Annotated in this window: 52 protein-coding genes, 1 tRNA gene and 2 pseudogenes (2 of these 55 only partly in view); 34 read left to right on the top strand and 21 right to left on the bottom strand. The window is 68.3% G+C overall.

Annotation, left to right across the window (positions count from 1 at the left end; translation table 11 throughout):
• From ACM6LU_RS27740 to ACM6LU_RS27725, 4 genes are all read right to left on the bottom strand, one after another.
• Positions 1–385: the 5' end (the start) of a copper resistance protein CopC gene (locus ACM6LU_RS27740; protein ID WP_414940689.1), read on the bottom strand. The gene continues 950 nt to the left of window position 1, outside the view; the window shows 385 of its 1,335 coding nt (coding positions 1–385); its start codon is at positions 383–385; its stop codon lies off the left edge, out of view.
• The gene (locus ACM6LU_RS27735) at positions 382–960 is read right to left on the bottom strand and encodes a hypothetical protein (RefSeq protein WP_414940688.1); all 579 of its coding nucleotides are present in this window, start codon (positions 958–960) and stop codon (positions 382–384) included. Before ACM6LU_RS27735 ends, ACM6LU_RS27740 begins: the two co-directional genes overlap by 4 nt.
• 116 nt (positions 961–1,076) lie before the next feature.
• Positions 1,077–1,763, bottom strand: a complete 687-nt coding sequence (locus ACM6LU_RS27730; protein ID WP_414940687.1) for a winged helix-turn-helix transcriptional regulator — start codon at positions 1,761–1,763, stop codon at positions 1,077–1,079.
• 42 nt (positions 1,764–1,805) lie between these two features.
• Complete coding sequence (locus ACM6LU_RS27725) at positions 1,806–2,645, bottom strand: AfsR/SARP family transcriptional regulator (RefSeq protein ID WP_414940686.1); 840 nt, start codon at positions 2,643–2,645, stop codon at positions 1,806–1,808.
• 224 nt (positions 2,646–2,869) lie between these two features.
• On the opposite strand from ACM6LU_RS27725, the gene ACM6LU_RS27720 reads away from it, so the two are divergent.
• The 24 genes from ACM6LU_RS27720 to ACM6LU_RS27605 all read left to right on the top strand — a co-directional run bounded on the left by ACM6LU_RS27720 (position 2,870) and on the right by ACM6LU_RS27605 (position 31,071).
• Entirely contained in the window at positions 2,870–5,146 is a 2,277-nt protein-coding gene (locus ACM6LU_RS27720) for a TOMM precursor leader peptide-binding protein (protein WP_414940685.1), read from the top strand.
• 42 nt (positions 5,147–5,188) lie between these two features.
• Complete coding sequence (locus ACM6LU_RS27715; protein ID WP_414940713.1) at positions 5,189–6,664, top strand: SagB/ThcOx family dehydrogenase; 1,476 nt, start codon at positions 5,189–5,191, stop codon at positions 6,662–6,664.
• Positions 6,665–6,947: 283 nt separating this feature from the next.
• Positions 6,948–7,850 (top strand): helix-turn-helix transcriptional regulator, encoded by a 903-nt coding sequence (locus ACM6LU_RS27710; protein ID WP_414940684.1) that lies wholly within the window; start codon positions 6,948–6,950, stop codon positions 7,848–7,850.
• 142 nt (positions 7,851–7,992) lie between these two features.
• A complete protein-coding gene (locus tag ACM6LU_RS27705; protein WP_414940683.1) occupies positions 7,993–8,967 on the top strand; it encodes a DUF1702 family protein in 975 nt (324 codons plus the stop codon).
• Positions 8,964–10,928 (top strand): CRTAC1 family protein, encoded by a 1,965-nt coding sequence (locus tag ACM6LU_RS27700; protein ID WP_414940682.1) that lies wholly within the window; start codon positions 8,964–8,966, stop codon positions 10,926–10,928. The genes ACM6LU_RS27705 and ACM6LU_RS27700 overlap by 4 nt, the downstream gene beginning before the upstream one ends.
• Before the next feature lie 5 nt (positions 10,929–10,933).
• Positions 10,934–11,923, top strand: coding sequence for an enediyne biosynthesis protein (locus ACM6LU_RS27695; RefSeq protein WP_414940681.1), 990 nt, complete (start codon positions 10,934–10,936; stop codon positions 11,921–11,923).
• On the top strand, positions 11,920–13,272 hold the full coding sequence (locus tag ACM6LU_RS27690) for a cytochrome P450 (RefSeq protein ID WP_414940680.1): 1,353 nt from the start codon (positions 11,920–11,922) through the stop codon (positions 13,270–13,272). The genes ACM6LU_RS27695 and ACM6LU_RS27690 overlap by 4 nt, the downstream gene beginning before the upstream one ends.
• Positions 13,273–13,277: 5 nt before the next feature.
• Positions 13,278–13,835, top strand: a complete 558-nt coding sequence (locus tag ACM6LU_RS27685; protein ID WP_414940679.1) for a DUF5987 family protein — start codon at positions 13,278–13,280, stop codon at positions 13,833–13,835.
• 73 nt (positions 13,836–13,908) lie between these two features.
• On the top strand, positions 13,909–15,558 hold the full coding sequence (locus ACM6LU_RS27680; protein WP_414940678.1) for a GMC family oxidoreductase N-terminal domain-containing protein: 1,650 nt from the start codon (positions 13,909–13,911) through the stop codon (positions 15,556–15,558).
• 2 nt (positions 15,559–15,560) lie between these two features.
• Positions 15,561–16,517 carry a carboxymuconolactone decarboxylase family protein gene (locus ACM6LU_RS27675; protein WP_414940677.1) on the top strand — a complete coding sequence of 319 codons (957 nt, stop codon included), beginning with the start codon at positions 15,561–15,563 and terminating at the stop codon, positions 16,515–16,517.
• 225 nt (positions 16,518–16,742) lie between these two features.
• Positions 16,743–22,562, top strand: a complete 5,820-nt coding sequence (locus ACM6LU_RS27670; protein ID WP_414940676.1) for an SDR family NAD(P)-dependent oxidoreductase — start codon at positions 16,743–16,745, stop codon at positions 22,560–22,562.
• 1 nt (position 22,563) lies between these two features.
• A complete protein-coding gene (locus ACM6LU_RS27665) occupies positions 22,564–23,004 on the top strand; it encodes an acyl-CoA thioesterase (RefSeq protein WP_414940675.1) in 441 nt (146 codons plus the stop codon).
• 22 nt (positions 23,005–23,026) lie between these two features.
• On the top strand, positions 23,027–23,596 hold the full coding sequence (locus ACM6LU_RS27660; protein ID WP_414940712.1) for a flavin reductase family protein: 570 nt from the start codon (positions 23,027–23,029) through the stop codon (positions 23,594–23,596).
• Positions 23,597–23,611: 15 nt separating this feature from the next.
• Positions 23,612–23,779, top strand: coding sequence for a DUF6222 family protein (locus ACM6LU_RS27655; protein WP_414940674.1), 168 nt, complete (start codon positions 23,612–23,614; stop codon positions 23,777–23,779).
• On the top strand, positions 23,776–25,482 hold the full coding sequence (locus ACM6LU_RS27650; RefSeq protein ID WP_414940673.1) for an acyl-CoA carboxylase subunit beta: 1,707 nt from the start codon (positions 23,776–23,778) through the stop codon (positions 25,480–25,482). Before ACM6LU_RS27655 ends, ACM6LU_RS27650 begins: the two co-directional genes overlap by 4 nt.
• Positions 25,483–25,492: 10 nt before the next feature.
• Complete coding sequence (locus tag ACM6LU_RS27645) at positions 25,493–25,684, top strand: acyl-CoA carboxylase epsilon subunit (RefSeq protein ID WP_414940672.1); 192 nt, start codon at positions 25,493–25,495, stop codon at positions 25,682–25,684.
• A 436-nt stretch (positions 25,685–26,120) separates the two neighbouring features.
• Positions 26,121–26,270 (top strand): hypothetical protein, encoded by a 150-nt coding sequence (locus tag ACM6LU_RS27640; RefSeq protein ID WP_414940671.1) that lies wholly within the window; start codon positions 26,121–26,123, stop codon positions 26,268–26,270.
• Between the two features lie 112 nt (positions 26,271–26,382).
• Entirely contained in the window at positions 26,383–26,691 is a 309-nt protein-coding gene (locus ACM6LU_RS27635; RefSeq protein WP_414940670.1) for a DUF6235 family protein, read from the top strand.
• Positions 26,692–26,967: 276 nt separating this feature from the next.
• Positions 26,968–27,453, top strand: coding sequence for a DUF6423 family protein (locus tag ACM6LU_RS27630; RefSeq protein ID WP_414940711.1), 486 nt, complete (start codon positions 26,968–26,970; stop codon positions 27,451–27,453).
• A gap of 8 nt (positions 27,454–27,461) precedes the next feature.
• Positions 27,462–28,778, top strand: a complete 1,317-nt coding sequence (locus ACM6LU_RS27625) for an FAD-dependent oxidoreductase (RefSeq protein ID WP_414940669.1) — start codon at positions 27,462–27,464, stop codon at positions 28,776–28,778.
• Positions 28,771–29,247: a DUF6187 family protein gene (locus ACM6LU_RS27620; RefSeq protein ID WP_414940668.1), complete on the top strand. Its 477-nt coding sequence runs from the start codon at positions 28,771–28,773 to the stop codon at positions 29,245–29,247. The genes ACM6LU_RS27625 and ACM6LU_RS27620 overlap by 8 nt, the downstream gene beginning before the upstream one ends.
• On the top strand, positions 29,219–29,773 hold the full coding sequence (locus ACM6LU_RS27615; RefSeq protein WP_414940667.1) for a carboxymuconolactone decarboxylase family protein: 555 nt from the start codon (positions 29,219–29,221) through the stop codon (positions 29,771–29,773). The genes ACM6LU_RS27620 and ACM6LU_RS27615 overlap by 29 nt, the downstream gene beginning before the upstream one ends.
• 266 nt (positions 29,774–30,039) lie before the next feature.
• Positions 30,040–30,231: a hypothetical protein gene (locus ACM6LU_RS27610; protein ID WP_414940666.1), complete on the top strand. Its 192-nt coding sequence runs from the start codon at positions 30,040–30,042 to the stop codon at positions 30,229–30,231.
• Between the two features lie 231 nt (positions 30,232–30,462).
• A complete protein-coding gene (locus tag ACM6LU_RS27605; protein ID WP_191259245.1) occupies positions 30,463–31,071 on the top strand; it encodes a DNA-binding response regulator in 609 nt (202 codons plus the stop codon).
• Between the two features lie 100 nt (positions 31,072–31,171).
• Here the strand turns inward: ACM6LU_RS27605 and ACM6LU_RS27600 are convergent, their stop codons facing one another.
• Positions 31,172–33,517 carry a sensor histidine kinase gene (locus tag ACM6LU_RS27600; RefSeq protein WP_414940710.1) on the bottom strand — a complete coding sequence of 782 codons (2,346 nt, stop codon included), beginning with the start codon at positions 33,515–33,517 and terminating at the stop codon, positions 31,172–31,174.
• Between the two features lie 394 nt (positions 33,518–33,911).
• On the opposite strand from ACM6LU_RS27600, the gene ACM6LU_RS27595 reads away from it, so the two are divergent.
• On the top strand, positions 33,912–34,532 hold the full coding sequence (locus ACM6LU_RS27595; RefSeq protein ID WP_414940665.1) for an L-threonylcarbamoyladenylate synthase: 621 nt from the start codon (positions 33,912–33,914) through the stop codon (positions 34,530–34,532).
• A gap of 43 nt (positions 34,533–34,575) precedes the next feature.
• Here the strand turns inward: ACM6LU_RS27595 and ACM6LU_RS27590 are convergent, their stop codons facing one another.
• The 3 genes from ACM6LU_RS27590 to ACM6LU_RS27580 form a co-directional block, all read right to left on the bottom strand.
• Positions 34,576–35,262 carry a winged helix-turn-helix transcriptional regulator gene (locus ACM6LU_RS27590; RefSeq protein WP_414940664.1) on the bottom strand — a complete coding sequence of 229 codons (687 nt, stop codon included), beginning with the start codon at positions 35,260–35,262 and terminating at the stop codon, positions 34,576–34,578.
• Positions 35,263–35,319: 57 nt separating this feature from the next.
• The gene (locus ACM6LU_RS27585) at positions 35,320–36,111 is read right to left on the bottom strand and encodes an AfsR/SARP family transcriptional regulator (protein WP_414940663.1); all 792 of its coding nucleotides are present in this window, start codon (positions 36,109–36,111) and stop codon (positions 35,320–35,322) included.
• A 168-nt stretch (positions 36,112–36,279) separates the two neighbouring features.
• Entirely contained in the window at positions 36,280–36,885 is a 606-nt protein-coding gene (locus tag ACM6LU_RS27580; RefSeq protein ID WP_414940662.1) for a response regulator transcription factor, read from the bottom strand.
• 445 nt (positions 36,886–37,330) lie between these two features.
• Between ACM6LU_RS27580 and ACM6LU_RS27575 the strand changes: the two genes are divergently transcribed.
• Positions 37,331–38,326 carry a DUF1702 family protein gene (locus ACM6LU_RS27575; protein ID WP_414940661.1) on the top strand — a complete coding sequence of 332 codons (996 nt, stop codon included), beginning with the start codon at positions 37,331–37,333 and terminating at the stop codon, positions 38,324–38,326.
• A gap of 303 nt (positions 38,327–38,629) precedes the next feature.
• Here ACM6LU_RS27575 and ACM6LU_RS27570 read toward each other — a convergent pair whose 3' ends face one another.
• The gene (locus tag ACM6LU_RS27570) at positions 38,630–39,328 is read right to left on the bottom strand and encodes a helix-turn-helix domain-containing protein (protein WP_414940660.1); all 699 of its coding nucleotides are present in this window, start codon (positions 39,326–39,328) and stop codon (positions 38,630–38,632) included.
• Between the two features lie 477 nt (positions 39,329–39,805).
• On the opposite strand from ACM6LU_RS27570, the gene ACM6LU_RS27565 reads away from it, so the two are divergent.
• Positions 39,806–40,411: a response regulator transcription factor gene (locus ACM6LU_RS27565; protein ID WP_414940709.1), complete on the top strand. Its 606-nt coding sequence runs from the start codon at positions 39,806–39,808 to the stop codon at positions 40,409–40,411.
• 7 nt (positions 40,412–40,418) lie between these two features.
• On the opposite strand, the gene ACM6LU_RS27560 is transcribed toward ACM6LU_RS27565, so the two are convergent.
• Positions 40,419–41,513: a carboxylate-amine ligase gene (locus ACM6LU_RS27560; RefSeq protein ID WP_414940659.1), complete on the bottom strand. Its 1,095-nt coding sequence runs from the start codon at positions 41,511–41,513 to the stop codon at positions 40,419–40,421.
• Between the two features lie 135 nt (positions 41,514–41,648).
• Here ACM6LU_RS27560 and pip point away from each other — a divergent pair, with 135 nt between their 5' ends.
• The gene (pip, locus tag ACM6LU_RS27555) at positions 41,649–42,593 is read left to right on the top strand and encodes a prolyl aminopeptidase (protein WP_414940658.1); all 945 of its coding nucleotides are present in this window, start codon (positions 41,649–41,651) and stop codon (positions 42,591–42,593) included.
• A gap of 177 nt (positions 42,594–42,770) precedes the next feature.
• On the opposite strand, the gene ACM6LU_RS27550 is transcribed toward pip, so the two are convergent.
• Together ACM6LU_RS27550 and ligD (ACM6LU_RS27545) are read right to left on the bottom strand one after the other, a co-directional pair.
• On the bottom strand, positions 42,771–43,571 hold the full coding sequence (locus ACM6LU_RS27550) for a DUF4097 family beta strand repeat-containing protein (protein ID WP_414940657.1): 801 nt from the start codon (positions 43,569–43,571) through the stop codon (positions 42,771–42,773).
• Positions 43,572–43,674: 103 nt separating this feature from the next.
• Positions 43,675–44,634: a non-homologous end-joining DNA ligase gene (gene ligD, locus ACM6LU_RS27545; protein ID WP_414940655.1), complete on the bottom strand. Its 960-nt coding sequence runs from the start codon at positions 44,632–44,634 to the stop codon at positions 43,675–43,677.
• Positions 44,635–44,680: 46 nt separating this feature from the next.
• On the opposite strand from ligD (ACM6LU_RS27545), the gene ligD (ACM6LU_RS27540) reads away from it, so the two are divergent.
• From ligD (ACM6LU_RS27540) to ACM6LU_RS27530, 3 genes are all read left to right on the top strand, one after another.
• Positions 44,681–45,598, top strand: a complete 918-nt coding sequence (ligD, locus tag ACM6LU_RS27540) for a non-homologous end-joining DNA ligase (protein WP_414940654.1) — start codon at positions 44,681–44,683, stop codon at positions 45,596–45,598.
• Positions 45,599–46,157: 559 nt separating this feature from the next.
• On the top strand, positions 46,158–47,522 hold the full coding sequence (locus ACM6LU_RS27535) for a pyridoxal phosphate-dependent decarboxylase family protein (protein WP_414940653.1): 1,365 nt from the start codon (positions 46,158–46,160) through the stop codon (positions 47,520–47,522).
• A 40-nt stretch (positions 47,523–47,562) separates the two neighbouring features.
• A complete protein-coding gene (locus tag ACM6LU_RS27530; RefSeq protein WP_414940652.1) occupies positions 47,563–48,951 on the top strand; it encodes an amino acid permease in 1,389 nt (462 codons plus the stop codon).
• Here ACM6LU_RS27530 and ACM6LU_RS27525 read toward each other — a convergent pair.
• Together ACM6LU_RS27525 and ACM6LU_RS27520 are read right to left on the bottom strand one after the other, a co-directional pair.
• Complete coding sequence (locus ACM6LU_RS27525; protein WP_414940651.1) at positions 48,929–50,047, bottom strand: ROK family protein; 1,119 nt, start codon at positions 50,045–50,047, stop codon at positions 48,929–48,931. The genes ACM6LU_RS27530 and ACM6LU_RS27525 overlap by 23 nt on opposite strands.
• 7 nt (positions 50,048–50,054) lie before the next feature.
• On the bottom strand, positions 50,055–50,477 hold the full coding sequence (locus ACM6LU_RS27520; protein ID WP_414940650.1) for a winged helix-turn-helix transcriptional regulator: 423 nt from the start codon (positions 50,475–50,477) through the stop codon (positions 50,055–50,057).
• A 137-nt stretch (positions 50,478–50,614) separates the two neighbouring features.
• Here ACM6LU_RS27520 and ACM6LU_RS27515 point away from each other — a divergent pair, with 137 nt between their 5' ends.
• Positions 50,615–52,027, top strand: coding sequence for an MFS transporter (locus ACM6LU_RS27515; RefSeq protein WP_414940708.1), 1,413 nt, complete (start codon positions 50,615–50,617; stop codon positions 52,025–52,027).
• Here ACM6LU_RS27515 and ACM6LU_RS27510 read toward each other — a convergent pair.
• Complete coding sequence (locus ACM6LU_RS27510; protein ID WP_414940649.1) at positions 51,967–52,431, bottom strand: SRPBCC family protein; 465 nt, start codon at positions 52,429–52,431, stop codon at positions 51,967–51,969. The genes ACM6LU_RS27515 and ACM6LU_RS27510 overlap by 61 nt on opposite strands.
• A gap of 65 nt (positions 52,432–52,496) precedes the next feature.
• Here ACM6LU_RS27510 and ACM6LU_RS27505 point away from each other — a divergent pair, with 65 nt between their 5' ends.
• Positions 52,497–52,985: a hypothetical protein gene (locus ACM6LU_RS27505; RefSeq protein ID WP_414940648.1), complete on the top strand. Its 489-nt coding sequence runs from the start codon at positions 52,497–52,499 to the stop codon at positions 52,983–52,985.
• Here ACM6LU_RS27505 and ACM6LU_RS27500 read toward each other — a convergent pair.
• The 3 genes and pseudogenes from ACM6LU_RS27500 to ACM6LU_RS27490 form a co-directional block, all read right to left on the bottom strand.
• Positions 52,966–53,964, bottom strand: coding sequence for an aliphatic amidase (locus ACM6LU_RS27500; RefSeq protein ID WP_414940647.1), 999 nt, complete (start codon positions 53,962–53,964; stop codon positions 52,966–52,968). The genes ACM6LU_RS27505 and ACM6LU_RS27500 overlap by 20 nt on opposite strands.
• A pseudogene (locus ACM6LU_RS27495) lies at positions 53,951–54,576 on the bottom strand (AmiS/UreI family transporter). The gene ACM6LU_RS27500 and the pseudogene ACM6LU_RS27495 overlap by 14 nt, the downstream one beginning before the upstream one ends.
• Positions 54,577–54,655: 79 nt before the next feature.
• Positions 54,656–54,898: pseudogene (locus ACM6LU_RS27490) on the bottom strand (hypothetical protein); the annotation flags it as partial.
• A 234-nt stretch (positions 54,899–55,132) separates the two neighbouring features.
• On the opposite strand from ACM6LU_RS27490, the gene ACM6LU_RS27485 reads away from it, so the two are divergent.
• Positions 55,133–55,543, top strand: a complete 411-nt coding sequence (locus ACM6LU_RS27485) for a MarR family transcriptional regulator (RefSeq protein WP_414940646.1) — start codon at positions 55,133–55,135, stop codon at positions 55,541–55,543.
• An 11-nt stretch (positions 55,544–55,554) separates the two neighbouring features.
• Here the strand turns inward: ACM6LU_RS27485 and ACM6LU_RS27480 are convergent, their stop codons facing one another.
• From ACM6LU_RS27480 to ACM6LU_RS27470, 3 genes are all read right to left on the bottom strand, one after another.
• The gene (locus tag ACM6LU_RS27480) at positions 55,555–56,208 is read right to left on the bottom strand and encodes an MFS transporter (protein WP_414940645.1); all 654 of its coding nucleotides are present in this window, start codon (positions 56,206–56,208) and stop codon (positions 55,555–55,557) included.
• A 309-nt stretch (positions 56,209–56,517) separates the two neighbouring features.
• A tRNA-Arg gene (locus tag ACM6LU_RS27475) sits at positions 56,518–56,591 on the bottom strand.
• Positions 56,592–56,833: 242 nt separating this feature from the next.
• Positions 56,834–57,013: the end of a peptidase inhibitor family I36 protein gene (locus tag ACM6LU_RS27470; protein ID WP_414940644.1), read on the bottom strand. Its footprint extends 210 nt past the window's final position; only the last 180 of its 390 coding nucleotides appear in the window; its start codon lies beyond the right edge, outside the window; the stop codon is at positions 56,834–56,836.

The following is a 57,013-nucleotide window of genomic DNA, read 5'->3' as shown; positions in this document are numbered from 1 at the left end:
GGCCGGTCCCGATCACGAAGGCGATCGTGCCGCGCACCGGATGCGAGTCGGTCGAGACGAAGGCGTACTCGACGAGGTAACTGCCGTCGGGAAGATCGGGCTCGAGGTTGACCGCGACCTGTTCGGCGATGTCGCCCGGCTGGAAGACCGGTCCGGTGACGAAGTCCCTACCGTGTGCGTCGACGACCTTGATCGAGTTCGGCTGGATGCCGATGTTCTCCGACAGGGTGATCGAAACCTGCGGGGGCGCCGAGGCGAGCCGGGCGCCGTCGGCGGGATTCGAGGCGAGGAGTTCGACGTGGGCCGAAGCCGGGGCCGCGGCGAGTACCGCGACCCCGAACCACGCCGCCACAAGAGCCAGTAGCGCGAAGAGCCTCCTGGTCACGACGCCGTCGTCGCCAGCTCACGCCGGCTTTCGGGCGAGCACGTGCAGCCGGTGAGCTGACGCTCGACGGCGGAGGCCTTCCGGTGCACCAGCATCGCGATGATCATCGGGATGGTGACGATCGTGTTGTAGAACAGGTGCAGTTCCACCCGGGGGATGAACAGCTGGATGATGCTGCTCGGCGCCGTGCCGCCGCCGAGGCGCCAGCCGGTCTGTGCCTGGATCAGCAGCAGCAGATGCTCGATGTGGTGCCAGAACTGCAGGCCGAGCGCCAGGTTCCACCACTGCCGCGAGCGGCCGGCGAAGCCCTTGCGCAGGGCGAACAGCGCGATCAGCATGACGATGGCGTAGCCGTAGTGCAGCCATTCGGAGCTGATCAGCTTGGGGAAGGGGATACCCAGAACGCCGCGGGCGTCCGGGGTCTTCCAGCCGAGGACGTAGATCTGGAACGCCTGCACGAGGTGTTCCGCCCAGTGCGCCACCACGATGAGTGCGAAGACATTCAGCGCCGCGCGGTGGTATTTCCCGTTGAGCGAGGAGAGTAGGCCTGGGCGTGTCGAATCGAGTGCGGCCATGAAGGGGCTCCTAGGGCGAAAGACCGGCCGGTGACGGATATCGACGATATCTCGCGTACCGGCCGTTTCCGTTACTCCGGATTGCTGATCTGACCTGCGGTACTACGCCGAACGGCTCAGCGAACGACGATTCCGTGGGACACCTGGGGCGCGGCGGGAACGTGGAACAGCTCGGTGAACAGTTCCAAATACTCGAAGGCGCCGTCGATCCGGACCTTGCCGGTCCGCGTGGCGTCGGCGGCGCTGAGTTCTCCGCTCAGCAGGTCCCTGATGAACGGGCCCAGCGGTTCGATCGTCGCGTCGGCACCGGGATGCGCGCCGTCCGCGACCTTGAGCGCGCCGTCCTCGACGATCGCGTGCAGGACCATGCCGCCAGGGTAGTGCAGTTCGTAGGTGGCGTGGACGCCCCTGGCCTTCTCGCTCTGGAAGGTCGTGTACAGCGACAGGATCGCCGCGTCCAGGGTGAACACGTCTTCGGGAGCGGGCCGTCCGAGCGACCGCGCGCCCCACAGGCCGAGGTCCAGCACGATCTGGTCGAGTTCGCCGCCGTACTCGGTGAGTTCGTAGACCACCGCGGCGTCGAGCTGGGGGAGCAGGCGGCGGCGGAGCACCCCGGACTGCTCGAGTTCGTTGAGCCGCGCGGACAGCGTGCTCGCCGGGATCTTGGGCAGGCCCGCTTGCAGTTCGGTGAACCGCTTCGGGCCGAGGACGAGGTCACGGACGATCAGCAGCGACCAGCGTTCGCCGATGATCTCCAGCGCGCGGGCGAGACCACAGAACTGTCCATAGGTACGACTGGTCATCCGTCGATCCTCACTTTCGTTTTCCGTGGCAGGAGCAGGTCTTCAAGCGGGTTCGCCCTCGGAGAGCAGATCGTGGTGCAGGATCTGGAGCTCGTCGCAAGGCTCGACGCCCAGTTCATTGTTGAGCCTGGCGCGCACCTGGCGGTAGGTCGCGAGGGCGTCGGATCGCCGCCCGCTGCGCCCGAGCACGCGGATCAGCTGGCCGTGCAGTGCCTCGTCCAGCGGGTTCGCGGTGACCAGGGACCGCAGTTCGCCGATCAGCTCGTGCCGCATCCCGGCCGCGATGTCCGCCTCGATGCGCAGGTGCAGGGTGCTGCGCCGCTGTTCGACGAGGTCGACGGCGTACGCCGACAGCACCGATCCACAGTGGACATTCGCCAGCGGCGGCCCGGACCACAGGTCGAGCGCCGACCGGAAGGCTTTCGCGGCTTCGACGTGCTCGCCCCGCAGCTGCAGCTCCCGGCCCTGTTTCTGCAGTGTCTGGAACTCGAAGACGTCCACCTGCTCCGGGGCGATCCGGAACACGTACCCCGGCGGTTTCGTCGCCAGCATGGTCTCGCCGTACGGGGCGAGGTCGTTCTCGTCGATGCACCGGCGCAGCTGGTAGACGTAGGTGTGCATCGTGGTGCGGACGCTGCGCGGCGGGTCGTTGGCCCACAGCTCCTGCACGATCGTGTCGATGTGCACGATCTTCCCCGGGCTCATCACCAGCATGGCGAGCACCTGCAGCAGCTTCGGCGTCGTCGGCGCGTAGTCGATCCCGTCCCGCACCAGTTCGAGCGGGCCGAGCAGGGTGAAGCGGACGGGACTTGTGAGCCCGCCCAGATTCGGGTCAGGTGCCGAGCCGTGGTGCGTGTCCGATACTCGTGATCCGGCATACATCGCAAGCGCCCTCCAGCTCGATACGCGTCGTGTCCCGTTTTCCCAGTGCGTCGACAGTGACAGAGCGGCGGGGCACCGGGCCAGTGAGCCGTCCACCAGGTCCCGCGTGCGTGTGTCCCGGAAAAACGTGGGTTTTTCATGCCCGACCCGTGAATCCCGCACTGGCCGGTACGTGGCGCCGCGCAGCAGGATTCGACAGACCGCACCGACCTACGGGGGTTCCCATGCGCGAGGCAGTGTCGAACGGGTCCGGCTTCAGTACCGGCGGTCTGGGATTCAAACGGCATCTGCGGGCGGAGATCAGTGAGGGCAACGGCGCCTACCTGTTCTCGGAGCAGGGCGTCATCGCGATGCGCGGCGCGCAGGTCGCCTCGGTCGCGGCGTTGCTCGACGGCACCCGTGACCTCGACGGACTCCTGTCCGCCTGCCCGGAGGGGATGAGCGCAGAGCAGGTCACCGGTGTGCTGGCCCGGCTCGTGGAAGCGGGGCTGGTCACCATCCGCGTCCCGGACGAACTCAGCGGGGACGAACGCGCGCTCGCGTACTGGGACGCGTGCGGTCTCGACGCGTCCGCGGTCGCCGGCCGTCAGAAGCCGGCGACGGCGAGCCTGACCGCGATCGGCCGCGGCGTCGACACCTCGCAGGTGGAGAACGCACTCGTCGCGAGCGGGATCGAGGTGGTCGGGACGGCCTCCGAACTGGCCATCGTGCTGTGCGACGACTATCTCGACCCGAGGCTGGCCGAGATCGACGCCGAACACCGGCGCACCGGCAGGCCGTGGCTGCTGGCCCGCCCGTCGGGCTCGCAGGTGTGGATCGGGCCGATCATGCAGCCCGGCCGGTCCGGCTGCTGGCACTGCCTGACCAACCGGCTGTGGGGGCACCGGCACGCGGAGGCGTGCGTGCAGGAGGTCCTCGGGCACGACGGTCCGGCCTCGTTCCCGATGCCCGCGGTGCCGCCGCTGACCGCGGCCGCGTCGCACCTGATCTCCCTCGAAGCATCCAAATGGCTGGCGGGGCACCGGTATCCGGGTCAGCAGGCGGTGTGGATCCTCGACACCCTCGATCTGCAGGGGCGGTTGCACGAACTGCGACGGCGCCCGCAGTGCCCGGAATGCGGTGACGAAGGGATCGTCGCCGCGCGGACGGCCGAGCCGGTCGTGCTGCGGGAGGCCAAGAAGGCGACGTCGGGCGGTGGCGGGCACCGGACGCTCACCCCGGTCGAGGTGCTCGACCGCTACGGCCACCTGGTCAGCCCGGTCACCGGCATCATCAAGGAGGTCGCCCGCGATCCGAGGGCGCCGGCGTTCGTGAACGCCTACCGGTCCGGGCTCAACGTCGCGCGCCGGGTGCGCGGTGAAGCCGGGCTGCAGGCCGGGCTGCGCGGGGACAACGGCGGCAAGGGCGCCAGCCCGCTCGACGCCGAGGTCGGCGCCCTGTGCGAGGCGATCGAACGGTTCTCGGCGAACTATCAGGGCGACGAACTGCGGATCCGCGACACCTTCCGTACCCTCGGCGAGGACGCCGTCCACCCGAACTCGTGCATGCTCTTCGACGAACGCCAGTACGACGGCCGGGACGAGTGGAACGCCAAGCACGCGATCTTCCAACATGTTCCCGAACGCTTCGACGAGAAGGCCGCCGTCGACTGGACGCCGTTGTGGTCGCTGCCGGAGCAGCGCCGGAAGCTGATGCCGACGGCGTACCTCTACTACGGCGTGCCGCTGGAGTGCGGAATCACCGGGATGCGCGCCGACTCCAACGGCTGCGCGGCGGGCAGCAGCGTCGAGGACGCCGTCCTGCAGGGACTGCTCGAACTCGTCGAACGGGACGCCGTCGCGATGTGGTGGTACAACCGGCTTCCCGTGCCGGGCGTCGACATCGCCTCGTTCGACGACCCGTGGGCCGAGGAGATGGTCGGCCAGTACGCGCGGGCAGGCCGGGAACTGTGGGTCCTCGACCTGACCGCGGACCTCGGTGTCCCGGTGATGGTCGCGCTGTCCAGGAGTATCGCCGGGCCGCGCGAGAACGTCATGATGGGTTTCGGCGCCCACCTGGATCCCAGGACGGCGCTGCGGAGGGCGGTCAGCGAGCTCAACCAGATGATCCCGGCGGTGCTCGCGAACGACGTCGAACTCGACGATCCCGACGCGGCGCGGTGGCTCCGGCACGCTACGGTCGCGAACCAGCCGTATCTGCTGCCGGCGCCTGGACGGTCGGCGAAACGAGCCGCGGACTTCAAGTTCATCCGGCGGCCCGACGTACGGGACGACGTGGAATCACTGGTACGCAAGCTTTCCGCGCTGGGGATGGAGACGCTGGTGCTGGATCAGACCAGGCCCGACATCGACCTTCCGGTGGTCAGGGTGGTCGTTCCGGGGCTGCGGCCCTTCTGGAGCCGTTTCGCCCCCGGACGGCTGTTCGACGTGCCGGTGCGACTGGGCAGGCTCGCCGAACCGACCCCGTACGACCGGCTGAATCCCTTCCCCATGTTCTTGTAGATCCGGCTGGAGCGACAGTTGAGGACAGATCCCCCCGGCGGTGTGGCCGAGACGATCCCCCTGTGGTCGCTCACCGACGACAGCCTTGTCGAGATCGGTGAGGACGGTTCACTGGTGGTCGTCACGCGCTGGGGGGAGTACGACTTCGACCGCGCCGAGCCACTGGTCCGGGAATCGTTGCGGCGGATGGCCTTGGGGCCGATCTCGCTGGCGAACGTGACGTCCTCGTGGGAGCCCGTCGAGCGGGAACCCGACCTCGAAGGCGAGCTGAGCTGGACGGCCGAGGGCGCCGACGCGCTGCGTCAGGCGCTCAAGGAACTCGGCGGTTCTGTGGTGCGTTCGCTCGGTCTCGCCGACGGGAGAGGGCCGCTGCTGTCGGTGATCCCGGTGGCGCTCACCCCCGTGTTCGCTCCGGTGGAAATCCCCGCCGCTCGCCCGATCCGGTTGTCCCGCTTCTGTTCCCTGCGCTCCGACGCCTACGGGATGGGGCTGGAGTCGCCGTCCGCGCGGTACCGGGTCGTGCTGTATCAACCGTGGGCGGTGCACGTCGCGGTGACACTGGCGACGGCGAAGTCGGTGGGGGAGATCGTGGGCATGACCGGGATCGAGCCAGGGGTGGTCGGCGCGATCGTGTCCTATCTGGTCGCCGCGGGCGTCGCCGGAGTCGCGGGGGAGCACGGCCGGTTCGCCGAGGACGAGGACCCCGAACTCGGCCTGTGGTCCCCGGACGAACTGTTGTTCCACACCACGAGCCGGACCTGGCGGCCCGGTGGCCCGGCCGAACTGCCGGGGCTCGGGCAACCGCCGGTGGTCAAGGCCGCCACCGGCGAGGGTCCGGTCTACGCGCTTTACCGGCCGGATCTGGCCGATCGCGCGGTGACGGATCCGACACTGACGGCGTTGCTGGAGAACGATCACACCTGTCCCGAATTCACCGAGGGTGTGCTGTCCGCCGAGCAGATCGGCGAGTTCCTGTTCCGCGGCGCGAGGATCCGGTCGATCGGGCCCGCGCACTTCCCTGGTGGACACGGCCCCAGTGGGCACGGCACTGATGGGCCCAGCCACGACGCTTCGCAACGGCCGTACTTCAGCGTCGCGTGCCTGTACGAACTCGAGTTGTACGTGTCGGTCAACCGCTGCTCGGGGCTGGAGCGCGGGATCTACCACTACGACCCGCTCGACCACCGCCTCGGCCTGGTCAACGACGACGAGGCCGATCTCGACGCGATGCTCGACATGGCGATGATCGGCGGTGGCAACCATCGGCGGCCTTCGGCGCTGATCACGGTGACCGCGCGGATGCCGAGGATGGCGTCGGTGCTTGGCGGTGGCGCGTACGCCACGACCCTGGCGCACGTCGGCGCGTTGCAGCAGACGCTGTACCTCGTCGCCCGCGCCATGGGACTGGCCGCGCACGCCGTCCCGGTCGACGCCGGCGACCGTGTCGACCGTGCCCTGAAGCTTGAATGGCCAGCCGAAGTCGGCGTCGGGGAGTGTGTGCTCGACCTCCCCGCGTGATCAGACGGAGATCTCGCGTGATTGAACGGCGAACTCGCGTGATCAGACGGCGAACTCCTGTGTTCGCCTCTCAATCACGCGAGATCTCCGTTCAATCACGTGAGATCCGCCTCCAAGCACGCGAGATCGCTGTTCGTGCTACGGGCTCGACCGTTCGCCGAACGCGCAGAGCGGGATAACCCCTGCTTGGACCCCATCTCGATCGCTCGTCGAGTGCTTCGAAATCGGTGAAGCGTTTGCTGGCGAGCAGAGGAAAAGCGACAGCGAATCCGAGGTTGGTCTGATGCAGCTACGAACAGTCGCCACGGCGGCGAACGAGAAAGGCGTCACCGAACCCGGTCGGCTCCCCGAGCCGGCGTCTCCCTTGCAACCTGCGGTGCTGCAGGCCATCTCAGCGATGCACGCGAGGTACTTCGACCCGATCACGCTGGGGGATCTGGCATCCGAGGTCTTCGTCAGCCCGTTCCACTTCTCCCGGATCTTCACCAAGGCGACCGGGGTGACCCCCGGGCGGTACCTCACCGCGATCCGGCTCTTCGAAGCGAAACGACTGCTGCTCACGACATCGTTGACGGTGTCGGACATCGTCTGCAGTGTCGGTTACAGCAGTGTGGGCACCTTCACCAGCCGCTTCACCCGTGCGGTCGGGATGACCCCGACCCAGTACCGCGACCCGGAGGTCGGCGAACTGCTCGTCGCGCTGGCCCCGCACTTCCAGCGACTGCCGTCGCTGGAAGCCCTGCACAGCGCCGGAATGGGCTGCGCGTCGATGCGCACCGGCACCGGGACGATCAGTGTGCGAGTCGAGACCCCACGCGGGGCGGGTCCGGCGAGTGTCCTCATCGGACTGTTCGGCGAGTCGATCCCGCAGTGCGGCCCGGTCGCGTTCGGCGGACGGGCGAACGTCCTTTCCGCGGACATCGAGATCCAGAACGTTCCCGAAGGCCGGTGGACCGTCATCGCGGTCGCCGAGCACGCCGCCGGGACCGCCGCGTCGTCGTTCTCCGTCGGCACCCTGCCCGGCCGCGTCGACATCACCCGGTACGGCCGCGTCCACCTGCGGATGCCGATGCGCACCCCGCAGCCGACCGACGCGCCGATGGCGATCACGCTCGCCGGAAACCCGACGTCGACCGGGAACCGCATGACCATGCCCGCTCCCGACTATCTCCGCGCGGCGGCCTGAATCAGGGCTATTCCCGGTTCTCCCGGTTCAAGCAAACCGGGAGAACCGCGGGCGCAACCGTGGAGTAGCTGCCCTGTCATCACACATGTGAGCCTTTAAGCAGTCCGCAAAATTCAAATCCACCCGTTAGGGGGAGAGTGCGTTGGGCAATGGTTGGCGCACGTTCAGACGTCGCATGATCACGCCGGATGTCTCCGAGACGTCGCTGGACAAGCGGGGTTTCCACAAGAAGAGCCCAGCCGCTCAAGAATTGCTGGAGACCGTCGGGGAGAAGTTCCTCCTCGGTTACGCGAACGCGGTGGAAGCGCGTTCTGTCGAGCAGGCGGAAGAATGGCTGAGGCGAATTCCGGTCAAATTCCGTGGCTTCGCCTACGAAGGCGCAGGAATGGGCTACGGAATGCTGGACGGCCTGCCGGGGGGAGGCCGCGGGCATATCGCGGACTTCCTCGACGGTCCGGGTGAGAAGCACGACTACATCATCTACGTCGGCGTCGGCTGGGCGATGGCGCGGCTGCCCCGCTTCCGCTGGCCCTCCGCCGAGGACTTCGACCCGTTGCTGCGCTGGCTGGTGCTCGACGGGTACGGGTTCCACCAGGCCTACTTCAAGACCGCCAAGTACATCGACGGCCAGTTCCAGGACCCGAACTTCACCTGGCCCGCGGGCAACAACGGTTACTCGTTGCGGGCGATCGACCAGGGCATCGGCCGGGCGCTGTGGTTCATCTGCGGCACCGACGTCGATCTGGTCACCGACACCATCGCGAGATTCCCGAAGCAGCGCCACGGAGACCTCTACGCCGGGATCGGGCTCGCCTCGACCTACGCGTGCGGTGTCACTGGCGACGAACTGCTGAAGCTGGCCGAGTTCGCCGGTGAACACCGCGGGAACCTGGCCCAGGGCAGTGCTTTCGCCGCCGAAGCCCGCGTTCGCGCCGGGCTGCTGATCCCCGAGACCGAAGTCGCCACCCAGGCGATCTGCGGGCTGCCGGCCGAGCGCGCCGCGGCCATCACCCAGGAAGTTCGCCCCGCCGTGGTCGTCGACGGTGAGCTCCCGCATTTCGAGACCTGGCGACGGCGCATCGCCGAAGCGATTCTCTCTGGAGGTGCAGGTAAATGACCGCGACCTTGGGCTGGCTCCGCAAGCAGCTTGCGGGCATCGTGGCGCTGTTGCTGATGGCGGGACTGTTCGTGGTGGCACAGCTGCCAACGGTCTCGACCGCCGACGCCGACACCATGGCTTCGAAGTACGCGTTCGAGCCGCTGACGATCGCCCTGCCGGAGGCGGCGAAGAGCCAGTCGATCCGGACGGTGAACAAGGAATACGAGCACATCCGCGCCTGGATCTCGTCGGTCGGCGCCGCGATCGCGGTCAACGACCTCGACGGCGACAAGCTGGCCAACGACCTGTGCTTCGTCGACCCGCGCAGCGACCAGGTGGTCGTCACCCCCACGCCGGGCAAGGGCGGCGATCGGTACGCGCCGTTCGCGCTCGACGCGGCGCCGCTGCCGATGGGCAAGTACATCGCCCCGATGGGCTGTGTGCCGGGCGACTTCAACGAGGACGGCCGGGTCGACCTGCTGGCCTACTACTGGGGCCGCACGCCGATCACCTTCCTGGCGAAGCCGGGTGCCACGAAGCTCGAGCCGAAGGCCTACGAGCCGGTGGAACTGGTGCCGGGCAACAACTCCAAGAACGGCGAGTACTCCGGTCCACTGTGGAACACCAACGCCGCCTCGGTCGGTGACTTCGACGGCGACGGCCACCAGGACATCTTCATCGGCAACTACTTCCCCGACAGCGCGGTGCTGGACGATCGCGTCGAGGGCGGGGTCGAGATGAACAAGTCGATGTCGCACGCCGACAACGCGGGTGGCAAGTACATCCTGCGGTTCACCGGCGCCACCCAGGGCGCCAAGCCGAGCGCGACCTTCGCCCTCGACGACAAGGCCATCCCCGCCGACGCACAGGGCGGCTGGTCGCTCGCGGCCAGCGCCACCGACGTCGACGGCGACAACCTGCCGGAGCTCTACATCGGCAACGATTTCGGCCACGACCGCCTGCTGTACAACAAGTCCCGCCCCGGTCACGTCGAATTCGCCGAGGTCAAGGGCGTCCGCGGCGCCACCGATCCGAAGTCCAAAGTGGTCGGCAACGACTCCTTCAAGGGCATGGGCGTCGACTTCGGCGACCTGAACCACGACGGTCTCTACGACATGTACGTCAGCAACATCACGACGTCGTGGGGCATCGAGGAAAGCCACTTCCAGTTCATGAACACCGCCAAGGACACCGCGGACCTGCGTGGCCGTCTCCAGGGCGGCGAGGCACCGTGGGTCGACCGCAGCGCACAGGCGGGCACCGCATGGTCCGGCTGGGGCTGGGACGTCAAGATCGCCGACTACAACAACAGCGGCGAATCGGTGATCACCCAGGCGACCGGTTTCGTCAAGGGTGACGTCAACCGCTGGCCGCAGTTGCAGGAACTGGCGACGTCCAACGACGAACTGCTGAAGCACCCGTACTTCTGGCCGAACATGGTCGCCGGTGACGACGTCGGCGGCGACCACACCCTGCACTTCTGGGCCAAGAGCCCCGACGGCCGCTACACCGACCTGGCCCCGCGCCTCGGTCTCGCGGTCCCGGTGCCCACCCGTGGTATCGCCACCGGTGACGCCGACGGTGACGGCAAGCTCGACTTCGCCGTGGCCCGCCAGTGGGAGCAGCCGATCTTCTACCGCAACGTCAGTGCCGACACCGGTTCGTACCTGAACCTGAGGCTGCTCCACGACATCCCGGCCGCGGCCGGGGCGCTGAAGGCGGGCGGCACGGCGGCGATCGGCGCACAGGTCACCGTCATCACCCCCGACGGCAAGAAGTACATCGACCGCGTCGACGGCGGCAGCGGCCACTCCGGCAAGCGCAGCCACGAAGTGCAGATCGGACTCGGCAAGGTCACCGGGCCGGTGAAGGTCTGCGTGCAGTGGCGCGACCTGACCGGGCAGATTCGCACGCAGGAGATCCAGCTGGCCCCCGGTAGCCACACGCTCCAGCTCGGCTCCCAGGTGAAGGGGAAGTAGTCGTCATGGCAGAGCAGACAATCGCCGCACCGAAGAGCAACAAGACGATCACGGCCCTTCGCCGGTTCGCGATTTCGATCACGGTCTTCAACATCATCGGCTACACCGTGCTCGGTTTCGAGCAGCCGTGGGTCTATCCGTTCATCGCCCTCGGCACCGCCTACACCACGGAAATCCTGCTGGAGATCATCGGGGCGCGTGTACAGGGCCGCGACGTTCGCTTCCGCGGCAACGGTTTCAAGGGACTGGTGGAGTTCCTGTTCCCGGCGCACATCACCGGTCTCGCGCTCAACATGCTGACCTACGTCAACGACCAGGTTCTCGTGATGATCTTCGGCGTGGTGGTCGCCGTCGGCGCCAAGTGGGTCCTCCAGGCCCCGGTGCGCGGCAGGCTCCGCCACTACATGAACCCGTCGAACTTCGGCATCACGATCATCCTGCTGGTGTTCCCCTGGGCGAGCATCGCGCCGCCCTACCACTTCACCGAGCAGGTCGACTCGTGGGTCGGCTGGCTGATCGTCGGCATCATCATGGTGTCGGGCACCGTGCTCAACGCCATGCTGACCCAGCGGATGTGGCTGATCGGCGCGTGGCTCATCACCTTCGCGCTCCAGGCGATCATCCGAGGTCTGGTGTTCGACACCGCGATCCCCGGCGCGCTCGGGATGATGACCGGGGTGGCGTTCGTGCTCTACACGAACTACATGGTCACCGACCCCGGCACGACCCCGTCGAAGCCCGCGTCGCAGATCCTGTTCGGTTCGGGTGTGGCGATCGCCTACGGGTTCTTCATGGTGGTCCACGTGGCGTACGGCCTGTTCCTCGCCACCGCCCTGGTCTGCCTGATCCGCGGCCTGTTCCTGTGGGGCCTGCACTTCTCGCAGAAAGCCACCGCGATGTGGGAGGCTGAGCAGGCGAAGACGGCCGAGGTCACGACCCTGCCCAAGCCTGCCGGGAAGCCGGAAACCGAAGAAACCGGGGCCGTGGCGGCATGACCTCCAGTGCGGAAATCACCCGGGGGGCGCGTCTCGCGCCCCCCGGGCCGCCGCGCCGAGCGACCTTCGGTCTGCTGAAGAAGCTTTTCACCGACCGGCTGGCGCTCATGTCGGACTCGGCGGAGGCACATGGGGACGTCGTCCGGATCGCGATCGGTCCGAAGACGATGTACCTGGTGAACCACCCCGATCTGGCGAAACACGTGCTCGCGGACAACGCGGCCAACTATCACAAGGGAATCGGCCTCCAGGAGGCACGGCGGGCGCTCGGCGACGGGCTGCTCACCAGCGACGGCGAGGTCTGGAAGAAACAGCGCCGCACGATCCAGCCGGTGTTCCAGCCCAAGCGGATCGCGCGGCAGGCCTCGGTCGTCGCGAACGAGGTCGAAGGTCTCGTGAAACGCTTGCGGGACACAGGCGGGCCGATCGAGATTCTGCACGAGATGACCGGACTGACCCTCGGTGTGCTCGGCAAGACACTGCTCGACGCGGATCTCGGCGAGTTCACCTCGCTGGGCCACTCCTTCGAGGCCGTGCAGGACCAGGCGATGTTCGAAGCGGTGACGCTGAGCATGGTCCCGCAGTGGGCTCCGCTGAAGAAGCAACTGCGGTTCCGGGAATCGCGGGACGACCTCCGCCGCATCGCCGAGGAACTCGTCGAGGAGCGGTTCGCGAACCCGGTCGAGAACGGCGAAGACGTCCTGTCTCGCCTGATCGCGACCGACGGGACCCGCGAGCAGATGCGGGACGAGCTGATCACCCTGCTGCTGGCCGGGCACGAGACGACGGCGAGCACGCTGGGCTGGGCGTTCCACCTGCTCGACGAGCATCCCGACGTCGCGGCGAAACTCCGCGCCGAGGCCGATTCGGTGCTGGGCGACCAGGTGCCCACTTATGAGGATCTGCACCGGTTGCGGTACACGGCGAGGGTTGTCGAGGAGGTCATGCGGCTGTATCCGCCGGTGTGGCTGCTGCCGCGGGTCGCGCAGGCCGACGACGAGATCGGCGGCTACCACATCCCCGCCGGGTCCGACGTCGTCGTCGTGCCCTACACGCTGCACCGGCACCCGGACTTCTGGCCGGAGCCGGAGAAGTTCGACCCGGACCGGTTCGATCCGGACCGGCCGAGCGGCCGTCCCCGGTACGCCTACATCCCGTTCGGCGCCGGGCCGCGGTTCTGCATCGGCAACAGCCTCGGTGTGATGGAGGCCGTCTTCGTGCTGACGATGGTCCTGCGGGACCTCGAGCTCAGGAAGCTCCCTGGCTACGACGTGGTTCCCGAGGCGATGCTGTCGCTCCGGGTGCGCGGCGGGCTGCCGATGACCGTGCACACCAGGAACAGGAGGTAGGCGCCGTGGATCCGGACGAACAGGTCAAGGTGTCCACTTTGGAGGCCTACGCCGACACGATCCTTCCCGGGGAGAAGCGTTTCCCCGAGGATCACGCGATCGCCGGCGCCGCGCCGGGGCCGGGCGCGGTCGTGGCGGGCGCGCTCGAACTGCTGCACACCGAGGCGACCGGGGTGACCGTCGGACTTCCCTATTTGGCACAGTCCCTCAACGATCACGCGAAGGTCTACGCCAAGGAAAACGACCTCACACTGGACGAGACGCTGCCGACGTTCGTCGCACTGTCCTTCGAGGACAGGACGGCGCTGGTGAAGTCCCTGACCGCGCCGGGGCATCCGGAGAAGGACGGCTGGGTCAGCCTCGCCCTGTTCTGCAACATGTCCTTCGACTGCGCGGCGCACAAGCACACCGCCGAAGCCATCGCCGAGGGCCACCCAGGCCTCCTCGCGATGGGATACACCGCGCCGGACGAAGACGGCCTGTGGCGGTTCCCGAAGTTCTCCTACCGCCGCGAACTGGCGCGGCTCCACCCTGACACCACGCCTTCCGGGAGCCCCGCATGAGCGAGCCCGCGAGCGAATCATCAGAACAGTGCCCGTTCATGCGACGCAAAGCGGCCCATTACGAGGAGAAGGCATGAACGCTTACGACAAGACCGACGTCGTCATCGTCGGCAGCGGGTTCGGCGGCTCGATCCCCGCGTACCACCTGGCCGCGGGTGGGGCGAAGGTCACCGTGCTGGAACGCGGGCCGTGGCTGGAAGCGCAGGAGTTCGAGCACGACTACCTGCTCGGCTCCTCATACACCAGGGCGTTCGACTTCGTCGTCGGTGACGGGATGAGCGTGCTGGGCGGCAACTGCGTCGGCGGCGGCAGCGTGGTGTACTTCGCCGCGATGCCGAGGGCGCCGAAGTTCGTCTTCGAGCGCCACGGCAGCATCGGGCGTCGCATGTGGCCCTCGGTGCTGACGCGGGACACGCTGGAACCCTGGTACGACCGGGTTTCGGATTCACTTCCGGTGTCCAAACAGGACTGGAACGACGTCTCGTACGCGGGCGGGCTGTGGGCGGCGTTCTGCGACCACTCCGGTCGTACCGCCAACCCGGCGCCGGTCGCGGTGGACAACGACCGGTGCGTGAACTGCAACTTCATGATGGCGGGCTGCCGGTTCGACGCGAAACGCTCGCTGCTGACCAACTACCTCCCCGGCGCGCTGGCGCACGGCGCGCAGATCCGGCCACTGCACGAGGTCCAGCGGATCGAGCGGATCGACGACGGCGACTACCGCGTCCACTTCACCATCGTCGACGACTCCGACTACCGCGTGCAGACCGACAGCGGAACGATCGACGCGAAGGTCGTCATCATCGCGGCCGGCGCCGGAGCGACACCGGTGATCCTGCAGCGTTCGGAGTCCGCGCTGGGCACCATGCCGCACGCGGTCGGCCGGTACTTCTCGGGCAACGGTGAGCGGCTCAACACCGCGATCATCAACGAGGAGCGGGTCCGCGAGGTGCTCGGACTGTCCCGTGAGGACGGCAAGGTCTACGAGGCCAACCACATCGGCAAGGGCCCGACCGTGGCGAACTGGGACAAGCTCGACGGTTCGCTGCCCGAGTACGAGCGGTACTCCTTGGAGCAGCTGTACTTCCCGCCCGGGCTCGGCACGATCCTCGCGCAGGTGCCCGACGGTGACGAACCGCGCTGGTTCGGGGCGCAGAAGAAGGAGATCCTCAAGCAGTGGGCCTCCTGGCTGACGATTTTCTTGATGACCGAGGACGACAACGAGGGCGTCTTCGGCGCGCCACCGCCCACCGGCAACGCCTACCGCATCTCGCAGCAGATGCTCGGCCGCGGCCCGCTGAAGTACGACCCGACACCGAACACCCTGCACGGCTGGTCGCTGGCCGACGCGGAGTGCAAGGAGATCCTGGAGAAGGACGGCCTGGCGAAGGTCGCGCCGTGGACGAACGACGTCGTCGGCGCGTACACCGTGCACCCGCTGGCGTCGTGCCGGATCGGTGACGACCCGGAGACCTCGGCACTGCACCCGAACCACGAACTCCGCAACCACCCCGGGATCTTCGTGACCGACAGCGCCTCCGTGCCGGGCGCGCTGACGGTGAACCCGGCGATGACGATCGCGGCGCTGGCCGAACGGTCGGTGCCGGGGATCGTGCGGGCGCTGCAGGCACGCGGCGTCGACGTCTCCTACGGCGCTCCGGCTCCGGACGGTTCCATCACCGGACGGCGGGCGGTCAGCAGGCTTCCCGTGGTGACCGGCTGATCATGGCGCCGACGCTGGTGAGATTCGCGCTGCGGCGGGTGTCACGCGAGGTCCGTTACGTCCGGCCGATCTCGTTCGGCCGGGCGTCCGGGCTCGTGCGCGACGTCTACCGCCAGCTCGAACGGGACTTCGGCATGCTGGCCCCGCCGGTCGCCCTGCATTCGCCGTCACCGACGGTTCTCGCGGCCACTTGGACGATGCTGCGGGAATCGCTGGTGGCGGCGGGGGAGACGAGCCGGGCGGACCGGGAGGTGGTCGCTTCCCTGGTGTCGCAGGCGAACTCGTGTCCGTACTGTGTCGAAGTGCACGGGATGGCGCTGGATTCGCTCGGGCGGTCCTCGGTGGCTTCGGCGATCGCGGCGGGTGAGGCGGTGCCGGATCCTCTCGACGGCGCCTTGTCGGCGGCGGCTCGAGCGGAGCTGACCGCGGTCGCGTTCACGTTCCATTACCTGAACCGGGTGGTGAGCGTGTTCCTCGGGCCGTCGCCACTGCCTTCTTCCGTGCCGGATTCCGCGCGTTCTCGGGCCAAGGCTGTGCTGGGTCGGTTCCTTCGTCCCGTGGAGGACGCTTCGCCGGGACTTTCCCTGGATCTCCTACCCGCGGGTTCGCGAGTTTTCTCGTGGGCCGCGGGCAATCCGGTCGTCGAGGATGCCTTCTCGCGTGCTGAATCGGCTTTCGCTTCGGTGGGGATCTCTCCTGCCGTACGGAATACCGTGCGCCGTACTTTGTCCACTTGGGACGGAGTGCCGCCGGGGCTGAGTCGGTCCTGGGTGGACACCGTCGATGATCCCGTGACTCGCTTGGCTTTGGTGGTCGCGAAAGCGCCCTATCAGGTCGATGACACCTTGGTGGCCAGTGCGGGTTTGGACGATCGAGAACTGATCGAGCTGGTGGGGTGGGCGAGTTTCGTCGCCGCTGCTCACCGCGTGTCGCTCACCTCGATCCGAAAGGCCGCCTGATACCGCAAGTAGTCGGCTACTTGCGTGGCTTCATGTACTTGGTCAGACCATGAAGTCCTGTCCATTCAGGCCTTCAACAACATGAGAGAAGACTCCGCTACCTGCCCCGGTTCATGCTTGACCGGACTGCAGATGCGGACGGCGCCCGTGTTCCTGGGAACAGAGACCGGTGCCGGAACCGGATTCCATGACTTGAGTGGTTGAGAGCTAGGGGAGTGCGGTGGCATGAGCGTTGAGCGGATTTCGATTGTCGGTATCGGTCTCCGATACCCGGACGCCGGTTCCCCGGATGAACTGTGGGAGAACGTCCTCGCCGGCCGCCGGGCGTTCCGGAGACTGCCCGACGAGCGGATGAACCGCGAGGACTACTACTCGCCAGACGCAGGGGCTCCGGACCGTTTCTACGCCCAGAAGGCCGCGGTCCTCCGCGACTACGAGTTCGACCGGATCAAGTACAAGGTCGCGGGCAGCACGTTCCGGTCCACCGACACCACACACTGGCTCGCCCTCGACGTCGCCGCGCAGGCCTTGGCGGACGCGGGATTCCCGGAGGGTGACGGGCTGCCGAGGCCCGCCACCGGTGTGGTCATCGGCAACAGTCTCACCGGCGAGTTCTCGCGGGCCAACATCATGCGGCTGCGGTGGCCGTACGTGCGCCGCACGGTCGCGGCGGCGCTCGCCGAGCGAGGCTGGGCCGAGGGCGACACCGCCGAGTTCCTCCACGACCTCGAGTCACAGTACAAGGCGCCGTTCCCCGAGATCGACGAGGATTCGCTCGCGGGCGGGCTGGCGAACACGATCGCCGGCCGCGTCTGCAACTTCTTCGACTTCGGCGGCGGCGGGTTCACTGTGGACGGTGCCTGCTCCTCGTCGCTGCTTTCCGTTGTCACCGCGGCGAACGCGCTGTGCGAGGGTGATCTCGACGTCGCCGTCGCGGGCGGTGTCGACTTGTCGATCGACCCCTTCGAGGTGATCGGGTTCGCCAAGACCGGCGCGCTCGCCAAGCGCGAGATGAAGGTCTACGACGCCGACTCCAACGGTTTCTGGCCCGGTGAAGGGTCCGGCATGCTCGTGCTGATGCGCGAGGACGACGCCATCGCGCAGGGCAAGCGGATCTACGCCTCCATCGGTGGCTGGGGTGTCTCGTCCGACGGCAAGGGCGGCATCACGCGGCCTGAGGCGTCGGGGCACCGGCTGGCGCTGAAGCGGGCCTACGACAAGGCCGGCTACGGCGTCGAGACCGTCTCCTATTTCGAGGGGCACGGCACCGGGACCGCGTTGGGCGACGCTACCGAGATCGAGGCGCTCTCCACCGCTCGCCGCGACGCCGATCCGCTCGCCGACCGTGCCGCGCTGAGCACGATCAAGGGCAACATCGGGCACACCAAGGCCGCCGCCGGTGTCGCCGGGCTGATCAAGGCGACACTGGCGGTCTACCACCAGGTCATCCCGCCCGCGACCGGCCACTTCGAACCGCACGAGTCGCTGGTCGGTGACTCCGCGCGGATGTACGTCCCGGCCGAGGCCGGGTTGTGGCCTCCGGATCACCCCGTCCGCGCGGGTGTTTCCGCGATGGGTTTCGGCGGGATCAACTCGCACGTCACCGTCACGGAGGCGCCGGGTGCCGCCCGGCGCAAGGAACTCGACGAGAAGACCCGGTCACTGGTCGCCGGACGGCAGGACAGCGAGCTGCTGCTGCTCGACGCCGACGACGCCGCGTCGTTACGCGGTCAGGTGACCGGACTGCTGGAAGTAGTCCCGAAGCTTTCGCTCGCGGAACTGGCGGACCTCGCCGGCACGCTTTCCACGGAACTGTCCGGAAAGCCGGTGCGGGCGGCGGTCGTCGCGACCAACCCGGAGGACGCCGAGCGCAAGCTGTCCAAGCTGCTCGACCTCCTCGGCGAAGGCGAGCCGGAGGTCTTCTCCGCCGGTGAAGGCATCTTCGTGAGCTCGCGCTCCAAGGGGCCGAGGATCGGCTTCCTGTTCCCCGGCCAGGGTTCCGGGCAGGGCACGGTCGGCGCGGTGCGGAAACGCTTCGCCAACGCCGACGACATCTACCGTGCCGCCGGTCTGTCCACTGGCGCCGACCAGGTCGCCACCGACGTCGCGCAGCCGCGCATCGTCACCGGCTCGCTGGCCGGGCTCCGGGTCCTGAAAAGCCTCGGGATCGAAGCGCAGACGGTGGCGGGCCACAGCCTCGGCGAGCTGACCGCGCTGCACTGGGGTGGCGCGCTCACCGAACGCGAAGTCCTCAAACTGGCCAAGGTCCGCGGCAAGGTGATGGCCGGAGCGAGCGCCGGAAACGGTGCCATGGCGGGAATCGCGGCCGCACCGAACGTCGTCGAGCGGATCGCCGACGGCGAGGACGTGGTCATCGCCGGATACAACGCGCCCGAGCAGACCGTCCTTTCCGGACCGGCGGACGCCATCGAACGGGTGGTCGTGCTGGCCCGCGCCGAGGGCATCACGGCGACCCGGATCAACGTTTCGCACGCGTTCCACTCGCCCGCGGTCGAACCGGCCGCCGAGGCGCTGACCGGGGAACTCGCCGCGTTCGACTTCACACGGCTCGACAGGCCCGTCGTGTCCACTGTGACCGGTGACGTCCTGCACGCCGCCGAGGACCTGCGTGATCTGCTGCGCGACCAGGTGGTCCTGCCGGTGCGCTTCCGTGAGGCGGCCGCGAAGGTCGCCGAGCGCAGCGACCTGGTGATCGAGGTCGGGCCCGGCCGGGTGCTCACCGGGCTGTTCGGCGAGATCGCGCCCGGCACCCCGGTGCTCGCGATCGACACCGACAGCCCGACGCTGGCCGCGGTGCTGAAGGTCGCCGGTGCCGCGTTCGCCTTCGGTGCCCCGCTGGACACCACGGCGCTGTTCGCGGGCCGTATCGTCCGGTCCCTGCCGGTCGACGGTGTTTTCAACTTCCTGGCCAGCCCGTGCGAGGCCGCGCCGTCCATCGGCGCGGAACTGGCTCGCGACCGCGTCGCCGAAACCACCGAAGTCGCGGCGGGGGAGGCCTCGGAAAACGGTGGCAGCAGCACGCTCGACCTGCTGCGCAAACTCGCCTCCGAACGGGTCGAACTGCCGCTCGAAGCGGTCACCGCCGACACACATCCGCTCGACGACCTGCACCTTTCGTCGATCACCGTCGGTCAGCTCGTCAACGACGTGACCCGCGCGCTCGGCCGCCCGGCGCTGGAGGGTATGCCGAACTTCGCGACCGTCTGTCTCGGTGAACTCGCCGAGATGATCGACGAACTCGCGCAGACCGCCAAACCCGCCGACAGCAACCAGGCCGAGGTCGCCGGCGTCGGACCGTGGGTCCGGCCGTTCGCGGTCGAATACGTGGTCACGCCGAGACCCGCGCCCGACCTGCCCCCTGGCATCTCCACCGCCGACTGGACGGCGTTCGCGTCCGAAGGTCACCCCCTGGCCGAGCCGTTGCGCGCGGCGCTGGCCAACGCGGGCGTCGGAGACGGTGTCCTCCTGTGCCTGAACGAGGACAGCGACGCCGGTGACGTCGGGTTGTTCCTGGACGCGGGCCGTGCGGTGCTGGCCGCGCCCAACGGCACACGGTTCGTCGTGGTGCAGCACGGCCTCGGCGCTTCCGGTCTGGCGAAGACGCTGCGGCTGGAAGACCCGTCCGCCCGCACCACCATCGTCGACCTCGCCGACGTCAACCCCGTCGACCCCGAAGCGATCGGCGCCGCGGTGTCCACAGTGGTCACCGAGGTCGCGGCGACGAACGACTTCAGCGAAGTCCGCTACGACTCGGCGGGTGTCCGCTCGGTGCCGAAGCTCGCCGCGCTCGCACCGTCCGAGGCCGAGGGAACCCCGCTGGGCACCGACGACGTCCTGCTCGTCACCGGCGGCGGCAAGGGCATCACCGCGGAAAGCGCGTTGGCGCTGGCCAAGGACTCCGGCGCGAAACTGGCACTGCTCGGCCGGAGCGATCCGGCCGACGACGCCGAACTGTCGGAAAACCTCGGCCGGATGACGGCGGCGGGCATCACCTACCGCTACGAACGCGCCGACGTCACCGCCGCCCAGCAGGTGGCGGACGCCATCGGCCGGATACAGGCCGAGTTCGGCCCGGTCACCGCGGTCCTGCACGGCGCGGGCCGCAACGAGCCCGCGGCGCTGTTCTCCTTGACCGAGGAGACCTTCCGCAAGACGCTGGCGCCGAAGATCGGCGGCCTCCACGCCGTCCTCGACGCCGTGGACAAGGACAAGATCAAGCTGCTGGTCACCTTCGGCAGCATCATTGGACGGGCGGGCCTGCGCGGTGAGGCGCACTACGCCACGGCCAACGACTGGATGACGGAACTGACCGTGCGGTTCGGCCGTGAGCACCCCCGGGCGCGGGCGATCGCACTCGAATGGTCGGTCTGGTCCGGGACGGGGATGGGCGAAAAGCTCGGTGTCGTCAGCGCCTTGATGCGCGACGGCATCACCCCCATCCCGACCGAGGAGGGCATCGAGATCCTCCGCCAGGTCGTCGTCGATCCGGCCGCCCCGTCGGTACTGGTCGTCTGCGGCCGTACCGCGGGGCTGGCCACCCTGCCGGTGGAGAAGCGCGAACTGCCGCTGACCCGCTTCGTGGACCGTGCGGTGGTGCACTACCCGGGGGTCGAGCTGATCACCGAGGCCGACCTGTCGGCGGGCAGCGACCCGTACCTGGCCGACCACCTGCTCGACGGTCAGCTGCTGTTCCCGGCCGTGATCGGCATGGAGGCGATGACCCAGGTCGCCAAGGCCACGCTGGCCGTGGAAAGTTTGCCGGCACCGGTGTTCTCGGACGTGGAGTTCCTGCGCCCGATCATCGTCTCGCCGGGCGGGTCGACCACCATCCGGCTCGCCGCGCTGGCCAGGGACGCCGAAACAGTGGACGTGGTGCTGCGCAGCGGGGAGACCGGGTTCAGCGCCGATCACTTCCGCGCCCGGCTGCGGTTCAGCAGGCCGGATCCGCTCGGCGAGACCGTCGTCCGCGACGTCGCGCTGCCGCCGGTCCCGGTCGACCCGACGACCGAGCTCTACGGCACGGTTCTCTTCCAGGGCAAGCGGTTCCAGCGGGTCACCGGCTACCGCCGGGCCAGCGCGCGGCACGCGGTCGCGGAGATCGCGACCGGCGCCGAGGTCGACTGGTTCGCGCCGTTCCTCCCGCAGGAGCAGCTCCTGGCCGACCCGGGCACCCGCGACGCGATGATGCACGCGATCCAGTGCTGTGTCCCGGACGCGACCCTGCTGCCGCAAGGCATCGAGCGGCTGTACCTCGCCGAACCCGGCGAGCAGGACCCGGAATACGTGCTCCTCGACGCCCGCGAGCGTTCGCAGGACGGCGACAGCTACGTCTACGACCTCGACGTCCGCAACCCGGACGGGAAGCTCGTCGAACGCTGGGAAGGCTTGAAACTGCGCGCGGTTCGCAAGCGTGACGGTGAAGGGCCTTGGGTCCCGTCGATGCTCGGGTCCTATTTGGAGCGTGCGGCGGAACGGCTGCTCGGCTCGTCCCGAGCGATCGTCGTCGAACCGGACCCGATCGGTGTGCCGGTCGAGACCACGCCGGAACGGCGGGCGCAGACAGCACTGGCGGCGGGCCGCGCCGTCGACGCCCCGCTCGAGATCCGCTACCGCCCGGACGGGAAACCGGAGGCCGACGGCGTCGAGGTGAGCGCGTCCCACAGCGCCGACCTGACCCTGGCGATCGCCGGCACCGGCCGGATCGCGTGCGACGTCGAGACGGCGATCGAACGGACGCCGGAGGACTGGGCAGGCCTGCTCGGCGAGGACCTGCTTTCGGTGGGCGAACTGCTCGCCGCCGACGCCCGCGAGCCGCTTTCGGTCGCGCACACCCGGGTCTGGAGCGCGCTGGAATGTGTGCGCAAGACCGGCGACATGACACAGGCGCTCACCGTGCACCGGGTCGACCCGGACGGCTGGGCGGTGCTTTCCCACGGTAACGCCCGCATCGCCACCTGGGCGACGACCGTCAACGACCGGACCGATCCCGTCGTCTTCGCGGTGCTCCAGGGAGAGGAAGACTGACATGGCCGACTACTACGAGATCCTCCATACGGTCGGATTCGAAGAGACCAACCTGGTGGGCAACGTCTACTACGTGAACTACGTGCGCTGGCAGGGCCGGTGCCGCGAGATGTTCCTGAAGGACAAGGCACCCGCGGTACTCGCGGAGGTCCGCCACGACCTCAAGCTGTTCACGCTCAAGGTCGACTGCGAGTTCTTCGCGGAGATCACCGCGTTCGACGAGCTGTCCATCCGGCTGCGGCTGGAGGAGCTGACCCAGACCCAGATCCAGTTCACCTTCGACTACGTCCACCTCACCGACGAAGGTGAGCGGCTGGTCGCGCGGGGACGGCAGCGGATCGCGTGCATGCGCGGGCCCAACACGGCGACGGTGCCCAGCCGGGTCCCGGAGCAGCTGCGTGAGGCGCTGGCCCCGTACGCGGTCGACGGCAAGGGGGAGTGACGTGGGCGCTGTGGACCCCGCGGTGGGATCTCCGGAGCCTTCGCGGCCGGTGCTGAAACGCCTGCCGACGCCCGCGACGCGGCGCCGGTTGTCCGCGCAGGCCGGGTTGCGGGAGGTGATGGGCCAGTTCGCCACCGGGGTCACCGTGCTGACCGCCGGGGGCGAACGGGCCCACGGGATGACCGCCAACGCCGTCACCTCCGTGTCGCTCGAACCGCCGATGGTGCTGTGCTGCGTTTCCCGCGCGGCCCGGATGCACGAAGCGATCGTGACGGCCGGCTCCTACGCGGTGACAGTGCTGGCGTCGGACCAGAAGGAACTGGCGAAGTACTTCGCCGACTGGCGCCGTCCGGCTGGGCTCGCGCAGTTCGACTCGGTGGACTGGACGGCCGGGCCGCAGACCGGCGCCCCGCTGCTCGGCGGCGCTCTGGCGTGGCTGGAATGCGAACTGGCCGAGGTCTACGAAGGCGGTGACCACTCGATCTTCCTTGGCAAGGTGGTCGCTTCCAGCCGCGGCACCGCGCAGGACTCGCTGGTCTTCTACGGCGGCGGCTACCACCAGATCGACGGCCGCGTGCGAGCGTCGGCCTGAGAGAGAGGAATTGTCATGACCACCAACGAATCCGCCACGCCTGCCCCGGCCCTCTCGCCCGAGCGGCCGCCCGTGGTGACCACGATGCCTCGGCTCGGGCGGGGGGTGTGCTGGCGCGACATCGTGCGCGAGATCGAACTGGACGAGCTCGAGCGTGAGGCGCGGATGAAGGAGGCGGCGTGACCCTGCAAGGCGATCCGGGCGCTCAGCGCACGGAGGACTCCGAGGTGGTGCCGCTGCCGGAAGACCGGCTGCGGCACCACCGGATCCCGAGGGCGACCGACGGGCAGGTGATCCCGCTCGCCCGCGGCGCCGAACCGGTCTGGGTGACTCCCAAACCGACGATGCCGCTGTTGCGTGGCCAGCGTGACGAATTGCGTGAGCACATCGTCGACGGACGGCTCGACGGCGTCCGGCGGCAGCACTCGCTCGGCAAGCACACCGCGCGTGAGCGGCTGGATCTGCTGCTGGACCCCGATTCCTTCACCGAGGTCGAGCTGTACCGGCGGCATCAGGCGAGCGGGCTCGGGCTGGCGGAGAACCGGCCGTACACCGACGGCGTCGTCGCCGGTTCGGGCACCATCGACGGACGGCGGGTGTTCGTCTACGCGCAGGACTTCACCGTCTTCGGCGGGTCGCTCGGCGAGGCGCACGCGGCGAAGATCCACAAGGTGATGGACCTGGCGATCTCCACCGGTTCGCCGTTGATCGGGCTCAACGACAGCGGGGGAGCGCGGATCCAGGAAGGCGTCATGGCGCTCAACGGCTACGGCGGCATCTTCCGCCGTCAGGTCGAGGCGTCCGGCGTCATCCCGCAGATCAGCGTGGTGCTGGGGCCGTGCGCGGGCGGGGCGGCGTATTCGCCCGCGCTCGCGGATTTCGTCTTCATGGTGCGCGACACCGCCCGGATGTACCTGACCGGGCCGGACGTCGTCGAAACCGTGACCGGGGAACGCGTCAGCCACGACGAACTGGGTGGCGCGGACGTGCACGGCGCGTCGTCCGGCGTGGCGACCGTGGTGCACGACGACGAGGAGACCTGCCTAGCCGACGTCCGCTACCTGGTGTCGCTGCTGCCGTCGAACTACCTGGAGCCCGCACCGCGCGAGCCGTCGCAGGACGCGGGCAAGGACCGGCGGCCGCGGTTCGCCGAGCTCGTCCCCGTGGAGCCGAACAAGCCCTACGACATGCGGGACGTCTTCGCGGAACTGGCCGACGACGGCGAGTTCTTCGAGCTGCACGAGCGGTGGGCGCAGAACGTACTGTGCGCGCTCGCGCGGGTCGACGGACGCGTGGTCGGCCTGGTCGGCAACCAGCCGGTGGTGTTCGCCGGCGTGCTCGACGGCCCGGCGTCGCAGAAGGCGGCGCGGTTCGTGCGGTTCTGCGACGCGTTCGGCATCCCGCTGGTGACCCTCGTGGACGTCCCCGGCTTCCTGCCCGGCGTCGAGCAGGAGCACTCCGGGATCATCCGGCACGGCGCGCAACTGCTGCACGCCTACTGCGAGGCGACCGTGCCGAGGATCCAGGTCATCCTGCGCAAGGCCTACGGCGGCGCGTACATCGTGATGGACTCGCGGTCCATCGGGACCGACTTGTCACTGGCCTGGCCGACCAACCAGATCGCCGTGATGGGTGCCGAGGGCGCGGTGAACGTGCTGTTCCGCAAGGACCTCGCGGCCGCGGCGGACCCGGACACGCTGCGCGCCCACCTGGTCGGGGAGTACACCGCGGAGTTCATGAACCCGCAATACGCCGCCGAACGGGGCCTCGTGGACGACATCATCGACCCGGCGGACACCCGCTCCGCCGTCGCCAGGGCGCTGGACATGCTGCAGGACAAGCGGAAGGCGGCGCCTCAGCGCAAGCACGGCAACCACCCGATCTGAGGGGAGGACCATGTCACCGTCCGAAAAGGACACCGCACCGGTCTTCCGGGTCCTGCGGGGGGACCCGGAAGACGCCGAACTGGCGGCGCTCGTCGCCGTCGTCACCGCGCTCGCGGCGGCGGCACCCCCGCCGCCCGCACCCGCGTGTTCAGCCTGGTCCCCACCCGCTCCGGCGACCTGGCGTACCTCCGCCCTGCGCTGAAACCCGCACCTCGCGTGATCGGACGGACGACACGCGTGATGGGACGGCGAACTCGCGTGATCAGACGGACAACTGGTGAGTTGTCCGTCTGATCACGCGAGTTCGCCGTCTGCTCACGCGTGTCGTCCTCTTTGTGCCGCGCTCACGGCCGGTCCCGTTGCTCGGGGACGGCCGGATCGGGCCATGACAGGCCCAGCAGGTCGATGTCCAGTTCGTCGTCGGCGTAGATCTCGTACGGGTCGAGGCGCTCGGTCATGGCGTACTCCTAGGGTTTTCAGGTATCCCCAGGGCATCACCGGTACCCCCTCATCGGCGACTTGTTATCTGCTCATGCGGATCTTCAGCGGTCCTCGAGCACACCACGATCGGCTTCCGACCGGACGGGTCCATCCTTGGTTGTCAAGTGAGCTCTTCATCGAAGGCCGGGAGGAACGTCATGACGGCACAGATGCGAATTTGGGTCGTGGCCGATGATTTCGACCCGCGCGGGATCACCGGGACCGAGGAGACGGCCACCGCCTGGGAACCGAGGCGGAGCGCCGAAAAGGAGCCCCCGGCCGACCACATCGTCCTTGGCTACAACTAGCGCCATGAGCCACGACCAGCAGAGACAGCAAGAACAAAGAAGACCACCGGGTATCGCGCGCGGGAGAATGAAGATTCCCCGTGACCCGGCGAGACCTCGAGGAGGCCTTCGGATGGCTATGCGCCTCCAGCTCACGTCGGGTTTGCAGGTGCTGGAAGAATGGGCGATCAACGCCCCGCAGGCCGACCGCAATGTTATCTACGAAGCTCTCTTCGCGGTAGCCGACGGATCCGCTTTCCTCATCTACGACATTTTCGGAGATGGCCGGGATCCGCATCAGTTCATTATTCTGGTGAAACACGACCTCGTCATCAGAATAGGGCTCTGTAGCGCCGATTCCTCGTTCGAGATCGTCTATATCGGCGCACTGGAGCAGGGTACGCCCGCCGCGGTCTGGGCTGAGGACTCCGACGGCTCCTGACCTGGTAAGCAGGTGGGTGAGCCCGAGAAGACCAGGCTCCATGCCGCCGAACGGCCCAGTCCCGGCACTTGTACCGGCAGTCTTTCGCAGTAGTGGATCATGTGTTCCTCATCTTGACATCTTCCACTTCGGCATGAAATTCTTCGGTTGTCTGCGGATTAAGAAATTCTGCCGTATGAAAATTGTGGTTATCGAGGTCTGGAGGCAGGAAAGATGTCGTCACCTGAATTCGCGGGACTGGACGTTTCCACGCGGGTACGTGCGCGTGACATTCAGATGGCAGGCGTCGCCGACGTCCGTCGCCGGGTGCTGATGATCTCCGGCGCGATCGACACCACCGACCACGACGTCTCCGTCAGCGTCAACCTGCCGGAGCCGGGCCGCTGGCAGGTGATCAAATCCGAGACCAACCTGACCGACAAGACCTGGGTCGCGATGCAGGTCGTCACCGACGAGGACTCGACCTTCGTCGACGACGCCGACACCCTCGTGCTTTCCCGCCAGTTCTCGAAGTCCTTCATGACGCCGGACCTGCGCCGCCTCACCTTCTACGACGGCGAGGTCCGCCCCGGTGAGGCCGTGCTGAAGGTGTACTCGCTGGACGCGGGCGGCCGGAAGCCGACCTACTCCTACTCCCGCTACAGCCCGATCGCGACCGACACCGCCGAGCGGTCCCAGCAGACACTGGACGAACTGATCAGCAACGGGATGAAGCAGCGTCCCGTGATCGAGCTGATCGTCCCGGTGACCGTGATCGGCTGAGTGTCCCGGTGATCACCTTCGTTCCGGGACCCCATCTGCTCGAATCGCCGCGCGGCCGGGAGTGGCCGGTCCTGCCCGCCACCCGCGCGGCCACCACCCCCGAACCGCCGCGCGGCGCCGACGTCGTCATCGTCGGTGCCGGCCCCGCCGGGCTCGCGGTCGCCTCCGCGCTGTGGCACCACGGCGTGCGCGACATCGTCGTCGTCGACCGCGACGGCCGCCCCTGTGGCCGGTTCTTCGACCGTGTCGACCTGCTCGGCCAGCGCGTGCTGCGATCGCCGTACGAACACCACCCCGGCGTCGAGGGCTACCGCGACTGCGAACTGCTGGACTTCGCCCGGCTGCACTGGTCGGTGCTGACCCCGGTGGAGCGCCGGGAGATCCGGATGGCCCAGGCCGGGCATCGCTCGGTCGTCCCCGTCGACGTCTTCGAGGCCTACTGCACGCATCTGGCCGCGAGCCACCACGTCACGGAACGGACCTGGCGCGGTTCGGTCCGCGAGGTGCTGCCGACGTCGCAAGCCGTCACCGTGCGCGCCGACCGGTTCTCCGTCACCGCGCGCCACGCGGTGCTGTGCCTCGGCGAGGAGCGCCGGTCCGCACCGGACCCCTGGTGGGGCGGCGGTTATCCGCCGCGTGGCGTGAGCTACTGGGACGAACCCGTTCCCAGCGGCGGAAAGCGGCTCGCCGTCGTCGGTGCCGGCCTGACCGCCGCGCATCTGATCACCAACGGTCTCGCCCAAGGCCGAGAGGTGCACTGGGTCGTCCGTGAAGCGGGCGAGCGGTACCAGTGCGCCGACGTCAACTCGTCGTTCTTCCGTCCCGAAGGCCGTGCTCGCTTCGACGGCGTGAGCTGGTCCGACCGGCTCGAACTGATGGGCCGGTTCCGCCGCGCGTCGATCATGTTCGAGTTCAGGCCGATACTCGAAGCGGCCGAAGCCGAAGGGCGGCTGGTCGTGCATCGCGGCAAGGCGATCACGAAGGTGACGCCGGGCGTGGGCCTCCACCTCGAAGACGGCTCGGCGGTCACGGTCGATCACGCCGTCTTGGCACTGGGCACGACACCGTCGATCGGCGACGGCCTGATGCCCGACGAGGCCGTCCTGGAACGCGGCGGCTGGCCTCGGCTGGACGAGCGCACGTTCGCCTACGTCGGCGCCCCCCGGGTCTTCGCCGTCGGCGCGGCCGCGGGGATGGCCTTGGGCCCGGCCGCTCGCAACATCGACGGTCACCGCGTCGCCACCGCACGGGTCGCGGCCGCCGTCGCCGAAAACCTGCGGCGGGACGCCCCGCTGCGCGCCGCGAAGGACGTCGCCCGTGTCTGAGCCCTACGACTCCCGGTTCACCCTGCCCTCGGTCGACGACGACCCGTCGACCGAGGCGGGCGTGATCCTGATGGGTTTGGACGCCGAGCGCCTGCTCGCCGGTGTCGGGCTCGCGCGGATCGCCGACGAGCCCGCACTGGTCGCACTGGCCGTGGACCAGGCCCGGCACGACGCGCTCGCCCTGGACATCGACGCGCTGATCGAAGCCGGGATCACCCGCTGGCGTGCGGTCCGCCCGCTGATCGCGGCGGGTCCGGAGATGACGGCGGCCGGTTCCCTTCGCAAAGAATGGGTACAGACCACCGCGCGGGTCACCGCCACGGTACCCGGGTCGGGACCGGCTTCGGTCGCCTGCCTGGCGGCCTGCTGGCTGCGCCGCGACGACGTCGACAGGTTCGCCGAACACGGGCGGACGCCGGAAAAGGGGAGTGGTACAAGCGATGTCCTATCTCGAGTCTTTGCCGACTGACGCCACGCTGCTGCAGGTCTTCCAGAAGTTCCCCGCCCCGGCGTCGAAACTGCTGGACTTCCACGAACTGATCATGCGGGCGCCCTCGGCGTTCGGCGCGGGGGAGCGGGAACTGATCGCCGCGTACGTCTCCGGCGTCAACGATTGCCGGTACTGCCACGGGGTCCACACCGTCACCGCGGAGGCTTTCGGTGTGCCGGAAGGACTTCTGGCCGCCGCACTGGCCGATCTAGACTCCTCGCCCGTGGACGAACGCATGAAGCCCGTGCTGGCCTACGTGGGCAAGCTGACGCGGACGCCGTCGAAAGTGACCGACGCCGACGCCGAAGCCGTGTTCGCGGCGGGCTGGGACGAGACCGCGCTGCACGACGCCGTCCTCGTCTGCGCCTTGTTCAACTTCATGAACCGGATGGTCGAGGGACTCGGGATCCGCGCCGACGCCGCGTACGCGAAGACGTCGGGCGTGCGGCTGAAGGAGGGCGGGTACGCGGGTCTGGCGAGGCTACTCGCCGAGGCTAACGATTAAGCCATTCGTGTCATAATCTCGGTCAATTGACCACACTCGGTCACTGTCGCTCGAGAGGTGGCACCGGTCGCGTTCGGTAATCGGATCTCGGGCCTGTCGCGCCGCCCGACGGCCAGGATCGCGGAAGCGGAGCAGTCCAGGAGAACCTTCTGGCGTAGGTGAAAAGCACACTCTCGCGATGATTCCTGGCACTGGCCGCGTACCGGCCCCGGGAAGCACGATTTCTTCATCGAAGGAAGTCCATCGCAACGCCTGGGAGCAACTCGATGAAGAACGCAGTGACCGACAACGTCCGCTCGCTTCTCGCCGTCCGAGGGATCGACACCGATTCCGCCGGGGGCCAGGTCGACCTGGTGATCGACCGTTTCGACAACTGGACGAACCGGCCGGGCGGCCAGGTCTTCGACTGCTTCACCGGCGCCTGTTGTACCGCTCCGCCCCTGGCCGAGGCGAGCTGAGCGCACCCCGCCCGCCGCCACTCGCGTCCCGAGCGCGAGTGGCGGCACGCGTGTTCATCCATGTGGCGACGGAAAGTCACCGACAGACTGCGGAAGCCGTAGTCGCAGGACACTTTTGCCCTAACCTCGCCGAAGCGGACCAAACAAACTCACCACCCGAACGGTGGAACGCGTTCCGTCCAACCGTGTTTATCTTGGGGGCCACGGGGGTGTGCGGGGAGGGCGGGCGCGATGGTGATCAGAGTTCTCGTGGCCGAAGACATGCACATCGTCAGGGGCGCGCTCGTGGCGCTGCTGCGGCTGGAGCCGGACATCGAGGTGGTGTCCGAAGTGGCGTCCGGTGACGAGATCCTGTCCGCCGCGCGGACTTCGCGCACCCAGGTCGCCGTCATCGACATCGATCTCCCCGGCAAGGACGGTCTCACCGCGGCCACCGAACTCCACGAGCAGCTTCCCGAGGTCAGAACCCTGATCTTGACCAGCCTCGGCAGGCCGGGCACGCTCCGCCGGGCCCTGGCGGCCAAAGTGAACGGGTTCCTGTTGAAGGACGCCCCCGCGGAGAAACTCGCCAACGCCGTGCGCGGCGTGGCGGCCGGACGGCGGATGGTCGACGGCGATCTGGCGCTCGCCGCCTGGGACACCGTGGAATGCCCGCTGACCCCGCGCGAGATCGACGTCCTGCGGCTGACCGCGGAAGGCCGCGACACCCTGGAGGTCGCGGCGAAGGCCTTTCTCTCCACCGGAACCGTGCGCAACTACCTGACCACGATCGTTTCGAAGCTCAACGCGCGCAACCGGGTCGATGCGATCCGCATCGCCAAAGAGTCCGGCTGGATCTAGACCGTGTCCGGCGGCGATCTCGCGTGCTCAAACCCCGCACACGTGAGTGCGGTGTCCAGTCACGCGAGTTACGCCCTGAGCACGTGAGTCGGGCGAAGGGTCAGACCGGGACCACCGCGCGCAGCCGGAACCGCCCGTCGGCCTCCACGCCGGCGGTCAGCTCGCCGCCGAGTCCGGCGACGCGGTCGGACATGTTCGTGATGCCACTGCCCGCGGCCTCGACCCGCACCGGTTTCCCCGTCTTCGGCCGCCCGTTTTCGACGCCGTCGTTGACGATGTCCAGTGAGACGCCGTCGCCGATCCGCCGCACGGCGATCTCGCAGCGTTCGACCTTGCTGTGCCGCAACACATTCGTGACGCCCTCGCGCAGCACCACGGCCAGCACGGTGCGCACCGTCGACGGCAGGTTTTCGTGCTCGATCTCCAGCCGCACCTGGACGTCCGCGGCCACCAGCACCGCCTGCGCCGATCGGGACTCCTGGTCCAGCGACAGTTCCCGGTAGCCGCTCGCCACCGAGCGGACGTCGGTCAGGGCCTGCCGGGTCAGCCCGAGGATCTCCAGCAGCTCGTCGGAGGCCCGATTCGTGTCGATGTCCATGATCCGGCTGGTCAGCTCACTCTTCAGCGCGATCGCCGAAAGGCTCATCCCGAGCAGGTCGTGCAGGTCGCGGGCGAAACGCAGCCGCTCCTCCGCGACCGCGACCTCGGCGAGCCGTTTCCTGGTCTCGCCCAGTTCGGTCACCAGCCGGATCAGCCAGATCAGCCCGAAGACCATCAGCCCGGTGTTCAGGATGGACGCGAAACTGTAGAAGCCGCCGAGGAAGTCGGTGCCGTATTCGATCCGGATCAGCACGACACCGGCGGCGGTCGCGGCGAACGCCGTCCACCCCGCCAGCGGCGGCAGCACCAGCAGCGCGGTGCCGGCGAACAGGCTGGGCAGGCTCTGCCAGGTGCTCCCGAGCGGGATCAGTGGCAGGAAGACCAGGCAGGCCTGGACGAACAGCAGCGCGTAGCTCTGCCGTGAGCGCAGCCGGACGTTCGGCCGGGCGAAATAGGACAGTTGCAGCGCGATCAGCGCGGTGAGGTAGCCGGCGGTGAACGCGATGTACCAGGTGTCCTCGGTCAGCGCGATCCAGAAGTCATGCCCGGTCAGCATGAAGGACCGGGTCAGCGCGGAAAGACCGAAAAGGATGAAGACCACCGTCAGCGTCCATTGGACGTTCCTGGCGTCGATCCTGGACCAGTGGCCCGGCCCCTGTGCCAGCGCCGTCTCGGCGGGTTCGACCTGATCAGGCACCGGGAGTTCGGCGTGCAACCGCCACCGGCCCGCCGCGTCGGGGCCCGCGCTCAACGTGCCGCCGTGCCCGGAGACCTCTTCGGTCACCTCGCGCAGGCTCTCGGCTGTTTCCTCCGGGACGTCCTCGTGCGCCGTCCCGTCGTGGACGATCTCCAGCGAGACCCGGCCCTCGTTCTCGCGCACGGTTATCTCGCAGTGCTCGACGCCGGTGTAGCGGAGCACGTTCGTGACGCCCTCCCGCAGCACCTTCGCCAGCAGCGTGCGCAGCTTCACCGGCAGCTCGACCTGTTCGAGGTCGACCCGCACGGCGACGTTCGACGCCGAGAGCAGCGAGACCGCGGTCCGTGATTCCTTGTCGAGCGACAGCTCCCGGTAACCCCTGGCCACCGAGCGCACGTCGGACAGCGTCCGCTGGGCGATCCCGGTGATCTCGGCGAGTTCTTCGCGCGCCTGGTCCAGCGACTTGCGCAGCAGCCGGTGCACCAGTTCACCCTTGAGGGCGATCGCGGAAAGGCTGAGGCCGAGCAGGTCGTGCAGGTCCCTCGCGAACGCCAGCCGCTGTTCGGCCACGGCGCGGCGCGCCAGTTCGGTCCTGGCCTGGTGCAGTTCGGTCACCAGCCGCGCGAGCCAGGTCAGCAGGTACACGACCAGCGCGTAAAAGATCGCGGTGATGCTGTCGAACACCGCGCCGAGCACGGTGTCGTCGTAGGTCCACAGGATCCACGTCGTGCCCGCCATGAACACGGTGAACACCGTCCAGCCCGTACGCGGCCGGAAGAGCAGCAGCGCGCTGCCCGCCGCGAGGGTGGTCAGCGAGCTCAGCGCCGCCTCGAAGTGCAGGGTCGGCAGGTAGGCCAGGCACGCCTGGACCACCAGCATGCCCTTCGCGAGCTTCGTGTCCAGTCGGACCGCGGGACGGCTGAAGTACAGCAGCTGGATCGCCAGCACAGGCCCGACGTACAGCACCGCGAGCAGTCCATGCCAGAAGTCCACCCCCGGCCGCAGTAGCACCGCGAGGAGGCCGAACAGGCAGGAGTTGACGAAGACGACGGTGATGATCAGTCCGGCGAGGAACAGCGCGCGCCGGGGGCGCCGATCGATCCCGGCGGTCCCCAGAGGTTCGGCGGTCACCGCGAGCTGTTCCGGCACAGGCACCCCAGTAATAACAGGAGACGTCTTACGCTTCGTCGTGCTTCGCCCTCACGACGGCCGAGGGCGGGCGCCGCACGACCTTCCATCGCGGTGTATTCGGATCCTAACCCATGCTCGTTACCCCGGTTGATCGTTCAGGGTAAGGGAGAACGGCGAACAGGGAGACGTTTCCCCGCCGGGGACAGGGAAAATCCCGCCGTCACCCGTGCGGGTGTGGGACGTTCGCACCACGCGAACGATCGCGGAACACGCCACGATGGAAGAGGCGGGCTCCACTGTGTACCGAAAGCGTGTACCGACAGCGTGTACCGACAGCGTGAACCGACAGCGTGAACGCCACGCCGGGTGGCCTGTCGCGGCGGGAGCGGGCCGGTGGCCCTAAGCTCGGCGCATGGCCAGGTATTTCGACGTACATCCGGAAAATCCGCAACGGCGCGCGATCGGACAGGTCGTCGACATCCTGCGCGGAGACGGACTGATCGCGTACCCGACAGACTCCTGCTTCGCACTGGGCTGCCAGCTGGGGAACAAGGACGGCATCGACCGCATCCGGAGCATCCGCAAGCTCGACGACCGCCATCACTTCACCCTGGTGTGCCAGGACTTCGCCCAGTTGGGCCAGTTCGTGCACATCGACAACGCGGTCTTCCGGGCGATCAAGGCGTCCACACCGGGCAGTTACACGTTCATCCTCCCGGCAACCAAGGAGGTACCGCGCCGCCTGCTGCACGCCAAGAAGAAGACCGTCGGCGTGCGCATCCCGGACCACGTGGTCACCCAGGCGCTGCTGGGCGAACTCGGCGAACCGCTGTTGTCGAGCACGCTGCTGCTGCCCGACCAGGAGGAGCCGATGACCCAGGGCTGGGACATCAAGGAGCGGCTGGAGCACGTGGTGGACGCGGTGATCGACTCCGGCGAGTGCGGGGTCGAACCCACCACGGTCATCGATTTCTCGGCAGGTGAACCGGAGATCGTGCGTCGCGGCGCCGGCGACACCTCGCGTTTCGAGTGACCGCGGCGGGACCGGTCGCCCAGGTCCCGCCGCGCAAGCCTCTTCAGTGCGTGACGAGCCCTTCGGCCTTCGACGGCGCCGAAGGGATGTGGAACAGCCGCGTGAACAGCTCCAGATGCGCCGGGTCACCCTTGATGGCCACCGCGCCGCAGGTGAGCGCGCTCGTGGCGTCCAGCTCGCCGTTCAGCAACTTGAGCATGAGCGGGCCACTCGGCTCGATGACGATGTCCGGGTCGGGGTGCGGGCCCTCGCCCGCGGTCACCGCGCCGTCCTCGACCACCGCGTGGACGATCATCTGGTCGCCGTAATGCAGCTCGAACGACCCGTGGACGCCGTGCGCCTCGTCCGGCTGGAACGTCGTGTACAGCGACAGGATGGCCGCGTCGAGGGTGAACAGGTCGTCCGCCCCGGGGTCGGTGAGCGAACGGGCGCCCCACAGGCCCAGCTGCAGCAGGATCTGGTCGAGGTCGTTGCCGTACTCGGTCAGCTCGTAGACCACCCCGGCGTCGAGCTGGGAGAGCACCCGGCGCTGGACGACGCCATGCCGCTCGAGTTCGTTGAGCCGGGTCGACAGGATGCTCGTCGGGATCTTCGGGAGGCCCTGCTGCAACTCGTCGAAACGCTTCGGGCCGAGCACCAGGTCGCGGATCACGAGCAGGGACCAGCGTTCCCCGATGATCTCGAGCGCGCGGGCGAGGCCACAGAACTGGCCGTAGGTGCGAGCGGTCATGCTTGACTCCTCAACTTCCTTGAGCTGGCGGGTGGTGTTCGTTCGCCGGTCCGGCGATCAGCGGATCGGATGTCCCTCGGAGAGCAGTTCGCGGTGCAGCTCTCGCAGTTCGGCGCAGGGTTCCACCCCCAGTTCGTCGTCGAGCCTCGCCCGTAGCCACTCGTAGGACGCCAGCGCGTCGCTGCGCCGCCCGCTGAGCCCCAGCGCGCGGATCAGCTGGGCGTGCAGGGTTTCGTCGAACGGGTTCGCGGTGGTCAGCGACCGCAGCACCCCGAGCATCTCCCGGTGCCGCCCGGCGCGGATCTCGGCTTCGATCCACAGGTCACGGGCGTTGCGCCGGTGTTCGAGCAGATAGACGGTGTAGGCGGCCAGCGTCGGTCCACAGTGGATGTTGGCGAGCGGGGGACCGGACCACAGGTCCAGCGCGGTACGGAACGCGTGCGCGGCCGCCGCGTTGTCGCCGTCGGCCAGCAGGTCTCGGCCGAAGCGGTGCAGTCGCTGGAACTCCGACACGTCGACCACGGCGGGGTCGACGTCCAACCGGTACCCTGGCGGGCTGGTGACCAGCAGATCACCGCCGGGGCCGAGGTGACGGCGGAGGTGGTGGACGTAGGTGTGCAGGGTCCGGCGGACGCTGCGTGGGGGAGTGTCGTTCCACAGCTCGTGGACCAGGGAATCGACGTGGACCGTCTTGCCGGGGCGGACGAGCAGCATCGCCAGCAGCTGCAGGAGTTTCGGCGTGGTCGGTGCGCGATCGGCCCCGCCGGCGTGCAGTTCGAGCGGGCCGAGGAGCCGCGCGCGCACCGCGACGTTCGCGACGTGTCCCGGTTCGGTACTCATCCCGTGCATCCCCTGCCCCTCCGGCGGACTCCCCCTCTGTGACGGTGACAGAGGGAGAACCTTCGGAACAGTGCCGGAAACACCCGGGGAACCGTGATTTCTTCGTTGCGTCGTATGCGATCGTCACGACTTGGAGCGCGGGACCGTTCGTGACAAACGAGAAGACGCGCACGTTGGTCAAAGCCATTCGGAGTCGGTGGCGATGCGGATGGCGTCGACCCGGTTGCGGGCGTTGAGTTTCGTGACCACCGTGGCGAGGTAGTTCCGCACGGTTCCCGGTGACAGGAACAGTTCCGCCGCGATGTCGGCGACGGTGCGACCGTTCGCGGCGAGACGGAGGATCTCGGCTTCCCGTGGCGTCAGTGGGCAATCTTCCGTTTCCCAGGCGGAAAGCGCGAGTTCACTGTCGATGACGCGGCGGCCGATGGCGACCGAGCGGACGGCGTTCGCGAGCTTGTCGGCGGGCGCGTCCTTGAGCAGGAAGCCGTTGACCTTCGCGTCGAGCGCGCGGCGCACGGTGCCCGGACGGCCGAGTGAGGTGAGGATCAGCGTACGGACGCCGGGAAGTTGCTGGTAGAGCTCGGAAGCGGCGGTGAGTCCGTCCTTGGCCGGCAGGTCGATGTCGATGATCGCGACGTCCGGGAGGTACTCCGCGGCCATCGGGAGGATCTTGTCCCCCGAGCAGACCTCCGCGACGACCTCGATGTCCTGCTCGAGGTTCAGCAGCGCGACCAAGGCGCCGCGGACCATGTGCATATCTTCGGCCAATAGGACTCGGATCACTCCGACCTCCTCTTCCCCAAATGCGCTAACTCTCAGTGTACATAGCAAACCCGGAAGAGTGAATCTGAATCGCACGATACAAGGTTGTGCTTTTTTCTGCGTCCTGCTCAGCCGATCAGGGCCCTGATGAGCTGCGACGATGTCAAAGCTTCGAAGATCATGCCCTGCCATGAAAGAGCGACTGATCGATTACCCAGCGTCAGGCCAGTAGACGGTAAAATTGCCGCCATAAGGACTTTCCATTCCCGGGTGAGTACGTTCCACTCCGGTGAATTCGCCCGGCGAACGGGTGAAATCGCCATTTTCGACGGCGGGGGATGGACTGTTCGGCGGTACCGGCGCCGACCTCGATCGACCGTCGAGCGGTCGCCGACCACAACGTGGTCTCCTCGGCAAGAGCCGAGTTCGCGCGCGAAGCCGCCACTATCCACAAAGGACGTATGTGATGAGTTCATTGCCGGGTGCCCTGCGCAAGGTCCTGTTCGCACCCTCGCTGGCTTCGGTCGGTTTCGAGGGACGAGGCTTCGGGGTCCCGCCGACGCCGGCGACCGCCCGGCTGGAGTCGATCCCGCAGTCGGTGGTGTGCGGGTTCGAGTGGGGGATCGACGCGCCGGCGCTGTGGGAGGCTGAGCGACGGCTGGACATGGTCGAGCCGGAGATGCGCGGGTTCGCCTACGAAGGCGCGGCGATGGCGTTCACCATCCTCGACGTCATGCCCGGCGGCCGGAGGGACCGCACGGCCGAGCTGATGAGCGGCCCCGGCCTCCCGCACGTGTTCCTGACCTACATCGGCATCGGGTTCGCGATGGCCCGGCTGCCGCGGCCGCTGTGGAAGAAGGTGCTGCCGGACCTGGACGGCGTCCCGTTCCACCCGACGATGAGCTGGCTGGCGGTCGACGGCTACGCCTTCGACCGCGCCTACTTCGACACGCGCAAGTGGGTCGACGAGCAGTTCGTCCCCAAGCCGTACCCGTGGGCTGGCGCACCAGCGTACTTCCCGCGCGCCTGTGACCAGGGTATCGGTCGGGCGCTGTGGTTCATCAACGGCGCCGACCCGGTGAAGGTCGCCGCGGCGGTGAAACGCTTCCCGGCCGAACGCCGTCCGGACCTGTGGAGCGGGGTCGGGCTGGCCTCGACCTTCGCGGGCGGCTGCGATCAGCCGGGGCTGACCAGGCTGCGCGAGTCGGCGGGGGAGCACCAGGACGAACTCGGCCTCGGCGTCGTGTTCGCGGTGAAGGCGAGGACGTTCTCGTCGTTCGTCCCGCCGCACACCCGCCGCGCGGCGCGGACGCTGGCCGGGCTGAGCATCGAGGAGGCCGTCGACCTCGCGGACTCGACCGAGGTCACCGCGAACGCCGCGGACGGGACGCCCGCCTACGAACTCTGGCGGCGGAACATCCGGGATGGCTTCGCTCCCTCGGCGGGCCGCCTTTCTGCCTAGTGTCGCGTGATCCTGCTTGTTTGACGTTGGGTTTCGTTCCTCGGACGGCGATCTCGCGTGATCAGACGGCGGTTACGCGTAATTGGACGGCGATCTCCGGAGATCGCCGTCTGATCACGCGTAAGACCTGCAGGATCATGGGACACCAGTGGTCAGAACTCGAGTGTGCGGGGTTCAAGCACGCGAGTTACGTCTCTGCACACGTGAGTGCGGTGTCTGAGCACACCTGGGGCGCCACTCGGTGACGCAGAAGGGGCCTCTGAGACGGATCGCGTCTCGAAGGCCCCTTCTCGATACTGAGGGTCAGGCGGCGTGCTTGAACGGCTCCGGCCGTCGCCGCAGGTCGGGCAGCGCGAGCAGGACCGGCGGGTCGAACAGGCGCTTGGGGCGCATCCGCAGGTCCGCCAGCCTCGCGGTGACGCCCGGTTCGACGGTGATCGGGCCGTGGTGGCCGGTGAAGCCGGTGCCGCGGCGCGTGAGCGGTCCGGTCACGCAGTGCGCGACGAGGTGCCAGGTGCCTTCCGGGACATCGGTGAGCTGATAGGGGCCGGGGACGTCGATGACCGTGTGGCGCACGGGAGCGCCCTCGGGGATACGCGTCGGGAAGAGGCCGATGAAGACGAGGCCGGGCGAGATCTCCGGCGGCGCCGACACGAAACCGCGGACGATCGCGGGCTTCGCGCCGGGAAGGGTTTCGCCGGCCAGCCGTCGCTGGAAACCGCCCTGCTGGCGGTACGCGGAGGGGGAGAGGCCGACGCGGCCGCTGAACCGCGTGCTGAAGGTGCCGACACTGTTGTAGCCAACGCGGTGGCTGATGTCGGCGACCGTGATCGAGGTCGTCAGCAGCAGGCGCTTGGCCTCGTCGAGCCGCAGCGCGGACAGGAACCGGCCGGGCGAGACGCCGGTGGCCTGCTGGAACACCCTGGTGAAATGGAATTTGCTGAACGTCGCGGCGCGGGCGATGTCGTCGATAGTGAGCTCTTCGCCCAGTTTCTCGTTCATGGCCCCAATGGCTCGCTCCACGGCTCGCCGGACAGTCGCATCCATTGTACCGTCCTTTCGCTCGAGGAATTCTGGCGTGCTTTACGGTTTCGACAGTAGTGTCCGCCGCCGCTTCTCCTGAAGTGCTTGATTCACCGCCGCATATGGATTCATGTGCGCGGCGACGTGAAAATTTCACGGGGTCCGGCGAGGGTGGGGGTCACCGGCGGCTTATGCGAAAACCACAGGTCGGCGATGGTGTGAACACTGGAGCTGCACGGCCGGGGGCCGCAAAATTCCTGGTAGCGCATTCACGCCGGAACTACCCCGGCCGTGTTGGCGCGGTCCGAAGAACGTATTCCCGCGGCAACACAGAACCGGCCCTTGACCGCGTCCCCCGCGGCGGTCAAGGGCCGGTTTCCATTTCGCGGGACGGGTGTGTGAGGATAGTATTGTCGGCTCGTGGGGCGAGGCGCAGGCGAAAGGCAGATGGGGTCGATGATCAAGGTCCTGGTGGCAGAGGACATGCACATTGTCCGTGGGGCCCTGGTCGCGTTGCTCGGGCTGGAAGCCGACATCGAGGTCGTCGCGGAATGCGCCAGCGGTGACGAGATCCTTCCGCTCGCCCAGTCCACGCACCCCGACATCGCGCTCATCGACATCGACCTGCCCGGCAAGGACGGGCTCACCGCCGCCGCCGAACTGCACGAACAACTGCCAGGGGTCCGCACGCTGATCCTCACCTCACTCGGCAGCCCTGGAACCCTTCGGCGGGCGCTGGCCGCGAAGGTCAACGGCTTCCTGCGCAAGGACGCGCCTGCCGACAGGCTGGCCAACGCGGTCCGCGGGGTCGCCGCCGGGCGCCGCGTCGTCGACGGTGATCTGGCGCTCGCCGCCTGGGACAGCGAGGAATGCCCGCTCACGGCACGGGAGATCGAAGTGCTCCGGCTGGCGTCGGTCGGTTCCGACCCGACCGAGATCGCGGCCGAACTGTTTTTGTCCGCCGGAACCGTGCGGAACTACTTGACGACGATCGTGTCGAAGCTCAGCGCGCGCAACCGGGTCGACGCGGTGCGGATCGCGCGGGAGTCCGGCTGGCTGTGACGCCGGTTCACCTGGCCGGGACGTTCATCGTCGCGAAGGCGAGATGCGCGGCGAATTCGCCGGGGGAGGCCGCCTCCGCGAACAACCGGCGTTGCCGGGTCGCGCCGGTCCCGTGCTCGAAAAGCGAGTGCAACCCCTGCTCGACATCGTCGAGGTCGCCGGCCGCCTTGAGCGCCGGCCGGACGAAATCGACGAGCCTGCCGAGAAGATCGCGCTGATCGGCCTCCCTGCCGGTGAAGACGTCGATACCCGGCCCGTCGAGGCCCCGGCGTGCGGCGGCCGTCAGTGCCGCGCCGATCCGGGCATTGCGAACTCGTGGAAGTCCCGTCGTCCCGGCGCAGGTCGCGACCAGCCCGCGCACCAGCGCCGCGAGGAGCACGGCGTCGTCGACGGCCAGGCAGACGTCGGCGATCCTGACCTCCACCGTGGGATGGCGAGGGGAAAGCCTGGCATAGAAGTAGACGCCGCCCGCGTCGAGGGCGGTGCCGTGGCGCAAGGCGTCCCCGACACTGCGGTCGTAGGCGGCCGCACCAGGCCATTCGTCGGGCGGTTTCGCCGTCGGCCACCGGTCCCAGATCGGGAACCGCCTGCTCGACCACCCGGAATCGGCGCCGTTCTCGACCGGGGAGTTGACACTGATCGCCAGCAACGGGGCGAGCCACGGCCGCAACCCGGCGAGGACCCGCGCGCCGAGATCCCGCGACGGCAAACCGACGTGCACATGGCAGGCACACGTCCCCGCGTCGTCGATCAGGTCGGGGAACGCCTTGGCCATGCGCCGGTACCGGGGTTCGGGCGTGAGCGTGTCCCCCCGCAGACCGGCGGGGGGCATCCCCGTCGCCACCATCAGGCAGCCGTCGGCCTCCGCCGCTCTCGCGACGGTCTGCCGCAGCCGTGTCAGTTCCGAGCGCACCTCGTCCAGGCTGTGGCAGATCCCGGACGCGGTCTCGATCTGGAACAGCATCAGCTCACCGGTGACGTCCGGCTCGGCGAGGTGTTCGAGAAGTTCGGGCGCGCGTAACGCGACCGAGCCGTCCAGCGGATCGAGGAGGACGAACTCTTCTTCCACGCCAAGGGTGAACATCGTGCCGTCAACCGCCATGGCTCCCCGTCTCTGGTGGTTTTTCGCCGGTACCGATGAATCTGCCCCTCTCGGCGTCGCGAAGAAAGGGCCGGTGTGCTGAACTTCGTTGCGGGGAGGGTGTTTCGCGACTCACTGACGGTCTAGCCTGAATCCATGATCAACCCGTATCCTCCCGCGGAGCCTTACGACAAGGGACTGCTCGATGTAGGTGACGGAAACCTCGTCTACTGGGAGACCAGCGGGAACCCGGACGGGAAACCGGCGGTCATGCTGCACGGTGGCCCAGGTCAGGGGTGCACGCCGGGCATGCGGCGGATGTTCGACCCGGCCCGCTACCGCGCGGTGCTGTTCGACCAGCGCGGCTGCGGCCGCAGCACCCCGCACGCGAGCGACCCGGCGACCGGCATGCGGCACAACACGACGGACCACCTCGTCGCCGACCTGGAACGATTGCGCGAACATCTGGGGATCGAACGCTGGCTCGTCACCGGTGGCTCGTGGGGCACGACGCTGGCACTCGTCTACGCCGAACGGTTTCCGGAGCGGGTCACGGAGATCATCGTCAGCGCCATCAGCACCACACGGAGTTCCGAGATCGACTGGCTGTATCGCGGCGTAGGCCGGTTCTTCCCCGAAGAGTGGGCGCGCTTCCGTGGCGACCTTTCCGGTGACCTGGTCGCGGCCTACGCGCGGCTCATGGAAGATCCCGACCCACACGTGCGGACCGAGGCGGCTCGGTCATGGTGCGGGTGGGAGGACACCGTGCTGTCGCTGGAGCCCGGCGCGACCGTCCACAATGGCCCGATCGGCGAGTGGGAGCTGGCTTTCGCTCGCATCGTCACGCACTACTACTCGCATCTTGGCTGGCTGGAGCCCGGCGCGGTGATCCGCGACGGGAGTCTGTTGCGGGAAATTCCCGGCGTGCTGATCCACGGCCGCCAGGATTTGAGCTGCCCGGTGGACACGGCCTGGGAACTCGCCCGAGCCTGGCCCGGCGCGGAATTGCTGATCGATGACGGGTCGGGCCATCGGTCGAGTGACGTGAAACGGGCCTGGAAACTGGCGGCGCTGGACCGATTCGCCGGTCGTGAGTGGTGAGGACGGTCAGGGCCAAGAGTGTCTCAGGTGCCTACCGGGTGCCGTGTCGCGAAAGCCACTTTCGGAACATCAGACGTCCCGAAAGTGGCTTTCGCGACACCCGGCTTATGTCCTGAAGTGCAGGCTGGCGGTGAAATCGCAAGTAGTCGACTAAATGCGATCACCACGACCACGCCCTCAGGCGGCCGCGCGGCGGATGACGATATCGTCGAGCCGCGTGCGGGCGTAGACCTTGACGCCGCCTTCGCCGCTGTCCTCGCCGAAGGAGCTGTGCACCGAACCCTTGGTGCTCTTGGCATCCACCGACGCGGTGTCTCCGTCGACACCGACTTCGATGCCCCCGGACGCGTTCGCCAGTTCGGCGCCGCGCGACAGCCTGCCGACCCGGATCGGGCAGTTGGCCGCCTTCGCGACGACGTCGCCGTCGGCGCGGTCGATGTCGAAACTTCCGCTCGAGCCGGAGAGATCCAGATCGGCGTGGGCGTGCCCGATCCAGACCTTCCCGGTGGACCCCGCGTACCGGACCGTGCCCTTGGCCTCGCCGATCCGCAGGCCGGCCGCGCCACCTTCGAGGTCGACGGTTCCGGCGACGTACCCGAACGCGACCTCGCCCGCCGCCAGGTTGCCCCGCACCGTCGCGACGCGGTCGACCTGGACCCGGCCCGACGCCACCTCCAGCACGCAGTCGCCGAACCGGCCTTCGGCGCGCACGTCCGACCACGCCGTGTTCAGGACCAGCCGGGAACCGTCGGGCACCTCGATCGTGATCGCGACCGAACCCGCCTTGCTTTTGGCTTTCTTCGTCTCGATCGACAGCTCTCCGCCCGCGAAGCCGACCTTCACGTCCGACTTGCTCGTGCTGTCGATCGGCTCGACCAGCACCACCGTGTCCGAACGTTCGCTCGCGGCGACACGCACCCGGGCACCCGCGGTGGTCAGCGTGACGGTGATCGGCTTCGGAGTGGGGAAGACAGACATGATGGAAACTCCCTCTTGGTGGTGATCTCTCGGTGATGAGAGCAACGATCACCGACCGGACTGACACCGGACCGCCATGGCACTGACACGCCGGGGACACGCCCTAAGAAGGCACTTTGACGTCTTCGGGCGCCTTGTCCGCCCGTAGCCCTCGCCAGGTCGTATGCCGTAGCCGCCTGTCCGGGGTCCAGTTCCGGTGCAAGACCTCCCCGACGAGTTTCGGCGCCACCCAGTGCACCCGCCGCGCCCGATCACGCGGGACCTCCGAAGCGAAGGGTGGCGTCTTCCGCTCCAGCGGGGTGAGCCGGCCATGCAGCTCTTCGAGGGCCTCGTCGCTGAACCCGGTCCCGACGTCCCCGACGTACCGCAGCTCACCGGCCTCGTCGTGCGCGCCCAGCAGCAGCGCGCCGAATGTCCCCGCGCGCCGTCCCTCACCGGGGCGCCAGCCGCCGATCACGACTTCTTGGGTGTGCCACAGCGCCCGTTTGATCCACTGCCGCGTCCGCTTGCCGGGGTAGTACCGGCTGTCGAGCTTCTTCGCGATCAGCCCTTCGAGCCCGTGTCGCCGGACGACTTCGAGCAGCCGATCGGGCGAGATGTCGTCGTCGGTGTAACCCGGTGGGATGACGATGCGGCCGCCGCCACCCAACGACGTCACGAGTTCGCGACGGGCCGCGTAGGGCTCGTCGAGCAGGACGGTGCCGTCGAGAAGCAGCACGTCGAAGGCGAAGAAGTGCACTGGGCTGCGCTCCAGCAGCGACGCGTCCGGCGTGCGCAGGTGCCGCGTCTGCAGCAGCGGGAAACTCGGCCGCCCCTGGTCGTCGAGGACGACGATCTCGCCGTCGAGGACGGCTTCGTGGCCGTCCATGGCTTCGCCGGTCACGTCCGGGTACGTCGCCGTGATGTCGAGGCCGCGCCGGCTGGTCAGGCGTGTCTCGCCGTCGCGCGCGACCCGCAGGCAGCAGCGGTAGCCGTCCCATTTGTATTCGTACCCCCACCCGCCGGTGGGCAGGTCACCGTCGGTCGCCAGCATCGGGGCGATCGCGTCCGGTAAGGTACTCATGCCTCACGGTACCCCGGAAACCCCGCCGGTGATCTATCGTCGAAGGGTGCCTGATGAGCGGATAACGGTCGAGGTCGAGGGACGGCGGCTGGGGCTGTCCAATCTGGACAAGGTGCTCTACCCGGCGCACGGTTTCACCAAACGCGAGGTCCTCGACTACTACCGCCGCATCGCCCCCGTCATGCTCCCGCATCTGCGCGAACGCGCCGCCACGTTCCGCCGGTTCCCGGACGGCGTCGACGGCGAACCGTTCTACGAGAAGAACGTTTCCCGGCACGCGCCCGAGTGGGTGCGCACCGCGCGGCTCACCAACCGCGGCCGCCGGGGCGGGGAGGAAACGCTCGACTACCCGGTGGTCGGCGACCTCCCGACGCTGATGTGGGCGGCCAATCTCGCCGCGCTGGAACTGCATATTCCACAATGGACGGTCGGGCCGCGCGGCGCGCGGAAAGCACCCGATCTGCTGGTGTTCGACCTCGATCCCGGTCTGCCCGCGGACGTCGTCGACTGCTGCCGGGTCGCCGAGACGCTCAGCGAACTGCTGACCGAAGACGGCCTGACCGTGTACGCGAAGACCAGTGGCAACAAGGGAATGCAGCTGTACTGCCCGGTGCGCACCCGCTCCGGTGAACGCACCTCCGAATACGCCAAGGCGGTCGCGGAGGAGCTCGCGCGCCGGTCACCGGAAACCGTGGTCGCCCGCATGACGAAGGCGATCCGCCCCGGCCGCGTCTTCATCGACTGGAGCCAGAACAACCCCGCCAAGACCACCATCGCGCCTTATTCGCTGCGCGGCCGCGCCATCCCGACCGTCTCCACCCCGGTGACCTGGGAGGAGGTCGAGGCCTGCCGCAAGGCCGCCGACCTGCTGTTCACCGCCGAGCAGGTGATCGAACGCGTGGAGGAGATGGGTGACCTGTTCGGCGACATCACCGAGCACCGCGCGGCCGTTCCCGCTCGTTGACCCGGATAGACCACTGTGGACTCCAGCCCGTTCCGCATACCGTCGACGGAGCGGGCGGGCGGGGCTGCGTGCCCACCGGGCTCGTACCTCCGGGGCCGGTGAGGAGGTGGCTGTTGACCGGGTGTCACACACTGGCCGAGACCGAGAACGCCGTGCGGGCCAAGCTGGGCGGCATCCCCCTCTTGTGGGAGCGGATGGAGGGCGGCCAACCTTCACCGCGCGGCCACGGCGGTACGGCTGCACTTCGAGAACTCGGTCCTGCGCACCGCGGGGCTCACCTGGACCGCGTTCGTGGTGCTCTGGGTGAGGAAGACCCTGGAAGCGCACGGGACTGGTCACCAGGCGCAAACATCCCGTCGAGGGACGGCTGGGGCTGCTCGCGCTGACGGCGGAGGGCGAACGGCTGCTGCGGGAGATCGTCAAGCAACTGGAGGACAAGGGCGAGTAGCGGCGTCAGGCGGTGGCGACGCGGGGGAGCTGGCCCCTACCGAAGACGGTTGCGCGAGGCCTCCGGCGACTCCTACGTTTTTTGGAGCCGAACGATCGAAGGGCGCCCTTGATGGACTTCCGGTACTGGCTCGGTCAGGCGTTGACGTCGAACGAAGCGTGGGCGGAGATGTTCACCCCCATGCGGCCGCATCCCTCGCTGGAGATCCCTGACGGGCGATTCGAGATCGCGTTCGAGGAACTCACCGAGCGGCTTAAGGACAATTACCCGTTCTTCCACCCGTCCTACGCGGGCCAGATGCTCAAACCGCCGCATCCGGCCGCGGTGGTCGGCTACCTGACCGCGATGCTGGTCAACCCCAACAACCACGCGCTCGACGGCGGGCCCGCGACGGCCGAGATGGAGCGTGAGGTCGTCCGGCAGCTGGCCACGATGTTCGGTTATACGGAGCACCTCGGGCATCTGACCACCAGCGGCACCGTGGCGAACCTCGAGGCGCTGTTCGTCGCGCGGGAGACACATCCGGGCAAGGGGATCGCCTACAGCGCCGAGGCGCACTACACACACGGCCGGATGTGCGGCGTACTCGGTGTCGAGGGCCACACGGTACCTGTCGACGCCCGCGGCGCGATGGACCTCGACGCGCTCGAAGACCTGCTGCGTACCGGGAAGATCGGCACCGTGGTGCTCACCGCGGGCACGACCGGGCTCGGCACGGTGGAGCCGGTCCACGAGGCGCTGGCGCTGCGCGAACGGTACGGCGTCCGGGTGCACGTCGACGCCGCCTACGGTGGGTTCTTCCGGCTCCTGTCCGGTTTGGACGGTCCGGAGGGGCTGCCAGGAGCCCCGTGGCTCGCCATCGCCGAGGCCGATTCGATCGTCATCGACCCGCACAAGCACGGACTTCAGCCCTACGGCTGCGGCGCGGTGCTGTTCAAGGATCCCGAGACGGCCCGGTTCTTCCTGCACGATTCGCCGTACACCTACTTCACCTCGGAAGACCTGCACCTCGGCGAGATCAGCCTCGAATGCTCCCGGGCGGGCGCGGCGGCCGCCGCGTTGTGGCTCACCTTCCGGGTGCTGCCGCCCACTCCAGACGGGCTGGGCCGGGTGCTCGCGGCCGGGCGGCGCGCGGCGTTGCGGTGGGCGAAACTGCTGGAGGACTCCGAGCGGTTCGACCTGTACCAGCCACCGGAACTCGACATCGTCACCTACTTCCCGCGCACGGAACCGCTTTCCCTGTCGAAGATCGATCAGGCGAGCACCCGGATCCTTCGCACCGGCATGGCCGCGGCGAAGGATCCGGTGTTCCTCAGCACGCTGCGGGTGAGCGCGCCGCGGTTCGGCCTGCGTCACACCGGGGTCGACGCGGACGCGGACGGCGCGCGGATTCTGCGTAGCGTGCTGATGAAGCCCGAAAGCGAGGACCACGTCGACCGGCTCCACGAACGGCTGGAAGAGTTGTCCCACGGTTGAGCACCGGACACCGCCGCTGACGCCGACGAAGGGACCCTTCATGCCCGCACCAGGCCCCGCCGAACCCGTGACCGAGATCGAGACCCGGTCACTCGGCACCGGCTTCCGGCGGCGGCACGTCACCATGCTGGCCATCAGCGGGGCGATCGGCGCCGGGCTGTTCGTGGGCACTGGCGCGGGTATCAAGACCGGTGGTCCCGGCATCCTGCTGTCCTACGTGGTCGCCGGCCTGCTCATGGTGCTCGTCATGCGCATGCTGGGCGAGATGGCGGCCGCCGAGCCGAGCAGCGGTTCGTTCTCGGTGTACGCGGAGAAGGCGCTCGGGCGCTGGGCCGGGTTCACCGTCGGCTGGCTGTACTGGTCGCTGCTGGTGGTCGTGGTGGCCGCCGAGGCGACCGCGGCGGCGGGGATCGCGAACGGGCTACTGCCCGTGATTCCGCAGTGGACCTGGGTGCTGCTGTTCATGGCGGTGCTGACCATGGTGAACCTGTTCGCCGTGCGCTCGTTCGGGGAGTTCGAGTTCTGGTTCGGCGCGATCAAGGTGACCGCCGTGGTCGGCTTCCTGGTCCTCGGCACGCTGGCGGTGTTCGGAATCCTTCCTGGCACGTCACCCGTCGGCTTGAGCAATCTCACCGGGCACGGCGGTTTCCTGCCCAATGGCCTGCAGGGCGTGCTGACCGGCCTGCTCGCGGTCGCGTTCTCCTTCGGCGGCATGGAACTGGTCACCATCGCCGCGGCGGAGTCCGACGACCCGGCGGGTTCGATCCGCCGGACCACGCGCACGGTCATCGTGCGGCTGCTGCTGTTCTACATCGGTTCCGTGGCGCTGATGGTCTTGTTGCTGCCGTGGGAATCCGCGTCGGCCAACGCCAGCCCGTTCGTGACCATCCTGGAGCAGATCGGGGTGCCGTCGGCGGCGTTGCTGATGAGTTTCGTCGTGCTGACCTCGCTGCTCTCGGCGTTGAACGCGAACCTCTACGGCGCCTCGCGAATGGTGTTTTCCCTGGCCTCACGGGGTGAAGCGCCGCGCGCGATGCTGAGGCTGTCCGGTGCCGGAGTCCCGCGGACGGCGGTGCTGGCGTCGGTGGCCTTCGGCTTCGTGGCCGTCCTGCTGAACTTCCTTGCCCCGGAACACGTTCTGCCGTTCCTGCTGAACGCCATCGGGGCAAACATCCTGCTGGTCTGGATCTTCGTCGCCATCTCCCAGCTGAGGCTGCGGAAAGCGGCGGAACGGGACGGCACGGCCGCGGACCTTCCGGTGCGGATGTGGGGCTTCCCGTATCTGAGCTGGGTCGCGCTGATCGCGATGGCGGGCGTCCTCATTCTCATGTGGACGGACGCGAGCGCGCGGGCGCAGCTGTTCACCAGTGGTGCGGTGGCCGTGCTGATCGTGGTGATCAGCCTGCTCAGGCGACGTCCGAGACGCTGAACAGTTCGCGCTCCACGCGGCTGAGGGCCAGCCGCACCGCGCCGAGCGCCACCGAATCGTCGCCGAGCATCGACGTCTCGACGCGCACCGGGAACAGGCACAGGCGAGCCAGTTCGGTGCGCAGCGGCGCCGTCAGCAGGTCTCCGGCTTGAGCGAGCCCACCGCCGATCACGACCAGCTGCGGGTCGACGGTGAGCACGGTCGCGGCGACGCCGACGCACAGATCCGTCACGAAGGCGGCCACGATCGCCTCGGCCTCGGGATCGCCATCGCGCAGGGCCTCGAAGATCCGCCTGGTGGCCTCGGCGGATCCGGAGCCGTCGCCGAACGCGAGGAACCGGTCGAGCGCCGTGTACCAGCCGACCTGCCGCAGGGCGCCGATTTCGCCCGCCGCGCCGTTGTGCCCGGCGTGCAGGTTCCCGTCGAGCAGCAGACCCAGCGAGACGGTCCGCCCGGCCCGCACGTAGACGACGTCGTCGACGCCGTGCGCGACCCCGCGCCAGTGCTCGGCCAGTGTCGCGAGCTTGGTGTCGTTGCCCGCCAGGACCGGGCATCCGCCGCCGAACTCGGCGGGCAGGTCGAGCCCCGTCCAGCCGGGCAGTCGTTCGCCGCGGACGACCTTGCCGCCGGACACCACGCCGGTGGTGCCGACGCCGAGCACCCGGACGTTCGGCAGGCCCTCGACGGCGGCGCCGAGCACCCGGTGCGCGACGCCGAGGCGGTCGGGCGCGGCCATCGCCGGGGTGAGGTCGGCCCTCGCCCGTCCGACGACGTCGCCGCGCAGATCGGCGACCAGGCACAACGCCTTGTGCGGGCCGATCTCGAGTCCGGCGACGTGCCCGGCCTCGGGACGGAAGCGATACCGCTTGGCGGGCCTGCCGACCGGTCTCGGCGCGTCGGGGGACAGGGACACCTCTTCGATCAGCCCCTGTTCACCGAGGTCGGTGGCGATCTCTTCGACCGTCGGCCGGGAGACCTCGCTCGCCTTGACCAGTTCCGTGAGGGTGAGTTCTTCGGCGGCGTACAGCGCCCGAAGGACCGCTATGGCGTTGAGTCGCCGCAGCAGTGACGGATCCCCTCCGGAAAGTCTGGCCATCAGGTCCTCAGGCGTTGACGCGCTGATCGTACCGGGCCCGCGCGACGGCGATCTCGCTCTGATGGTCCTCGGTCCAGGTGACCAGAGACTGGATGGTCTGATGCAGCGTGATGCCCAGCGGTGTCAGCGCGTACTCGACCCGGGGCGGCACGACCGGATAGACGGTCCGGTTCACGAGCCCGTCGCGTTCGAGGTGACGCAGTGTGGTGGTGAGCATGCGCTGGCTGATGCCGTCGATCTTGTACTTCAGCTCGGTGAACCGGAGGGTGTTCACGTCGAGCAGCGCGATCACCAGGAGCGACCATTTGTCCGCCACCCGGTCCAGGATCTGGCGGACCTCGCAGTCCTCGCGGGTGTCCCACTGGAAGGCCTCGTAGTCCGCCTCGGTGAGTTCACAACGACTAGGTGAGTTCAAAGTGCCTTCTTCCATGGTCACTGATGGTGTCGGAAGATCCCTTTGGTTACAAGAGGGAACCGACCGGCTGATGAGTAACCGTCGGTCCCGTGTCCACTGAGGGAGAGCCGACCTTGAACACAACGCGAACGCCGCCGCGCGCCGCCGACCGGATGAGCGGGCGGGCCTGGGGCGTGCTCCTGGTGCTGTGCGGCGCCATTTTCCTGGAGGGCATCGACGTCGCGATGCTGAACGTGGCGTTGCCGTCCATCCGCGCCGAACTCGGCCTGTCGACCGCGACGCTGAGCGGCGTGGTGAGCGCCTACGTGCTCGGCTACGGCGGGCTGATGCTGCTGGGCGGGCGCGCCGCCGACATCTACGGCCGCCGTCGCATGTTCCTGACCTGGCTGGTGGTGTTCCTCGTCTTCTCGGGGCTCGGCGGGTTCGCCACCGAGGGCTGGATGCTGCTGCTCGCCCGGTTCGTCACCGGTGTCGCGGCGGCCTTCATGACCCCGGCCGGCCTGTCGATCATCACCACGAGCTTCGAGCAAGGCCCCGAACGCACCAAGGCACTGCTGTTCTACGCCGGCACCGCGGCGGGCGGTTTCTCGCTCGGCCTGGTCATCGGCGGCCTGCTGACCAGGATCGACTGGCGCTGGGTGTTCTTCACGCCGGTGATCCTGTCCGCCGTCATCCTGGCCGCCGCGCTCTGGCTCATCAAGGAACCCGCACGACCGGAACGCGTCCCGCGGCGCTTGGACCTCGGCGGAGCCGTCACCGTGACCGTGGCGATGTTGCTGATCGCGTACGCGGTGGTCCGGCTGGAACACCCCGCACAGGGCTGGGGCTGGACGGCCGCGTCCTTCACCGGGGGAGTGGCCGCGCTGGCGGCCTTCGTGGCCATCGAACGCCGCTCGCCCGCGCCACTGGTGCGGCTGGGCATCCTGAGGTCGGGTCCGCTGGTGCGGGCCAACGCCAGTGCGCTGCTCTATGCCGGTTCGTTCTTCGGGTTCCAGTTCCTCGTCACGCTGTACCTTCAGGAACTCCGGGGCTGGTCGACGCTCGAGACGAGCTTGGCGCTGCTGGCGACCGGGATCGACGCGATCCTCGCACCGACGCTGACCCCCCGGCTGGTGGCGAGGTTCGGCAACACGCGGGTGATCTTCGGCGGCCTCGTGCTCGCCATCGTGGCGTACGCGCTCTTCCTGCCGCTGGGCCTGGACTGGACGTACGCGGCGATGTTCCCGTCGATGATCCTCCTTGGCCTCGGGTTCGCCCTCGCCTACGGCCCGCTGACGATCGTCGCCACCGACGGGATCGCCGAGGACGAACAGGGACTGGCGGGCGGCCTGCTGTACACGTCCTTCCAGTTCGGCGCGGCCCTCGGGTTGTCCGCGGCGACCGCCGTCAACGTCGCCGCCCTCGGCGATGGTTCGCGGGAAGCCGCGCTCGGCGGTTTCCGGGCGGCCTTGGTGGTGCCGCTGGTGATGGCCGTCCTCGCCGCGATCGTCATCGCTTCCGGACGTCAGCTCGCTTCGACGAAGGACGCCAGATTGGCCAAGGAGGAGGCGATCCCGGCCTCGTGATCCGCCTGGCCGATGCCGACAGGCACGCCTGTCGCGGTGACGGTCACTTCGGTGCCGTCACCGGCGGAGGTGAGCTGCCAGGTCATCGTCATGGTACCCGCGAAGGCCGGGTCGTCGGCCTCGAAGACGGCCTCCTGCACCACGCGTTCCGGCGGCAGCAGTTCGGCGAACCCGACCTCGACGACGTCCGTCGCGTCCGAACTCTTACCGGGGGCGTCGGAGGCGTCGAGATAGGTGAGGGTCATCCGGAAGCCACCGCCGGGCCGGGGATCCCAGTGTTCGACGCGGCCGCGCATGCCCTCGGGTGGCAGCCAGGCCTCGAGGGCCGCGCGGTCGAGGAGTGCGTTGTAGACGGTCGCGGGCGGTGCGGCGATCACCCGGCCGCCGTTGTCGATCCTGTCCATCCTCCCGATTCTAGGGCCGATACGCTGCCGTTGACGGATCACATCGAGCGGTGGCCCGGGGAGGGGTGATCCACATCGAGTACGTCATCGCCTGGTCCGCCTTCCTCGGCGGCTGGTTTCTGGTCGCCGGTCCCCTGTACCAGGGCGCGCTCGAACTCCGCGAGGAAGGCGAACGGCTCGACGACCTGCGTTCGGTCGAGACGCGCCGTCCCACCGGCGGCACCTCCATGTCGCGCTGGTGGTGGCTGGTACCGCCGGTGGCCGTCATCAAGGAACGCCGTCGCCGGAAGAAGGCGCAGCGCGAGTTCATGAAGACGCTCACGGCAGGCCAGCGGCGCACCATGACCACATTCGCCAACAAGGCCAAAGGCTGGTTCATCGTGTGCGCGGGCGCCTTCTTCATCGCCCTCAAGGAGACGTGGCACCTCAATCACCTGTACCACTGGCCCTTGTGGACCTACATCGCGCTCGTGCTCGTCCCGCTGGTACTGAGCTTCGTCCACACGTCACGGGGCATCCGGCTGACCGTGCTCCTCATGGGTGCGGAGGAGTGATGGTGTCGCGAGTGATCGACTCGACCTTCTCCTGCGCCTTCTTGGCATCGGTGACCCAGAGCTTGTAGAAGTCGAACGGGCAGTCCGCCACGCCCTTGTCACCCTCGTCCGCGTCCTGCACGCCCGTGTATCCGCGGTGCAGCAGCTTGAAGATGTGGTTCTGCGACTGATCGTAGGTGCGTGCGTCGCGGATCGCCGACACCGACAGTTGCGCGTACTGGATCCCGAATTCCTCCTCGCCGGTCTCGCCGAGCGTGCGGCCGTCGAAGCCGATGATCGCGGAATGGCCGAAGTACGAGTACACGCCGTCGAATCCGGCGGCGTTCGCCACGGCCACGTAACAGTTGTTGGCCCACGCCATCGCCTTGGCCATCAGTACCTGCTGTTCCTTGGCCGGGTACATGTAGCCCTGGCACCGCACGATCAGTTCGGCGCCCTTCATCGCGCAGTCACGCCAGATCTCCGGGTAGTTCCCGTCGTCGCAGATGATCAGCGAGATCTTCATGCCCTTGGGGCCGTCGCTGACGTAGGTCTCGTCGCCCGGGTACCAGCCCTCGATCGGGCACCACGGAAGGATCTTCCGGTACCTCTGGACGATCTCGCCTCGGTCGTTGATGAGCACGAGGGTGTTGTACGGGGGTTTGTCCGGGTGGTCCTCGTGCCGCTCGCCGGTGATGGAGAAAACGCCCCAGGTCTGGGCTTCCCGGCAGGCGGCCGCGAAGATCTCGGTCTCCTCGCCGGGAATCGTCGCCGCGGTCTCGTACATCTCCTTGGGGTCGTACATGATGCCCTGCGTCGAGTACTCCGGGAACACCACGAGGTCCATGCCCGGCAGCCCGGATTTCATGCCCACCACCATTTCGGCGATCTTTCGGGCGTTGGCGAGGACTTCGGCCTTGGTATGCAGGCGCGGCATCTTGTAGTTGACCACCGCGACGCCGACCGTGTCCGGGCTGGCGGAAATGTCACCGTGTCGCATGAAGACTCCTTTTCTCCGAACGGTCTTTCAGGACGTCGAGAGAACCTGCGATGGCGACCAGCACCACCGCGATCGCGGCCGCCAGCAGCGCTGTCCCGCCGTCACTGCGGTAGGCGCGCCGGTCAGCCCGAGGAAGGCGGGCACCGTGCAGGTCGGCTGGCTGAGCAGGAGGACGGTCCAGCCGGTGAATCGCGTCAGCTGCTCCTTTCCGAGGCCCAGCACCAGAAAGAACAAGGTCCACAACAGCGACCAGGACAGCCAGATGACACCGAAAACCGGATCGTTGTCGTGCCAGAAGGCGATTCCCGCGTACACCGCGGCGGCGCCCGCCACGAAGAGCGAGAACCAGCCGATGCCTTCGGGTGCCAGGCCGGCGAGGTTCGCGATGCCGATGTACAGGTAGGTGAAGCCGAACAGGTACAGACCGGACGCGGCGAGGATCGCGTCCGGATTCCCGTCCGCCTGGACGATCAGCACGGTCGGGGTGACGCACTGCAGCGCGCCAACGAACAGGTTCAGCACCGCCGCCGACCGCGACGGTATCCGGCCGAGCAGCATCAGGCCGTTGATCATCAAGGCGGCGCCGACGTAGAGCAGGCCAACGTTGCCCATGCCCACCTCCGCCTCTTCACCTGAAATATTTCCAGATGAAAGTATGTGGCGTGTCGGACCGAGTCAAGGGGTGAGGGGGTCAGAGCCGGGTGAGGACTTCGAAGTCGTAGCCGTCGGCAACAGCGAGATGGACGTGCTGGTCGGCCTGCTGCCCGCGGAACTCGATCGTGCCGCGGGGACCGTGATAGGCGACGCCGTCGATCGCCGCGTTGAGCGCGGGCAGTTCCGGCGTACCCGCGCGGCGGACGAGTTCCGCCAGCGTGTGCAGTCCCTCGTAACAGGATTCGGCGGCGTTGTTCAAGGCCGGGGCGCCGGGACCGTTGCCGCCGGATTCGTTCAGTTCGTGGACGGCCAGGTCGGTGATCGCCTCGCAGGAGGGGCCGAACAGCCCGGCGGGCCCCTGCAGCGGTACCACCATGGCGACGCGCCAGGTGTCGTCGCGGGTCCGCGTGGCGAGGCGTAGGGGCATGGCGCTCCGTGCGGTGGCCCGGTAAGGTCAAAGTGCTTTCACCTGGAAGTATCGCGAGGGTGTCCGGTTTTGGCAAGGGGACGGGATATGGGGACACGCGGCGTCACGACCGCCGGACTGTCGCTCATCGGCTCGCTCACCCGTGCCGCGAGGGCCGCCGCAGCCAGTGTGGAGCAGGTGCTCGCCAAGGAGGGGCTCACTCTGGACCAGTGGCTGGTGCTGGACGCGCTGAGCGGCAAGGGTGGCCTCTCCATGGCCGAAATCGCCGACCGGACGCTGGCCACCGCCCCGACGCTGACCAGGGTCGTCGACAGACTGGTGACCACCGCGCAGGCCTACCGCGAGGTCGACGCCGCCGACCGGCGCCGGGTGCTCGTCCACCTCAGCGCCCGTGGCCGCACGACGCACCGGCGCGTGGCCGCGAAGGTGTCCGAGGTGGAAGCCCGGCTCGACGTGACGGATGAAGTGCTCATGGCGTTGCGGGGTCTCGGCGGCTGAAGCCCCGGTCGTCAGGCGTGCGGCGGACCCTGCGGCGGGTACGGCATCGACTGAGCCGGTGGTTTCGTCTTCATCACCGCGACGATGCCGATGACACCGGCGACGACGAGCGCGGCGAACACGAACACCGCGGCTACCAGGTACACCACGCGGAAGCCGACAGCGTCCGAGAGCAGCCCGCCGAGGACCGGTGCGATCGCCAAGGCAAGGACACCGAGCCCCGCGGTCACCCCGGCCGCGGCGCCGCGGCCGGTGCGCAGCCGCCGGAGCAGCGCGATGGTCACGCCGATGACCGCGCCCGCGCCGAGTCCGTTGAGCACCCGCGCGACCAGGAACAGGACGCCCTCGGGGGTGAAGGCGACCAGCACCACACCGAGGAGCATCGAGCAGATCGCGGGCACGGTCACCGCCGTCGGGAAGCGCGCTCCGAGCAGCAGGCCTGCCGGGAAGGCGATCGCGGCCGCGACGAGGTACGCGACCAGTCCACTCAGCAGCAGGGCCTGGTTGGACATGCCCAGCTCGATCTGCAGGGTCGCCCGGCCGTCGAAGCGGTAGATCACGGTAAGCAGGAACAGGCCGATGAGCGCGGCGAACCCGGGCCCGATGAGCAGCCACCATGGCGGTCCGGCGGTCGGATGCGGGTCGCGCTGCGTCGGCACGTACATGCGCACAACCTATAGCGCCTAACGATGTGGATGAACCACTTCCCGGGGAAGGCGGCGGAGGGGCGCACAGGACGCTCGTCCCGCCCGGTGTGACTGTGACCAACAACTGAGGATCTTCGACATCTGTTCCCGTTGGAAACACGCGGCTTTCCGGCGCTTGGGTGATGTTCTGCCGCGTTACGGGCCGTAACCGGAGACGCCTGTTCGAAGTCGCCGCTGGGACATCACGTGATGCCCCAGCGGCGGACCTGCTCGGACTCATCCGCGTCCGAGTTGCCTGGTCAAGATGCCTCTTGACCAGGTGCGACGTGCCCCCGGCAGGACTTGAACCTGCGACCTAGAGATTAGAAGGCTCTTGCTCTATCCAGCTGAGCTACGAGGGCCGACGTCGGCGACGTTGGGTGTCGCCCAGCACCGGCAGCTTAGCCGTCGCCAACCTGTCGATCGTTCGACACCGCCAGATCGTTTCAGGTCGAGCCCACTGTTTTTCGGAACGCCCGTGAGCGCGTCACGACGCGGGGTGACGCGCCCACGGGCCGGGGCCGCTTCGGGGGAGCGGCCCCTGGGTTCGTGCAGGTCGCGAGTCGACTCTTCGGCGAGCGACCGGCACGAACCGCCGGGGTGGTCAATCCCAGATCTTGAGGGCGCGAATCACGAACGGTCCCTGCGGTACGTAGGTGCCGCCACCCGGATAGGTGATAAAATCTCCTTCGGTCGTGCATTCTTCACTCTGATAAATCGTGACGTCCCTGCTCAACCGGTTCACGAACGAATGTCCGTCGAATCCTGCGGGCAGGGGAATGCA

The organism is Amycolatopsis sp. cmx-11-51 (genome assembly GCF_047608665.1).
GTDB lineage: Bacteria > Actinomycetota > Actinomycetes > Mycobacteriales > Pseudonocardiaceae > Amycolatopsis.
The sequence above is the reverse complement of the archived record's forward strand: the minus strand, read 5'-3'. Positions and strand labels throughout refer to the sequence as shown.

Coding starts and splice junctions, on each gene's coding strand:
- ACM6LU_RS27735 (WP_414940688.1), bottom strand. CDS start 960: ATGGCCGCACTCGATTCGACACGCCCAGGCCTACTCTCCTCGCTCAAC.
- ACM6LU_RS27730 (WP_414940687.1), bottom strand. CDS start 1,763: ATGACCAGTCGTACCTATGGACAGTTCTGTGGTCTCGCCCGCGCGCTG.
- ACM6LU_RS27725 (WP_414940686.1), bottom strand. CDS start 2,645: ATGTATGCCGGATCACGAGTATCGGACACGCACCACGGCTCGGCACCT.
- ACM6LU_RS27720 (WP_414940685.1), top strand. CDS start 2,870: ATGCGCGAGGCAGTGTCGAACGGGTCCGGCTTCAGTACCGGCGGTCTG.
- ACM6LU_RS27710 (WP_414940684.1), top strand. CDS start 6,948: ATGCAGCTACGAACAGTCGCCACGGCGGCGAACGAGAAAGGCGTCACC.
- ACM6LU_RS27700 (WP_414940682.1), top strand. CDS start 8,964: ATGACCGCGACCTTGGGCTGGCTCCGCAAGCAGCTTGCGGGCATCGTG.
- ACM6LU_RS27695 (WP_414940681.1), top strand. CDS start 10,934: ATGGCAGAGCAGACAATCGCCGCACCGAAGAGCAACAAGACGATCACG.
- ACM6LU_RS27690 (WP_414940680.1), top strand. CDS start 11,920: ATGACCTCCAGTGCGGAAATCACCCGGGGGGCGCGTCTCGCGCCCCCC.
- ACM6LU_RS27680 (WP_414940678.1), top strand. CDS start 13,909: ATGAACGCTTACGACAAGACCGACGTCGTCATCGTCGGCAGCGGGTTC.
- ACM6LU_RS27675 (WP_414940677.1), top strand. CDS start 15,561: ATGGCGCCGACGCTGGTGAGATTCGCGCTGCGGCGGGTGTCACGCGAG.
- ACM6LU_RS27670 (WP_414940676.1), top strand. CDS start 16,743: ATGAGCGTTGAGCGGATTTCGATTGTCGGTATCGGTCTCCGATACCCG.
- ACM6LU_RS27665 (WP_414940675.1), top strand. CDS start 22,564: ATGGCCGACTACTACGAGATCCTCCATACGGTCGGATTCGAAGAGACC.
- ACM6LU_RS27655 (WP_414940674.1), top strand. CDS start 23,612: ATGACCACCAACGAATCCGCCACGCCTGCCCCGGCCCTCTCGCCCGAG.
- ACM6LU_RS27645 (WP_414940672.1), top strand. CDS start 25,493: ATGTCACCGTCCGAAAAGGACACCGCACCGGTCTTCCGGGTCCTGCGG.
- ACM6LU_RS27640 (WP_414940671.1), top strand. CDS start 26,121: ATGACGGCACAGATGCGAATTTGGGTCGTGGCCGATGATTTCGACCCG.
- ACM6LU_RS27635 (WP_414940670.1), top strand. CDS start 26,383: ATGGCTATGCGCCTCCAGCTCACGTCGGGTTTGCAGGTGCTGGAAGAA.
- ACM6LU_RS27630 (WP_414940711.1), top strand. CDS start 26,968: ATGGCAGGCGTCGCCGACGTCCGTCGCCGGGTGCTGATGATCTCCGGC.
- ACM6LU_RS27615 (WP_414940667.1), top strand. CDS start 29,219: ATGTCCTATCTCGAGTCTTTGCCGACTGACGCCACGCTGCTGCAGGTC.
- ACM6LU_RS27610 (WP_414940666.1), top strand. CDS start 30,040: ATGAAGAACGCAGTGACCGACAACGTCCGCTCGCTTCTCGCCGTCCGA.
- ACM6LU_RS27605 (WP_191259245.1), top strand. CDS start 30,463: ATGGTGATCAGAGTTCTCGTGGCCGAAGACATGCACATCGTCAGGGGC.
- ACM6LU_RS27595 (WP_414940665.1), top strand. CDS start 33,912: ATGGCCAGGTATTTCGACGTACATCCGGAAAATCCGCAACGGCGCGCG.
- ACM6LU_RS27590 (WP_414940664.1), bottom strand. CDS start 35,262: ATGACCGCTCGCACCTACGGCCAGTTCTGTGGCCTCGCCCGCGCGCTC.
- ACM6LU_RS27585 (WP_414940663.1), bottom strand. CDS start 36,111: ATGCACGGGATGAGTACCGAACCGGGACACGTCGCGAACGTCGCGGTG.
- ACM6LU_RS27575 (WP_414940661.1), top strand. CDS start 37,331: ATGAGTTCATTGCCGGGTGCCCTGCGCAAGGTCCTGTTCGCACCCTCG.
- ACM6LU_RS27570 (WP_414940660.1), bottom strand. CDS start 39,328: ATGAACGAGAAACTGGGCGAAGAGCTCACTATCGACGACATCGCCCGC.
- ACM6LU_RS27565 (WP_414940709.1), top strand. CDS start 39,806: ATGATCAAGGTCCTGGTGGCAGAGGACATGCACATTGTCCGTGGGGCC.
- ACM6LU_RS27560 (WP_414940659.1), bottom strand. CDS start 41,513: ATGGCGGTTGACGGCACGATGTTCACCCTTGGCGTGGAAGAAGAGTTC.
- pip (WP_414940658.1), top strand. CDS start 41,649: ATGATCAACCCGTATCCTCCCGCGGAGCCTTACGACAAGGGACTGCTC.
- ACM6LU_RS27550 (WP_414940657.1), bottom strand. CDS start 43,571: ATGTCTGTCTTCCCCACTCCGAAGCCGATCACCGTCACGCTGACCACC.
- ligD (WP_414940655.1), bottom strand. CDS start 44,634: ATGAGTACCTTACCGGACGCGATCGCCCCGATGCTGGCGACCGACGGT.
- ACM6LU_RS27535 (WP_414940653.1), top strand. CDS start 46,158: ATGGACTTCCGGTACTGGCTCGGTCAGGCGTTGACGTCGAACGAAGCG.
- ACM6LU_RS27530 (WP_414940652.1), top strand. CDS start 47,563: ATGCCCGCACCAGGCCCCGCCGAACCCGTGACCGAGATCGAGACCCGG.
- ACM6LU_RS27525 (WP_414940651.1), bottom strand. CDS start 50,047: ATGGCCAGACTTTCCGGAGGGGATCCGTCACTGCTGCGGCGACTCAAC.
- ACM6LU_RS27520 (WP_414940650.1), bottom strand. CDS start 50,477: ATGGAAGAAGGCACTTTGAACTCACCTAGTCGTTGTGAACTCACCGAG.
- ACM6LU_RS27515 (WP_414940708.1), top strand. CDS start 50,615: ATGAGCGGGCGGGCCTGGGGCGTGCTCCTGGTGCTGTGCGGCGCCATT.
- ACM6LU_RS27510 (WP_414940649.1), bottom strand. CDS start 52,431: ATGGACAGGATCGACAACGGCGGCCGGGTGATCGCCGCACCGCCCGCG.
- ACM6LU_RS27500 (WP_414940647.1), bottom strand. CDS start 53,964: ATGCGACACGGTGACATTTCCGCCAGCCCGGACACGGTCGGCGTCGCG.
- ACM6LU_RS27485 (WP_414940646.1), top strand. CDS start 55,133: ATGGGGACACGCGGCGTCACGACCGCCGGACTGTCGCTCATCGGCTCG.
- ACM6LU_RS27480 (WP_414940645.1), bottom strand. CDS start 56,208: ATGTACGTGCCGACGCAGCGCGACCCGCATCCGACCGCCGGACCGCCA.